This window comes from Bartonella sp. MM73XJBT.G, from assembly GCF_028618435.1.
Lineage (GTDB): Bacteria > Pseudomonadota > Alphaproteobacteria > Rhizobiales > Rhizobiaceae > Bartonella.
In genome coordinates this window covers 1-57,671 of record NZ_JAQISW010000006.1, presented here as the reverse complement: position 1 = coordinate 57,671, position 57,671 = coordinate 1, and the positions used below count along the sequence as shown (strand labels likewise).

At 38.9% G+C, this 57,671-nt stretch carries 43 protein-coding genes and 1 pseudogene (1 of these 44 running past the window's edge); 24 read left to right on the top strand and 20 right to left on the bottom strand.

Annotated elements, in window-relative coordinates:
* On the bottom strand, window positions 1–186 hold the start of the coding sequence (gene ispG / locus PVV59_RS04860; RefSeq protein ID WP_273755056.1) for a flavodoxin-dependent (E)-4-hydroxy-3-methylbut-2-enyl-diphosphate synthase. Its footprint begins 1,056 nt before the window's first position; 186 of the gene's 1,242 nt are visible here — the first part of the coding sequence; it begins with the start codon at window positions 184–186; its stop codon lies off the left edge, out of view.
* 898 nt (window positions 187–1,084) lie between these two features.
* On the opposite strand from ispG, the gene PVV59_RS04855 reads away from it, so the two are divergent.
* The gene (locus PVV59_RS04855; RefSeq protein ID WP_273754943.1) at window positions 1,085–1,372 is read left to right on the top strand and encodes a hypothetical protein; all 288 of its coding nucleotides are present in this window, start codon (window positions 1,085–1,087) and stop codon (window positions 1,370–1,372) included.
* An 803-nt stretch (window positions 1,373–2,175) separates the two neighbouring features.
* The gene (locus tag PVV59_RS09850; protein ID WP_342753250.1) at window positions 2,176–2,313 is read left to right on the top strand and encodes an EexN family lipoprotein; all 138 of its coding nucleotides are present in this window, start codon (window positions 2,176–2,178) and stop codon (window positions 2,311–2,313) included.
* Window positions 2,314–3,133: 820 nt separating this feature from the next.
* On the opposite strand, the gene PVV59_RS04845 is transcribed toward PVV59_RS09850, so the two are convergent.
* From PVV59_RS04845 to PVV59_RS04805, 9 genes and pseudogenes are all read right to left on the bottom strand, one after another.
* A complete protein-coding gene (locus tag PVV59_RS04845) occupies window positions 3,134–4,138 on the bottom strand; it encodes an HlyD family secretion protein (protein ID WP_273754942.1) in 1,005 nt (334 codons plus the stop codon).
* 23 nt (window positions 4,139–4,161) lie between these two features.
* Window positions 4,162–5,793 carry an MFS transporter gene (locus PVV59_RS04840; protein ID WP_273754941.1) on the bottom strand — a complete coding sequence of 544 codons (1,632 nt, stop codon included), beginning with the start codon at window positions 5,791–5,793 and terminating at the stop codon, window positions 4,162–4,164.
* A 24-nt stretch (window positions 5,794–5,817) separates the two neighbouring features.
* Complete coding sequence (locus PVV59_RS04835) at window positions 5,818–6,234, bottom strand: F0F1 ATP synthase subunit epsilon (RefSeq protein WP_273754939.1); 417 nt, start codon at window positions 6,232–6,234, stop codon at window positions 5,818–5,820.
* Between the two features lie 125 nt (window positions 6,235–6,359).
* Window positions 6,360–7,967: a F0F1 ATP synthase subunit beta gene (gene atpD, locus PVV59_RS04830; protein ID WP_273754938.1), complete on the bottom strand. Its 1,608-nt coding sequence runs from the start codon at window positions 7,965–7,967 to the stop codon at window positions 6,360–6,362.
* A gap of 19 nt (window positions 7,968–7,986) precedes the next feature.
* Window positions 7,987–8,910, bottom strand: a complete 924-nt coding sequence (locus PVV59_RS04825) for a F0F1 ATP synthase subunit gamma (protein ID WP_273754936.1) — start codon at window positions 8,908–8,910, stop codon at window positions 7,987–7,989.
* Window positions 8,911–8,930: 20 nt separating this feature from the next.
* Window positions 8,931–10,466, bottom strand: coding sequence for a F0F1 ATP synthase subunit alpha (gene atpA, locus PVV59_RS04820; protein ID WP_273754934.1), 1,536 nt, complete (start codon window positions 10,464–10,466; stop codon window positions 8,931–8,933).
* Window positions 10,466–11,050, bottom strand: a complete 585-nt coding sequence (gene atpH / locus PVV59_RS04815) for an ATP synthase F1 subunit delta (RefSeq protein WP_273754932.1) — start codon at window positions 11,048–11,050, stop codon at window positions 10,466–10,468. Before atpH ends, atpA begins: the two co-directional genes overlap by 1 nt.
* A gap of 971 nt (window positions 11,051–12,021) precedes the next feature.
* A pseudogene (locus PVV59_RS04810) lies at window positions 12,022–12,308 on the bottom strand (primosomal protein N'); the annotation flags it as partial.
* Window positions 12,309–12,313: 5 nt separating this feature from the next.
* On the bottom strand, window positions 12,314–14,521 hold the full coding sequence (locus PVV59_RS04805; protein ID WP_273755055.1) for a primosomal protein N': 2,208 nt from the start codon (window positions 14,519–14,521) through the stop codon (window positions 12,314–12,316).
* Between the two features lie 931 nt (window positions 14,522–15,452).
* On the opposite strand from PVV59_RS04805, the gene fsa reads away from it, so the two are divergent.
* Window positions 15,453–16,106, top strand: a complete 654-nt coding sequence (fsa, locus tag PVV59_RS04800; RefSeq protein ID WP_273754931.1) for a fructose-6-phosphate aldolase — start codon at window positions 15,453–15,455, stop codon at window positions 16,104–16,106.
* On the opposite strand, the gene PVV59_RS04795 is transcribed toward fsa, so the two are convergent.
* Entirely contained in the window at window positions 16,103–16,696 is a 594-nt protein-coding gene (locus PVV59_RS04795; RefSeq protein WP_273754930.1) for an LPS assembly lipoprotein LptE, read from the bottom strand. The genes fsa and PVV59_RS04795 overlap by 4 nt on opposite strands.
* Window positions 16,683–19,337 (bottom strand): leucine--tRNA ligase, encoded by a 2,655-nt coding sequence (gene leuS, locus PVV59_RS04790; protein ID WP_273755053.1) that lies wholly within the window; start codon window positions 19,335–19,337, stop codon window positions 16,683–16,685. Before leuS ends, PVV59_RS04795 begins: the two co-directional genes overlap by 14 nt.
* A 176-nt stretch (window positions 19,338–19,513) precedes the next feature.
* On the opposite strand from leuS, the gene PVV59_RS04785 reads away from it, so the two are divergent.
* The 6 genes from PVV59_RS04785 to PVV59_RS04760 all read left to right on the top strand — a co-directional run bounded on the left by PVV59_RS04785 (window position 19,514) and on the right by PVV59_RS04760 (window position 26,894).
* On the top strand, window positions 19,514–20,203 hold the full coding sequence (locus PVV59_RS04785) for a YggS family pyridoxal phosphate-dependent enzyme (protein ID WP_273754929.1): 690 nt from the start codon (window positions 19,514–19,516) through the stop codon (window positions 20,201–20,203).
* Window positions 20,204–21,249: 1,046 nt separating this feature from the next.
* Window positions 21,250–21,540 carry a hypothetical protein gene (locus tag PVV59_RS04780; RefSeq protein ID WP_273755066.1) on the top strand — a complete coding sequence of 97 codons (291 nt, stop codon included), beginning with the start codon at window positions 21,250–21,252 and terminating at the stop codon, window positions 21,538–21,540.
* Window positions 21,541–22,192: 652 nt separating this feature from the next.
* Window positions 22,193–24,136: an acetate--CoA ligase gene (gene acs, locus PVV59_RS04775; protein WP_273754928.1), complete on the top strand. Its 1,944-nt coding sequence runs from the start codon at window positions 22,193–22,195 to the stop codon at window positions 24,134–24,136.
* Window positions 24,137–24,618: 482 nt separating this feature from the next.
* A complete protein-coding gene (gene ftsE, locus PVV59_RS04770) occupies window positions 24,619–25,278 on the top strand; it encodes a cell division ATP-binding protein FtsE (RefSeq protein ID WP_273754926.1) in 660 nt (219 codons plus the stop codon).
* On the top strand, window positions 25,271–26,224 hold the full coding sequence (locus tag PVV59_RS04765) for an ABC transporter permease (protein ID WP_273754924.1): 954 nt from the start codon (window positions 25,271–25,273) through the stop codon (window positions 26,222–26,224). The genes ftsE and PVV59_RS04765 overlap by 8 nt, the downstream gene beginning before the upstream one ends.
* Before the next feature lie 4 nt (window positions 26,225–26,228).
* The gene (locus tag PVV59_RS04760) at window positions 26,229–26,894 is read left to right on the top strand and encodes a YdcF family protein (RefSeq protein ID WP_273754922.1); all 666 of its coding nucleotides are present in this window, start codon (window positions 26,229–26,231) and stop codon (window positions 26,892–26,894) included.
* A 1,347-nt stretch (window positions 26,895–28,241) separates the two neighbouring features.
* On the opposite strand, the gene PVV59_RS04755 is transcribed toward PVV59_RS04760, so the two are convergent.
* The 7 genes from PVV59_RS04755 to PVV59_RS04725 all read right to left on the bottom strand — a co-directional run bounded on the left by PVV59_RS04755 (window position 28,242) and on the right by PVV59_RS04725 (window position 44,953).
* Window positions 28,242–33,221 (bottom strand): type ISP restriction/modification enzyme, encoded by a 4,980-nt coding sequence (locus PVV59_RS04755; RefSeq protein WP_273754920.1) that lies wholly within the window; start codon window positions 33,219–33,221, stop codon window positions 28,242–28,244.
* Window positions 33,222–34,782: 1,561 nt separating this feature from the next.
* A complete protein-coding gene (locus PVV59_RS04750) occupies window positions 34,783–36,768 on the bottom strand; it encodes a MacB family efflux pump subunit (protein WP_273754918.1) in 1,986 nt (661 codons plus the stop codon).
* A 3-nt stretch (window positions 36,769–36,771) separates the two neighbouring features.
* Window positions 36,772–37,992 carry an efflux RND transporter periplasmic adaptor subunit gene (locus tag PVV59_RS04745; protein ID WP_273754916.1) on the bottom strand — a complete coding sequence of 407 codons (1,221 nt, stop codon included), beginning with the start codon at window positions 37,990–37,992 and terminating at the stop codon, window positions 36,772–36,774.
* Window positions 37,989–39,467 carry an efflux transporter outer membrane subunit gene (locus PVV59_RS04740; protein ID WP_273754914.1) on the bottom strand — a complete coding sequence of 493 codons (1,479 nt, stop codon included), beginning with the start codon at window positions 39,465–39,467 and terminating at the stop codon, window positions 37,989–37,991. The genes PVV59_RS04745 and PVV59_RS04740 overlap by 4 nt, the downstream gene beginning before the upstream one ends.
* A 68-nt stretch (window positions 39,468–39,535) precedes the next feature.
* Window positions 39,536–40,345: an exodeoxyribonuclease III gene (locus tag PVV59_RS04735; RefSeq protein ID WP_273754913.1), complete on the bottom strand. Its 810-nt coding sequence runs from the start codon at window positions 40,343–40,345 to the stop codon at window positions 39,536–39,538.
* Between the two features lie 35 nt (window positions 40,346–40,380).
* The gene (locus PVV59_RS04730) at window positions 40,381–40,992 is read right to left on the bottom strand and encodes an outer membrane lipoprotein carrier protein LolA (RefSeq protein WP_273754912.1); all 612 of its coding nucleotides are present in this window, start codon (window positions 40,990–40,992) and stop codon (window positions 40,381–40,383) included.
* 1,510 nt (window positions 40,993–42,502) lie between these two features.
* Entirely contained in the window at window positions 42,503–44,953 is a 2,451-nt protein-coding gene (locus PVV59_RS04725) for a DNA translocase FtsK (protein ID WP_273754910.1), read from the bottom strand.
* A 784-nt stretch (window positions 44,954–45,737) separates the two neighbouring features.
* Here PVV59_RS04725 and PVV59_RS04720 point away from each other — a divergent pair.
* Window positions 45,738–47,015 carry a ubiquinone biosynthesis hydroxylase gene (locus PVV59_RS04720; RefSeq protein ID WP_273754908.1) on the top strand — a complete coding sequence of 426 codons (1,278 nt, stop codon included), beginning with the start codon at window positions 45,738–45,740 and terminating at the stop codon, window positions 47,013–47,015.
* A 1,228-nt stretch (window positions 47,016–48,243) separates the two neighbouring features.
* Here the strand turns inward: PVV59_RS04720 and PVV59_RS04715 are convergent.
* Window positions 48,244–48,531: an H-NS family nucleoid-associated regulatory protein gene (locus PVV59_RS04715; protein ID WP_120121343.1), complete on the bottom strand. Its 288-nt coding sequence runs from the start codon at window positions 48,529–48,531 to the stop codon at window positions 48,244–48,246.
* A 128-nt stretch (window positions 48,532–48,659) separates the two neighbouring features.
* Here PVV59_RS04715 and PVV59_RS04710 point away from each other — a divergent pair, with 128 nt between their 5' ends.
* The 14 genes from PVV59_RS04710 to PVV59_RS04645 form a co-directional block, all read left to right on the top strand.
* Window positions 48,660–49,274 (top strand): hypothetical protein, encoded by a 615-nt coding sequence (locus PVV59_RS04710; RefSeq protein WP_273754907.1) that lies wholly within the window; start codon window positions 48,660–48,662, stop codon window positions 49,272–49,274.
* Window positions 49,274–49,906, top strand: a complete 633-nt coding sequence (locus tag PVV59_RS04705; protein WP_273754905.1) for a TrwN protein — start codon at window positions 49,274–49,276, stop codon at window positions 49,904–49,906. The genes PVV59_RS04710 and PVV59_RS04705 overlap by 1 nt, the downstream gene beginning before the upstream one ends.
* Before the next feature lie 126 nt (window positions 49,907–50,032).
* Window positions 50,033–50,332, top strand: coding sequence for a KorA family transcriptional regulator (korA, locus tag PVV59_RS04700; protein ID WP_241436072.1), 300 nt, complete (start codon window positions 50,033–50,035; stop codon window positions 50,330–50,332).
* A complete protein-coding gene (gene trwL / locus PVV59_RS04695) occupies window positions 50,295–50,612 on the top strand; it encodes a VirB2 family type IV secretion system major pilin TrwL (protein ID WP_273754903.1) in 318 nt (105 codons plus the stop codon). The genes korA and trwL (PVV59_RS04695) overlap by 38 nt, the downstream gene beginning before the upstream one ends.
* Window positions 50,613–50,749: 137 nt before the next feature.
* Window positions 50,750–51,073 carry a VirB2 family type IV secretion system major pilin TrwL gene (gene trwL / locus PVV59_RS04690; RefSeq protein WP_273754902.1) on the top strand — a complete coding sequence of 108 codons (324 nt, stop codon included), beginning with the start codon at window positions 50,750–50,752 and terminating at the stop codon, window positions 51,071–51,073.
* A 140-nt stretch (window positions 51,074–51,213) separates the two neighbouring features.
* The gene (gene trwL / locus PVV59_RS04685) at window positions 51,214–51,537 is read left to right on the top strand and encodes a VirB2 family type IV secretion system major pilin TrwL (protein ID WP_273754900.1); all 324 of its coding nucleotides are present in this window, start codon (window positions 51,214–51,216) and stop codon (window positions 51,535–51,537) included.
* Between the two features lie 140 nt (window positions 51,538–51,677).
* Window positions 51,678–51,995 (top strand): VirB2 family type IV secretion system major pilin TrwL, encoded by a 318-nt coding sequence (gene trwL / locus PVV59_RS04680; RefSeq protein ID WP_273754899.1) that lies wholly within the window; start codon window positions 51,678–51,680, stop codon window positions 51,993–51,995.
* A 136-nt stretch (window positions 51,996–52,131) separates the two neighbouring features.
* Window positions 52,132–52,452, top strand: a complete 321-nt coding sequence (gene trwL / locus PVV59_RS04675) for a VirB2 family type IV secretion system major pilin TrwL (RefSeq protein WP_273754897.1) — start codon at window positions 52,132–52,134, stop codon at window positions 52,450–52,452.
* Window positions 52,453–52,589: 137 nt separating this feature from the next.
* Window positions 52,590–52,916 carry a VirB2 family type IV secretion system major pilin TrwL gene (gene trwL, locus PVV59_RS04670; protein WP_273754895.1) on the top strand — a complete coding sequence of 109 codons (327 nt, stop codon included), beginning with the start codon at window positions 52,590–52,592 and terminating at the stop codon, window positions 52,914–52,916.
* A gap of 175 nt (window positions 52,917–53,091) precedes the next feature.
* Complete coding sequence (locus PVV59_RS04665; protein ID WP_273754893.1) at window positions 53,092–53,403, top strand: conjugal transfer protein; 312 nt, start codon at window positions 53,092–53,094, stop codon at window positions 53,401–53,403.
* Window positions 53,404–53,415: 12 nt separating this feature from the next.
* The gene (locus tag PVV59_RS04660) at window positions 53,416–53,724 is read left to right on the top strand and encodes a type IV secretion system protein VirB3 (protein ID WP_273754892.1); all 309 of its coding nucleotides are present in this window, start codon (window positions 53,416–53,418) and stop codon (window positions 53,722–53,724) included.
* 2 nt (window positions 53,725–53,726) lie between these two features.
* Window positions 53,727–56,198, top strand: a complete 2,472-nt coding sequence (locus PVV59_RS04655) for a VirB4 family type IV secretion/conjugal transfer ATPase (protein WP_273754891.1) — start codon at window positions 53,727–53,729, stop codon at window positions 56,196–56,198.
* Entirely contained in the window at window positions 56,195–56,971 is a 777-nt protein-coding gene (locus tag PVV59_RS04650; RefSeq protein ID WP_273754889.1) for a type IV secretion system protein, read from the top strand. The genes PVV59_RS04655 and PVV59_RS04650 overlap by 4 nt, the downstream gene beginning before the upstream one ends.
* A 212-nt stretch (window positions 56,972–57,183) precedes the next feature.
* A partial coding sequence (locus PVV59_RS04645; protein WP_273754887.1) for a type IV secretion system protein occupies window positions 57,184–57,671 on the top strand: 488 nt, incomplete at its 3' end.

Sequence of the window (57,671 nt, the reverse complement as noted above, 5' to 3'; positions counted from 1 at the left end):
CAATTGTGAACCCGCTTGCCAAAGAGCAGCCACTTGAGAAACGGTTGCATCAATATCAGCGGTATCTGTATTCGTCATTGACTGTACAACGACCGGATTCTGCCCCCCAACCATTACATCACCAACAGCAACACCAACAGAGTAACGGCGCTCAAGAGGTTTCGATAAAAAATAGGTTGTGTTCATCACGTCCTCAAATTTTTTAAAATCTGCACTATCAGTCATCATTGACATTGACTTTCTCCGCGCTTTAAAAGACGAAAATACACCGCCCACCAAATCTTAACAGATTGCTTAAAGCTCCATCTGTTTCCCCCGATGCAATTTAAGCTCATAAGCGAGGTCCATTTCATAAATGCCCCAGATAAATCTTACCACGCCTGTTCAGGTTCATAATTTTACACTTGGTTGCTTCAAAAAGAAACTGAAATCAGACAAGGAAAAGACCGCATTTTTAAGCGGCCCCCCTATACACTACATCCACATCATCGAAAAACAATATTTTACAACACAAACAAATAAAGCTTATCAAAGTACAATTTTTTAAAATACACGAAATCTACCACCTAATTAAGACAACATATTGATTTACAATAGTCTCTTTTTTATAAATTTGAATAGAAAACTTAAACATCGTCAACTTCTCTCATTTAAAATCTGTTCATCATCAATCAAAGCCATACCCCTTACACACCTAAAAACGCCCTTGGAGATAGAACTAAAAAAGTAAAAATGCTTGAGAAGCTATCTCCAAAAGCGATAGCAACACTTTGAACACGCACCAGAAAATGAAGTGCCAATTTGATCCTTTTATGAAATAATGATGGGAATACGCGATAAGCTTGATACCTCTCACGTGAGATTATTCTTTGCAGGAGATTTTATCTTATATCCTTTATCCTCTCATCATGAGGTGAACACAAGCCCGTTAAGAAACACGTCATTAAATCCAAACGCTTAAATTTTCACCTCACCCCCAAGCCGCATAATCGATGCAACTTTTCAATTTTTAAACCGTTATAGCAAAACCCCAAACACAATTCCAACGATCATGCAACAATTTAACACATGAAGGAGTCAACAGATGTGTCTATTTTCAACCAACGCCAAAAATGCTAAAATTAAAAAACGTATTGCACAATTAAAAAGAGAACTGGTCCCCGTAAATCGCTGGAGTTCTCAAAATGATAGCTTTGAAAATATTTCTGAGCTGTTTAATACATGGAAACAAAAGGGGCGTCATGCGCTTTATCACCTAAACGAACAGGCAACAGAATTAAAGAAAAAAGCAAAAGAAAACCCTAAAAAAACCCTCGCATTAGCTGCCGGATTAGTTTTAGCAAGCATCTTACTCATACGTAAAAATTACTAATACTAATAACTTTTCCCTTTTAATGCCCGATTCAAAGCGGGCATTTTTCCTGTCGTTGATAAAGCATAATACTTGACACCCCTAGCGCCCAAAAGAATAAATTTTCACCCCACAGTCTATCATCCAGCTTTTTATCAATGCAATCTCTCTCACCCATGCAATCCACACCATCACACACAAAAGAATAATATTTCTAAAGAAAGAAAACAAACTCTGCTATGGATATGCAGTCCATACGAATATTTAGTGTGTTAAATACACCTGGTCCCTCACCTCAAAGGAGGGAATATTCACGGTAAAATAAAATAACACCCCAATTTAATCTCAAACTTCTCCAAGATTCATTGTAAATATAGGCTAAAATAACAAATTAATACTGGTGATTATATTTTTACTCTATGTTTTCTTACTTATTATTGTAATTAGAAAAAAGGGAGGTATTTTTATATTGAGAGCTCACACATTTCTCACGAACAGATGTTTTTTACAAAAATTTTCCTTTAAGCAAAAGAAATGTTCCGCAACAGCCGTGTGTACAGCATACTTTGAATTTCATATACATGCCTCCGCAGTAATTCTTCTATTTTTTTCAACGAATTTTGCCAAAACATAGAACAAATAAGACAAGCTATTTACAAAAAAGTGCGTGAAAAACAAAAAAACATTCAACAGCTCATTGACCAACTTAAAAGTCCTAAAAATGATAGAGAACGACACAAAGATTATACCAAACCACTTCGTGGTCATTAAACTGAAAAAAGGAGCAAGATCATGAACAAAGCCATTATCACAGCACTGCTGTTGTGCACTGCTATTATCACTGCGCTGGTTGCGAAAAAACCTACAGCGTAGCAGAGTTAAAAAAAGATAAAAAATTATTCGAAGAATGGGCAGTGAGATGTGAGTGGTCAAAAACTTCAAAAAATTGTGAAAATGTATGAGTAGCCGATCACGAACTTGCCATAGAACGTCAGAAAAAAGCTGAAGAAGAAAACCCGTAAACGTAGAGAAGAATATAAAAAGTGGAAAGCTGATGCTGAAAAACGGAGAGCTGAAAGTGAAGCTAGAGGACGAGCTCAACTTGAAGAATTACAGCGAATACAAGAAGAGAATATTCGTAAAATGTTTGAACCTAAAGAACAAACTGAAAAACAACATCACGTCTTTTATTTGTTTATCTACTCTGATAACCGCATCTTGTACACTCCATTTATAGATTACAATATTATACGTTCGTCACTGTAAAGCTATAGCGATACAGTTTTCAAACTTAGTATCCTTGTTACACACACAACACATGCCTCTAGCTATGAGACTTGGGTCAGAGAGATATATGAAGCCTTATACTCTTGCAAATGTCCCACAAGGAATACACTCGAATAAAAAAGAAGCACTTCCCCCGCACCTGAAAAGACGAGGATTTTACCCAGCTCTGATACTCATCTGGCATTTTTTCCAGCCAAGCCTCTCTCACTGTCCACCCATACCGTCCCACATCACCACACCTCAAAGGACGCTGTTACGAGAGTATAGAAAAGCACCTTATCAATCCTCCCCTCGACTGAATTATTAAAAGAAAAAGAAGGGATTAAAGAGGCATGCGCTTTAATGTTCTTTAGAGCATTATTTTACATCATTACCAATGAGAGTTTTAAGAGCTTTAAGAGATAGATCATCACAAACCAAACTAAATCTTCTAAAGTGAACAACCACTTGCTATAAGAAAATGGTACAAAAATTAAATTGAAAAAACCCAAAATTTTATCCTCCAGAATCGACCCGCTGCGAAGTATCCACATACGTAACCACAGACATCCCAGGAATGAGCTTTTCGACCCCTTCCTGACCAGGATCTAAAGCAATCCGTACTGAAATACGTTGCGCAATTTTGATAAAATTACCAATTGTCGTATCTGTTTTTAACAATGAAAACTCTGAACCTGTCGCTGGAGCAAAACGAACCACACGCCCTGTTAACTTTTTGTTATTCAATGCATCAACAGAAAAAACAACCGGTTGTCCCACACGCATCTGAGAAAGTTGCGTTTCTTTATAATTAGCAATAATCCAAATATCATCAGAAATGACCGAGACCAATTGCGTCCCCGGCATAACATATTGTCCTACCCTAGCGCCAACCAATCCAATATAGCCTGTTCGAGGCGATAAAATCTTTGTATGATCGAGATTGAGTTTTGCCAACTCAACCCCCACCTTTGCTCCCGCAACTTCTGACTGTAAACTTTGCCGTTCAAGATTTAATTGTTTTTGCAATTGCCGTTTTGTTTCCAGTGCCGCCAAGAGTTGTGAAAGAGGACGAGAAACAGAATTTGCTACACCCCCAAAGCCTAACTTTTTATCAGGAACAACATTGGAGAATGCTCGTGAACGGGCCAATTCGACTTCTGCTGTATTAATTTCACCCTGCAAAAGCTGTGCTTGCAATTCAATACTAGCCAATTTTGCATTTTTTGAATCGAGAACAGCCTGTGCTCGTGCAAGCTGCTGACGAAAAAGAGAATCATCAAGTTCAAAGAGTAGCATTCCTTTTTCAACGCGTTGATAATCTTGCACATAAATCCGTGCGATCACCCCAGAGATCTGTGAACTAACCAAAGTAACATCACCTTTAATGGAAGCATTATCCGTTATTTGAATGTTGCTCACAAAGGGAGGCAGTCTCCAAGCCCACAAAATCAGCAAAACTCCCGTAATACCTGATAGGAATGCAACAATCGTAGCCTTTGACCGTAATGCTTTTATCATTTTTGCACCCCTCTTCTATGACATCACTTTTTTTCTAATGCACGCACAGAGCATGACTTAACAACCATTGTGACAAGAAAAATAACGAATACAACCATTGAAATATAAAAATAAAGCCGAAAAACGTCATCATAAGCAAAAATATTTGCTGTTAACTTAAATTTCTCTATCAACAGAGAAGTCCCCTGATCACTCCCCAAGCCATGAGCAACAGAAGCACCATAAGAAGGCGAAAATAAAGTATTCATCTCACCAGAAATAAGCGGATCAGTTACAACAATATTTTGTGTCAAGGATTCAAAGTTCTTATGAGCAAAATAAAACTGTAGGCTGCCAAAAAAAGCTGACCCCATCAATCCCCCCGTTACTTGCGTGAGCAAAAAAACAGCAATAAAACTCAAGACATAACGCGGTCCTCGCTCACCAGCGATCACAAACCCTTTGAAAAGAGCAGGAGGCAAAAAAAGGGCATAACTAAAACTCACCAATCCTTGGCTCAACATCATGTCTCGTGGGCGCGTTAAATGGTTTACACGACTGTCTAAATAAGCGCCAAGTGCCAAACAACCCAAAGATAACAAATAAAAATAATCCTCACGCCCTGCGCGTAAAAAAAACACACAAACAGCCCCTCCTAACAAAATCCCCAATGTCACCGCAAGATACATGGGCGCCATCTCACGATTGAGCAAACCAAAAAGATTAAAAAAACCAACAGGCAAATTGGATCGCTCCAACAAGAAAACATGAAAAATCAATAAAATAAAGACAGATTGTATCATTTCTTTACTGAAAATCCAACGCAGATCAATCAATGGTTTTTCTCTATTAAGCTCAATCATAATAGCAACAGCCAAAGAGAAAATAGCCAGTGCGAGTCCCCAACCAATCCATGGTGCTTCATACCACCAATACAATACGCCAACAGACATAATCACAGCATTGAGACCAAGACCAAGAGCAATCAAACCATAACTTATCCAATCTAACTTTTGAATAACCTTACTACGGACAACAGGGGTCAGGGGCAGAGTATAGATACAGACCAAACTGATGAGAACCAGCCCCATTTCCAGAGCAGAAAGACTGGAAAAACCACCATTTTCCAGCAAATCAGGAGAAATCAAATGGGATAAAGGTGCTGCTAAAGCCGCATTCATATAATTCAAACTAAGACCAACAGTAAACTTCTTTGCCGGTGCAAAAGCCTCCATCATATAAAGCAACGCAAGCGAAGCCAAAGGTGCAGCAGCAATCCCAGCAAAAAAACGAATAATCAGCGCAGAACGCAAATCGGTCACAAAAAGCTGTAAAACGCAAACCAAAACGAAGCCAAGGATCGACAGTTCAGCAAAAGCACGCAATCCAAATTGATAGCGAATTTTGATCAACATAATCGCCACACTTACATTTGGTGCCATATAGGCTGCAACCAACCATGTTGTCTCGGCTAAAGTTGCGTGAAAATCACCGGTCAGATGAACAATATTAGACTGAACAATATTGGCCCCTAAGCCATAAGCCCATTGCAAAATAAGAGAAGCAAAAATATAAACAAAACATTTCGGCAAAGGTCCCGCAAAAACACGACCAGGGCGTGGGAAAGGTTTTCCGCCCCTTTTAGCAGACACAACCGTACTCCTTTTTCCGCTCATGTCACCTTTTCCTAATATACCCTGCTACGCTTCTATCAAAACGGAACCATCCACTGACAATTGCTGGAAAAAAGCCTCTATTTTAGAATTGTCCGCATTACTCGTTCCCCCCTCTAACGTCGCTTGAACCTGCAAGATCCGCTGTTCTAAGACATCAAAAGAAAGATGCTCCACAGCCACAACATGCTCGACCAATAAGGAGCAGCCGGAAAAGGTAATATTTGCAACACCTCCGCAAACAGCAAAGAGCTTTTCTCCCGCAGTGGTGCGAACACGAACACCCCCCAACACAATGCTTGCCACCAATGGTGCATGATGTGCCATAACGGTCAAAGAACCTGAAGCTGAAGGAAGAACAACAGACACCACCTGTTCTGAAAACACAATCTTTTCAGGCGATATAAGCTCAAACAAAAAATGCTCTTCTCTATTGTTTTCCACAAAAGTCTCCACAGTACCCAGAAGGGCTTACCGCCCTCTTTAACAACTTATCTTTTTCAACAACCTGCCCTTATTTAACGACAAATATTCACGACAGATTTATCTTCAAGTAAAAAGCTTCTGATTTAAGAAGCCTCTGCCATGAGGCGTTTTCCTTTTTCAATGGCTTCATCAATCGAACCAACCATATAAAAAGCAGCTTCTGGCAAATCATCATAATCGCCCGCACAAAGACCTTTAAAGCCTTTGATTGTGTCTTCCAAAGGAACAAGTTTCCCCGGCGAACCCGTAAAGGCTTCTGCCACATGGAAAGGTTGCGAAAGGAAACGTTCAATTTTACGCGCCCGTCCCACCAGCAGTTTGTCATCTTCAGAAAGCTCATCCATCCCAAGAATAGCAATAATATCCTGAAGCGCTCTATAACGTTGTAAAATGGTTTGCACTTGACAAGCAACCGTATAATGCTCTTCCCCCACAATCAACGGATCCAACATACGCGAGAAAGAATCAAGCGGATCCACGGCTGGATAAATTCCCTTTTCCGCAATAGAGCGCGAAAGAACAGTTGTTGCATCCAAATGGGCAAAAGACGTTGCCGGCGCTGGATCTGTCAAGTCATCAGCCGGAACATAAATCGCCTGAACGGAAGTAATAGAGCCTGTTTTTGTACTGGTAATACGTTCTTGCAAAGCTCCCATATCCGTTGCCAAAGTAGGCTGATACCCCACAGCAGAAGGAATACGCCCTAAAAGAGCAGATACCTCAGCCCCTGCTTGTGTAAAACGGAAAATATTATCCACAAAGAAGAGAACATCTTGTCCTTCATCGCGAAAGCTTTCTGCAATAGTCAACCCTGAAAGAGCCACACGCGCACGCGCTCCTGGTGGTTCATTCATCTGCCCGTAAACAAGCGCACATTTTGATCCTTCTGTTGAACCATTATTCTCTTTTGGATTGACATTCACGCGGCTTTCGATCATTTCGTAATAAAGATCATTTCCCTCACGTGTCCGTTCTCCCACACCAGCAAACACAGAATATCCACCATGTGCCTTTGCAATATTGTTGATAAGCTCCATAATGAGAACGGTTTTTCCAACACCAGCACCACCAAACAAGCCAATTTTACCCCCCTTCGAATAAGGGGCTAACAAATCCACGACCTTAATACCCGTGACAAGAATCTCTGAAAAGGTCGATTGTTCAACATATTCAGGCGCTTCTTGGTGAATAGAACGCGTTTTGGTTGAAGGGATTGGACCCACATTATCCACCGGCTCTCCAATCACATTCATAATACGCCCCAATGTTGCTTCTCCTACAGGAACACTAATTTGTGCTCCTGTATCCACAACCTTTTGTCCCCGCATTAGACCATCGGTCGTATCCATCGCAATCGTACGCACAGTATTTTCACCCAAATGCTGTGCAACTTCTAACACCAAGCGATTACCTAAATTCTCTGTTTCCAACGCATTGAGAATATTTGGTAATGCCCCTTCAAATTGCACATCAACGACAGCACCAATAACCTGCTTGATCTCACCAACAGCGCCTTTTGCACGTTCTTCTTTTTTCACCGACGCGTCTTTAGCGGCACGACGTGCAGACGCAGATGAAGTCTTGACATCCACTTGAGATTTCGAAGCGTCTTTTTTCACACCGGAACGAGCAGCTGGTTTCTTTTTTTCACCTTTTTCTGCTCCTTTGCTTGAGGTTACTGCTTTTGCCATCAATCCTTACCTTTTCCATTTAAAGCGCTTCAGCGCCCGCAATAATTTCGATCAATTCTGTCGTAATTTGTGCCTGACGTTGACGATTATAAGCCACCGTCAATTTATTAATCATTTCACCTGCATTACGCGATGCATTGTCCATAGCTGTCATCTTTGCGCCCATTTCACCAGCAACATTTTCGAGTAAAGCTCGAAAGATTTGCACTGAAAGATTGCGTGGTACAAGCGCCTCTAAAAGAGAAGCAGCATCAGGTTCATATTCATAAACAATTGCCTCAGAAACAATCCCTTGTGAACCTTTAGCTTCTGTCTGTCCCCCAATATCTATTGCCTCAACAGCTGCTTTTGGAGTCCCCATTGGGATTAAGCCAAAAGCTGTTGGACGCTGATTAATTACGGAAACAAATTCAGAATAAAATAGTGTACAAACATCAAAAGCGCCTTCATTGAACAAATCAACAATGCGTTGACTAATCATCATTGCCTCGGCAAAACCAATTCGCTTTACAGCATGTAAATCAATATGATCAATCACCAAACTTTTGTAATCACGTGATAAGATATCCGCACCTTTTTTGCCCACAGTGATAATTTTCACAATTTTACCAGTGGTCAACAGCGCTTTAATCTGCTCACGAGCACGACGAGCTATTTGCACATTAAAAGCACCACATAAACCACGCTCAGCCGTACACACCACCAAGAGATGCACATCATCGCGCCCCGTACCACGCATAAGAGCCGGTGCATCAACACCATCCACATCCTCAGCAACACTGGTTAAAATATCGGCCATCCTCTTCGCATAAGGACGTGCCGATTGCGCCGCCTCTTGCGCACGATGCAACCGCGCTGCTGCAACCATCTGCATAGCTTTGGTAATTTTCTGTGTTGCTTTAACCGAAGCGATACGGTCTCTAAGATCCTTTAATGAGGCCATTCAAGCATTCCATCAATTCATCACGAAAAATTTTTCGCATACGTGTTAAGAACAGTTATCAACTTATCTTTTATCTCATCTGTTATCTGCTTTTGCTCAGAAATTGCTTTTAAGAGATCTTGATAATCACTCCGCAAAAGCACCAAAAGCCCCTGCTCAAACCGCGCAACATCAGAAACCGCTAGAGAATCAAGATAGCCATTCACCCCTGCGAAAATAACCACTACCTGTTCTTCTGTTTTGAGTGGAGAAAATTGTGGCTGTTTTAAGAGCTCTGTCAAACGCGCTCCCCGATTCAAAAGCCGCTGGGTTGATGCATCCAAATCAGAGCCAAACTGCGCAAAAGCTGCCATTTCACGATATTGCGCCAATTCACCTTTAATCGAGCCAGCAACCTGTTTCATTGCCTTAATTTGTGCAGCCGAACCAACACGCGATACGGAAAGACCAACATTTACAGCAGGACGAATTCCCTGATAAAACAAGTTGGTTTCCAAGAAAATTTGCCCATCCGTAATCGAAATCACATTTGTAGGAATATAAGCCGAAACATCATTTGCTTGCGTTTCAATGACTGGTAAAGCTGTCAAAGATCCCGATCCATTTTCCGCATTCAACTTTGCCGCCCGTTCTAAAAGACGCGAATGCAGATAGAAAACATCTCCCGGATAAGCTTCACGTCCCGGTGGACGACGAAGCAAAAGAGACATTTGACGATAAGCCACCGCTTGTTTTGACAAATCATCATAACCGATCAAAGCATGTTGCCCATTATCACGGAAATATTCGCCCATCGCGCATCCCGCAAGAGGTGCTATAAATTGCAAGGGAGCAGGATCAGAAGCGGTCGCCGCAACAATAATAGAATATTCCAATGCGCCACGTTCTTCTAAAACTTTAACGAATTGCGCCACCGTCGAACGTTTTTGACCAATCGCCACATAAATACAATAAACTTTGTCCTGCTCTCGCCCAGATCCTTTTTCATGAAAAGGTTTTTGGTTTAAAAATGTATCAAGCAAAATCGCTGTTTTTCCTGTTTGGCGATCACCAATCACCAATTCACGCTGTCCCCGCCCAATAGGAATGAGCGCATCAATCGCTTTTAATCCGGTTGACATAGGCTCATGCACAGACTGACGCGGAATAATCCCTGGTGCCTTAACATCAACACGACGACGTTCTGTTTCCTTAAGAGGTCCCTTACCATCTATAGGATTTCCAAGAGCATCGACCACACGGCCAAGCAAAGCGGGCCCTACAGGGACATCCACGATAGCGCCTAATCGCTTGACACAATCCCCTTCACGAATATCGCGATCTGAACCAAAAATAACCACACCGACATTGTCAACTTCCAAATTGAGCGCCATCCCGCGCACACCATTTGGAAAAGCAACCATTTCCCCAGCTTGAACATTATCCAAACCATAAACACGAGCAATACCATCCCCCACAGAGAGAACCCAACCAATTTCTGAAACCTCAGCCTTTTGGTCAAAGTTTTTGATTTGCTCTTTTAGAATTTTTGAAATTTCAGATGGTCTAATATCCATCAGCTGACCTCTTTTTTCAATGCAAGCTTAAGCGAAGACAATTTTGTTAGAAGAGACGTATCAATTTGAAACGCCCCGACACGAACGATTAACCCACCAAGAATTGTTGGATCTACAGTGATGTGTAGCAAAACTTTTCCTCCAACGACACCTTCCAAAGTCTCACAAAACTCTTGTTTTTGTTGAGAACTTAAGGGGCATGCAGAAATGATTTGCGCAGTAACTTGCCCACGAGCGCGTGCAACGCAACGCTGAAAGGCATGTAAAATACCAAATACGGCACTAAGCCTACGGTTTGTTGCAATAACGCGTAAGAAATTACCAATAATCAGCCCTGCTTCTTTATCAGCAAACTTGATGTTTTCACAAACAGATTGCATCACCTTAATCTGCTCTTTGACTGAAAAGAATGGACTAAGCACGAAGTGCTTTAAATCTTCATTTTGCTCTAAGACAAGCAAGAAATCTTCCACTGCCTTTTCAATCTTTTCAACGTTTCTAGCTTCTTGAACGCAACTAAAAAGCGCTTGCGCATAGCGTTGATCTACCAACGGCAGCGGTATGAGAGAAAATGAATCCGACACGAAATACCGCCTCTTTCCCTTGAGCGACTCTCTGATAGTTATCAGATGATAATGAAACAGACATTCTCAATCTTAAGAATCTTCTTCTTAACACCTAGAACAAAAACCATTCGGTTTCTAGCATAGACATAGCCGACTCGCAACACCACAAATCGCTGCTTTTTAAAAATTTTAAATAAAATATTCAAAATATTTTTGAAAAGGATTTTTTAAGATCTCCAAGCTGGCATCCTGATTTTTTTTATGCTTCTTTCTGTAAAAAAGTCACGCTCTTTAAATTTTGCTTCAAACAAAGCAAGATCAGAAAAAACTGTCCTTCTTTAAAAATCACCTCTCTTATCTCTACAAAAGCTTTAGCGAAAAGCGAGAAACAACTGCGACTGCAACTGCAAAAGTCTGTTATTTCAAATGTATAAGAAAAATATAATAATGGATACCCCCTTAAAATTAAGAAAAAAATCGATCATTTTTCTCTTAATATCCACATATCCACTTTTTTTTAAAACGTTTCACAAACTGCTATATTACCAAAGTATATTGTTTTGTAAAAACACTTTCTATAAACACTCTCAAGATATCAAGAGCTTTTAGAAGCTCAATAATGGTGCCAACTTATGGCTTTATGAAATAAAGATGGGGAAGCCTTTAAAGGCTTTTTCATTTATGCAAAGCGTTTACATTATTGACGCGCAACATCATAAAATGAATTCAAGCTTTCTGAGAAAAATTTGCTAAAACAATCACTAAAACAATCATATGAAAGCCCCCCTACCTTTACGTTTGATCAGAAGCAAACCAAACAGCTCTCACACACTCCTCAATGTTGCGCCCTTGACACCTGAGACAATTCATAGGAAACAAGCTTTCTTGGATAGTTTTACGCCACATGAGCGCCTCACCTGTAACGTTTAAAAAGTAAAAATACTTAATAAATCAATATCTTGTACGAATAAGGACGATGCCTCTGTTCATCCCATAACCGAGATATTTTTCTCCCGCGGTGCGGCTTGACGCAGTGCCCGCGCATAATGTTCTGCGACTTGACGCTGTTGTGCAGACACAATCAAAGAGTCAAGACACCCATAAGGAGGCAAATGATAATGCTGATGTGCTGTAATCTCCCGTTTTTTAAAAATCTTCTGGTTGGCATGAAAGTAAAGCCTTTATGACCGGATAATCCGGTTGATCGGTTTGTAATAGTCCTAAACTTTCCAATCCCACCCGCCCTGCTTCTTCCAGCCACTTGAGAGAAAAATTTTATTTTTAAAAAAAGCTTTGCGGATCAATATCAATTTGGACCCGAACGGAACTAGGCATTTTAGGACTATTGCTCAGCATTGCCCGAATGAACCCTTGTATATCAAAAGAGCGTTGCCCTTGCAGTAAAAGCCGAAAACGATAACGCCCCCGAACCAGAGCCAAAGGCGCCTCTGCGGGTCCCATAACCGAGATATTTTTTTCCCGTGGTGCAGCTTGACGCAGTGCCCGCGCATAATGTTCTGCAGCTTGACGCTGTTGTGCAGACACAATCAAAGAGGCAAGACGCCCATAAGGGGGCAAATGATAATGCTGACGTGCTGTAATCTCCCGTGTGTAAAAATCCTCTGGTTTGCATGAAAGTAAGGCTTTTATGACCGGATGATCCGGTTGATAGGTTTGCAATAGTCCTAAACTTTCCAATCCCACCCGCCCTGCTCTTCCAGTCACTTGAGAAAGCAGCTGGAAAGTACGTTCACTTGCACGTAAATCGCCATTGGCAAGACCAAGATCAGCATCAATAACCCCCACCAGAGAGAGCTTGGGAAAATGATGTCCTTTAGCGACCAACTGTGTCCCAATAATAATATCCACATCGCCATTGGCAATGGCTTGCAATTCACTTCGCAACTGCCCAATTCCCCCTTTGAGATCTGTTGAAAGAATCAATGAGCGCGCTTGGGGAAAAATCCCTTTTGTTTCTTCTGCAATTCTTTCCACACCTGGTCCACAAGCTACGAGATGGTCTAATGTTCCACATTCAGGACAGGCTTCTGGAAGTGGTTGATGATAGCCACAATGATGACATTTCAGTTGCCCTTGCGCGCGATGTTCAACCAACCAACTTGAACAATCGCTACAATGAAAACGATGTCCACACACTCGGCATAAAGTTAAAGGCGCATAACCACGGCGATTAAGAAAAAGTAGCGCCTGCTCGCCTTTCTCAAGTGTTTGTTTTAAAGCCCTTTCAAGGGTAAAAGAAATAAAACGTCCCTTTTGCACTCCTCCTTGGCGCATATCAATGACCCGCAACTGTGGAAGGGAAACTTCTTTAAAACGGGAGGGTAAATGCACCTTTTGATAACGCCCTTTTAAAACATTGGCTTGGCTTTCAATCGACGGTGTCGCTGAGGATAAGATAACAGGAAAATGCTCAAAAGAGCCCCGCGCAACAGCCATATCACGCGCATGATAAAAAATGCGTTCTTCCTGTTTATAAGCGCTATCATGCTCTTCATCGACAACAATCAAGCCAAGCGCATGAAAGGGAAGGAAAAGTGCCGAACGAGCCCCCGCAACGACGCGCACCCGCCCTTCTGCAACTTGCCGCCAGACACGTTCTCTACGACGTGGTGTCAAATCGGAATGCCATTCTGCTGCCGCAGCACCAAAACGTGCATAAAAACGATCTAAAAACTGCTGTGTTAAAGCAATTTCTGGCAATAAAATTAAAACTTGGCTACCCCCTTTGAAGGCTTGAGCAACCGCTTCAAAATAAACTTCTGTCTTTCCAGAGCCCGTCACACCATCAAGCAAAAAAACTTGAAACTGAGAAGATAAAACACCTTCCCGCAACAGTTTTGCTGCTTCACTTTGTGCACCCTGCAACTGAGGAGGACAAAAATCAGGATCGGGCATACCGACAAGATCAGAAGCAGGAACCTTAACATCTTCAAAAATTCCTAGTGCTTTTAAACCTTCAACAACAGAAACAGAAGTTCCAGCCGCATGTGCAAGACCAGAACGTGTCCATATCTTCTCACTGCGCACCAATTCCAAAACCCGTGACCGCGCTGGTGTGAGGCGTTCCACATCTCCCCCACAATAGCGCAATCCCAGCATCTGCGCTTCCGGCTCTAAAGCAGCCGGTACGGACAAAACCAATCGTGCAACAAGACCGAAAGGCGTCATTGTATAACGGCTAACAAACCGCAAAAATGTGATCATTTCTGGCTTTAATGGGGGACAATCAAAAACATGTAAAAGAAAGCGTAATTTTTCACGCGCCACCGAAGCAGTTCCTTGCCCATCCTTTGTTTTCTCTCCAACATCCACAACAAAACCGCAAAGCTCACGCCCCATCACCGGAACCCGAACAAAAGAACCAATTTTCACTTCCATAGAAAACGGGACTTTATAACTATAAGCATGCGCAACAGGAAGAGGAACCAAGACAGAGACAACCTTTTCCTCTATCATGTTTGAATTCACCTTTTTAACCAATCTATGATCTCCCCCTTATCTACAATCCTACAATCCTTTTGTCTAAGATCGCCTTGTCTTCGATTATCTTGAGCACCAACAGGTCCACAGCTTATCTTTAAACACTCTTATAAAATTCATTTATAAAATTCAGTGTGAGCTTCAATCATTCTTCCCTTTCACAATAAGCTTCTCACAAGAATCATTTTTAATACGCATTCCATTACAAAAACACCAATCTCATGCTCTATAGCAAACAAACAATGCTATTCTCCAGTGCAAATAACACCCATCACGATTAAGCATTCAACACAACATGATCACTGCATCATCACTGCACTCCTTAGCGACCCCATAATTGTAATTTCATGCCCAACATAAACGCTTTTATTTTCTTTCCACCTCATATCTCAACTTATCATCAACATATTGATTCATAAAAATAAATCATTTTTACATATCGTCATAAAAACGCTCAATATGAGAATTTTTTTATTATAAAAAATTCTTTAAACGCAGGAAAACTTCACATGTAAAACGCATATCCTCTTTAATGATACTTTACGACACAAAAATATCCATTCACTGACATGCGACAATCGAAATAAAATGTCCCATAAAATAAGGAAGGCATCTTATAAAATTCTCAAATATCAAGAGTAATCACTATGCAAAGATACCACTACATAAAAATGCTCATGCGCAATGAATCCTACGTCTTATGACAAGCAACGCCATGAAATAGGCATAGAAAAAATACGAAATCTTTCTTTACAGAAAGCAAATGCATGATGAACACCATGGCATCCTTTTTTGCATTCCTATTTTTATAGAGATATTCATTCTTCCTCTTGCTTTTGCTGTCAACAATAGCGCATAACAAAAAAGCAAGATAGAATGTGAAAAGCTTTAAATAAAAAGCTAAAAGGAAGGATTAGAGATGAAATTTTTTGTGGACAGCGCCAATATTGAAGAAATCCGAGAATTACAGAATTTAAGCCTTGTTGATGGTGTGACCACCAATCCTTCTCTTATCCTAAAATCAGGACGCAATATTCTTGAAGTGACAAAAGAAATTTGTTCTCTCGTTAGTGGACCTGTTTCTGCTGAAGTTGCAGCAACAGAATTTGAAAACATCATGAAAGAAGCGGCTGTTTTAGCAAAGATTGCTGATAATATTTGCATCAAACTTCCTTTAACTCTAGATGGATTAAAAGCTTGTAAAGCCCTTACAGCAGAAGGACTAAAAACAAATCTCACACTTTGTTTTTCTGCCAATCAAGCTTTACTTGCGGCCAAAGCAGGTGCAACCTTTGTTTCGCCTTTTATTGGAAGACTCGATGATTGCGGACTAAATGGAAGTGAACTCCTTCATGAAATTCGCACAATTTATGATAACTATAACTGTAAAACACAAATCTTAGCCGCTTCAATCCGCACCGTTAACCATGTCAAAGAAGCAGCCCTAAGTGGTGCTAACGTTGCAACAGTTCCACCCGCAATCTTAAAAGCCCTCGTCAAACATCCGCTTACAGATAAAGGATTGCAAATATTTCTCAACGATTGGCAAAAGACAGGACAAAAGATTGCCTAAGGACGAGAAGTTTTATTGGAAAGATCTCTAGAAAGTAACAAAAAAATCTGTTCAGCAAGTTCTTCTGCTACACGCTTTTTTGCATCTTCTTCTGCTTGCATCGTTGCATATTCTTGACGAAGTCGCTCAAAAGAGGCATTCATTATTGCTGTTCCTTTTGCAACAGGCCTATTTTTCATATCCTTCAAGGTATAGGAAGCTTTGCTCATAACAGTTCCAACAGAAGGTCGTCCCTTTCTCTTTTTCTCAAAATCAACGTCTATCTGCATCGATTTTCTTGTCAAGAAGGATATCTGCAATGCCAATTGATAAGCCGGTTGAGAAGGTTTACCCCCCTTTCCATACAACAAAAACAGCAGATGATTGCGCACTATTTGTCCAAAACGATCCGAAGGCTCTTCCACAACAATAGAGCTAAGCTTTTGTGCAAGCCCCAAAGAAGCTTGCTCAGAAGAGTACCCATAAACAGCAGAATTCATTGCCCTGAAACTCTGCGACTCTTGACGATAGAGTGGTTCAACTTTACACCCATACAACTGGGTACAGACACCCGCTAAAACGACAAGAATAAAACTTTTAGAGAACGACATTCACAATCCTTTGTGGAACAATAATGATTTTTTTCATAGGTTTTTCGCCCAGCTGCATCTGTACAAAATCTAAAGCCAAAACCGCTTCTTTAATCATGGTCTCATTCGCTGTTGCAGCAACGGTGACCTCACCACGTTTTTTGCCATTAATTTGCACTGGCAAAGTATAGCTTTCTTCAACGATCAATGCGGGATCATAAACAGGCCAAGCAAGTTCAGACATTAAAGTTTTCTCCCCTAAAGCCGCATGACATTCTTCCGCTAAATGCGGAATAATAGGTGCAATCATGGCAAGGAAAAAATCCATAGCTTGACGTAAAGCCGCCTTCATTTCATCCTCAACATCTGCCACCTTATTTAACAAAGGTACCATAATATTCAAGAATTCATAAAGGCGTGCAATAGCCCGATTAAAGGCAAATTTTTCTAAATCATCTTCTACAGCGTAGAGCGTGCGATGCGCTGCCTTTGACAGATCCAAAGCCGCTCCCTGATACCCGGCACAAGGGGCCACATCCTTTAAAACAGAAGCACTCAACGCCACATGGCGCCAAACACGCTGGACAAAGCGATGCGCACCTTCAACACCCGATTCTGTCCAGATGACATCTCTTTCCGGGGGAGAATCGGACAACACAAACCAGCGTACCGTATCAGCGCCGTAAGATGCAATAATATCATCAGGATCAACAACATTCTTTTTTGATTTTGACATTTTCTCAATCAAACCAATCGTCACTTCGCTTTGATCGGTCAATTTATAAGCACACCGTTTTCCATCTTTTTCAACAATCGAAATTTCTGCTGGAGAAACCCACCCTTGATCATCCCGATAGGTTTCATGCACCACCATCCCTTGAGTAAAGAGCCCCTTAAAAGGCTCATCCACACTCACATGACCAACCAATTTCATAGCACGCATAAAAAAGCGCGCATAAAGAAGATGGAGAATCGCATGCTCAATTCCACCAATATATTGTTGCACAGGTAGCCATTCAGTGGTTGCTTGTTTTTCAACAGGTTCTGCGGCAAAAGGAGCCGTAAAGCGTGCATAATACCAAGAAGAATCCACAAAAGTATCCATGGTATCGGTTTCACGTTTGGCAGGTTGACCACAGGAAGGACAAGCAACAGCTTGCCACCTTTCATGCCGTGCAAGAGGATTACCCGGTTGATCAAAAGTAACATCATCAGGCAAGATAACTGGCAAATCAGCCCGTGGTACAGGCACAACACCACACGTTTTACAATGGATCATCGGAATGGGGCAGCCCCAATAACGTTGACGCGAAATTCCCCAATCACGCAATCGAAATTGCACTGTTTTTTTTCCTTGTGGTTGCCCATTGAGCACTTGCCCCTCAAGCCTTTTGGTAACTTCTTCAAAGGCTTGTTGGGGTGTCAAACCATCTAAAAAGCGAGAGTTAATCATCACCCCATCACCAACATAAGGTGTTTCAGCAATAACAAAATTTTCTGCTTGCTCTCCTTTTGGCAAAACCACTGGTTTTATCGGAAGATCATATTTACGCGCAAAATCAAAATCTCTCTGATCATGGGCTGGACAGCCAAAAACAGCCCCCGTTCCATAGTCCATCAACACAAAATTAGCGATATAAACGGGGATATGCACCGTTGAATCAAAAGGATGCACCGCCACAAGCGATGTGCGAAATCCTTGTTTTTCCGCTGTTTCAAGAACTGCAGTTGTCATTCCACCACTCCGACAATTCTCAACAAAAGCCGCCAAGGCTTTGTCTTTTTTTGCAAGAGATTGTGCAATAGGATGATCAACAGACAGAGCCAAAAAGGAAGCACCAAACAAGGTATCAGGACGCGTTGAATAACAAACAACCTCATTAAATAGCTCACAAACATCATGAGCATCCCTTGCATCATCAGCTGTTGCCTTTAAAGCCCAACGAATCAGCAAACCTTGGGATTTTCCAATCCAGTTTTTTTGCATTGTGCGCACTTTTTCTGGCCATTGATCCAGTTCTTCAAGTCCTGCCAAGAGATCTTCACTAAAGTCACTAATTTTGAAAAACCACTGGGTCAATTCACGTTGTTCCACCAACGCCCCAGAACGCCACCCCCGTCCATCCACAACCTGTTCATTGGCCAAAACAGTATGGTCAACGGGATCCCAATTGACCTTAGCCACTTTACGCGCCACCAGCCCCTTTTGATAAAAATCAAGGAATAGCATTTGTTGGCGGTGGTAATAGTCCACATCACACGTTGCAAATTCACGCGCCCAATCAAGTGAAAGCCCTAATTGCTTTAATTGCCCACGCATGACGGCAATATTTTCATAGGTCCAAGTTTTAGGATGTACTTTACTTTGCAAAGCAGCATTTTCAGCCGGCATCCCAAAAGCATCCCAGCCCATAGGATGAAGCACATTAAAACCTTTCGCGCGTTTATAGCGTGCCACCACATCCCCCATAGCATAATTGCGCACATGTCCCATGTGAATACGGCCTGATGGATAAGGAAACATCTCTAAAACATAATATTTTTTACGGCAATCTTCCCCTACAGTCTGAAAAATTTTCTTTTCATCCCAAATTTCTTGCCATTTTTTTTCTCTCGCACGTGGATTATAGCGTTCACCTATCTTATAATGCTCAATTGTCATTCCCATGGTACTCTTTTAATAAAACTAAACCAAAAACTTGTTTTATTATGCTTGACCATGGATTAACCTCATCGTCAACATTTTCGTGCAATATTTCCCTAAGTATTTTATAAAAATAACCAACCCCTGAATAATACTTGTATAAAACTTGAATAAAAACGGTAAAGCACAAAAATATGGATACACACACGCTCCCCCAAGCCTCCTCCACTGAAGCATTGCAAAACCTTAAAAAAGACATTGCAACACTGTGTCAAGAGCTACAACGCCCCGTGGAAGAAGTTGAACTTATCGCTGTTTCAAAAACTGTTTCTATTGATGATATACGTCCCCTTTTGCAAGCCGGTCACTCTCAATTTGCAGAAAACCGCGTACAAGAAGCAGCACAAAAATGGCTGGGATTACGTCAACAATTTGAAAATATTAAACTTCATCTTATCGGTCCCTTACAATCCAATAAAGCCGCTGAAGCCGTTAAAATTTTTGATGTCATTCAAACGGTTGATCGTGAAAAAATAGCCAAAATTTTGAGCATAGAAATGCAAAAACAACAAAAACATCTTCCCTGCTATGTTCAGGTCAACATTGGCTTAGAACCGCAAAAGAGTGGAGTTACCCCGCAAGAAGTAGCCCCTTTTGTTTCTCAATGCAAAAACAACTATGGACTTGATATCATTGGTCTGATGGCCATCCCCCCTATTGAGGAAAATCCTGGTCCCTATTTCGCTCTCTTAGCAAAACTTGCAAAACAAGCAGAACTCCCAAAGCTTTCCATGGGCATGTCTAATGACTTTAAAACAGCTTTACAATTTGGCTCGAATGTCCTTCGCATTGGCTCTGCTTTATTTGGCAAGCGCCCTATGTAAAGCAATTTCCTCTCATATATAAATTCCCCTTGAAAACTCTACGAACAAGCAAAAAACAACAGGAATAAGAAAGATATTTCCCTCAAACTCAAAAAAGCACAACTCTAACAGAAAAATTCCCGTTTCTCTTTCATCCCATAAGTAAAAGGAACAAAAAAACTGCTCTTCCTAAACTTCTCACCAGCACATCCTTAACCCATAACATGGCTTCAAAACAGCTCTGCTTTAATTTTCACGGTTCTTCACCTTGGCTCTACTTCGCCCCCTCTGGTCACCACTCCACCAAAAGCACCTTTAAAAAAAGAGCTCCTGAATATAAAAGTAAAATAATAAATGATAGGTGCGTTGCGCATAAATGAAAAAAAACTGTCGTGGAATAAATAATCGCAAAAAAAAACATTCAAAACGATTATCGTAATGATTTCCATTAAAAACTAAGAATTCTCTTAATTTCCTCAACACGCGTAAATAACTTCTCCACATACCAATAACGTAAAGTAAGCCAAAAGAAGCTTAGGTCTATCAACATGGTACTTCAATTCTCTTGTAAGTCACTTAGGCACAATAAGCACCTCAAATGCCAAAGCGAACATAAAAAACAGTGCTAAATAACATGATAGCAATCATAAAGACAACGCGATAGCGCAGAGACTTTTTTCACACTGCAAGAGGCAAGAGGCAAGAGGCAACAACCAACAATTGCTAAAAAAGGCATTAACGCCATTCATACATACACACAATAACAACACAACGGAGTTCAATTATAAATATGTTTCTTTATTATAAAATTATAACTCAAAAGAAAATATCAGGTGCAATTTTTATAAACTTAAAATTTAATTAAGAAAAAACAATGATGTTATTCTTATATTTTTTAAATATTATAAATGATATTTTTATCTATACATAATATATTTATTATTTATACAGAATTTTTATTGTCATTTTTAAAATTTATTTTTTTATACTGTTTTTAATAGAGATAATTTAAGTTGGCGCCCATTGCACAAATTTTGCATAACACAGTGGGCTTCGAAAGGGGTTTTATGATAACAGTCCATTCTTATACGGAAGAGAGGATTAAAATGGGCAGTTCAAGTTTATCACATGCTTCACATGGTGTAATAAATTTCTGGGGAGAATATAATACTGGTGGTTATATCTCGAATTCAAGTAAAGATGCACTCTTTTGTGCAGGTGCAACAACGGTAGGCGTTGGATTGGCAAATGTTGTTTTTCCGGAAATATCAAGATCTATAAAAGCAGCTGTAACAGCAGCCTATGGAAGAGGAGCAGTTGCAGATCTTTTCTCTACAGCCAAGGAGTGTAACAAGTAAACTCAAGAAATATTATTTTAATTTATAGATAATAACCAAGCACGATATCTCTGAAGTTAGGAGCCTGAGAAGCATGTATTTAATAAGAGAAAAATAACTGTCTGATAGCTATGGATAACATAGTTTTCAGAGATATTTATTATGGATTGCATCTTATAGTCATGATTTTGCTATAATAAATATTCATTTATGAAATTGTAATAATGTTTTATTGTTTTATTTTTATCTATCTATACTAATATTATCAAATTATTTTTTGTACGAAGTTAAAAACTATCTATAATAATAGGATTATTGATAGTAATTATATTTCTATTTCTGATATTTTATGTAGATAATTTTGTTTATATTAATATTTATTAAATTTATTCTTAAAAAACACTCTCATTTTCCCTTCTTTTTTATATGATATTTTTTTAATGTCTTTAATGTGTTTATAAAAAGCTCTCTACCACAATAGGCTCTGCCGCATTTGAGCATCCTAAAGAAGCATAAAATACGCTCTTCAATATTATCACATCAGATTTTAAAATTGACTATTCCAATCTTTGTCATTTAATCTACCCTCAAAATGAAAAGCTTATGGGGAAGTTTTGCCTAAAGATACCATGGCTCATTTTCTCTACAATAAATAAATGAAAAGAGGGAACATATGTCTGAAAAAATTTATCCAATATCAGAAGATATTAAAAAAACTGCTCTCATCAACGAGGAAACTTATCAAAAATGGTATCAAGAAAGCATCAATGATCCAGAAAGCTTTTGGGCAAAACACGGTGAATGTATTGAATGGTTTAAACCTTTTACAAAAGTAAAAAATACGTCTTTTAATGATGATGTATCAATTAAATGGTACGAGGATGGAATAACAAATGTTGCCTATAATTGCATTGATCGCCACTTAAAAGCCCATGGAGATAAAATCGCTCTGATTTGGGAAGGAGATAATCCCTATCATGATAAAAAAATAACCTATAATGAGCTTTATGAACATGTTTGTCGTTTTGCCAATCTCTTAAAGAGCCGTGGCATTAAGAAAGGCGATAAAGTAACCATTTATCTTCCCATGATTCCCGAAGCTGCCTATGCCATGCTTGCTTGTGCCCGCATTGGTGCTGTTCATTCGGTTATTTTTGCAGGCTTTTCTGCTGAGGCGATAGCAGGACGCCTTGTTGACTGTGAATCAACCTTCATTATTACCGCTGATCACGGCTTGCGTGGAGGCAAAAGGATTAACTTAAAAGACAATGTTGACCATGCCATTAAGATTGCTGCCCGTCAAAATGTGTATGTTGACCAAGTCATGGTTATACGGCGAACTTGCGGACCAATTGATTGGGTAGAGGGACGTGATTTTTGGTATTATGAAGAAATCTCTGATACCAAAACAGACTGTCCAGCAGAACCTATGAATGCTGAAGATCCGCTTTTTATTCTTTATACTTCCGGCTCTACAGGCAAACCCAAAGGTGTTTTGCATACCACAGCGGGCTATCTTATTTATGCCGCGATGACCCACAAATATGTTTTTGATTATCATCTGGGTGAAGTTTACTGGTGTACAGCCGATATTGGTTGGATTACGGGGCATTCTTATTTAGTTTATGGACCTTTATGCAACGGTGCAACCACTTTAATGTTTGAAGGCACACCAACCTTTCCTGATAAGGGAAGATTTTGGGAAATTGTCGACAAACACAAAGTCAATACGCTCTATACGGCACCAACCGCTATCCGCGCCTTAATGGGAGCGGGAAATTCATTTGTTGAACGCTCGAAAAGAACTTCCTTACGTCTACTAGGAACCGTAGGTGAACCAATTAATCCAGAAGCATGGGAGTGGTTTTATCACACTGTTGGCAATGATCATTGTCCAATTCTCGATACATGGTGGCAAACAGAAACAGGGGGACATATGATCACACCTTTGCCTGGAGCAATACCCCTCAAAGCAGGCTCCGCCACACGTCCTTTTTTTGGTGTTTGCCCCCAAATCGTTGACGCTGAAGGTAATGTTTTAGAAGGTGAAGCAGAAGGCAATCTTTGTATCAGCGATTCATGGCCTGGACAAATGCGCACGCTTTATAAGGATCACGAGCGTTTTATTCAAACCTATTTTTCCACCTATAAAGGAAAATATTTTACAGGCGATGGCTGTAAGCGCGATAGCGATGACTATTATTGGATTACAGGACGGGTTGATGACATTCTCAATGTCTCAGGGCACAGGTTAGGGACTGCGGAAATTGAATCTGCCCTTGTTTTGCACCCTGCTGTATCAGAAGCCGCTATTGTTGGTTACCCACATCCCATTAAAGGACAAGGAATTTATAGTTTTGTCACTCTCATGGAAGGCAAAACATCCAGTGACCAATTGCGGAAAGAGCTTATTCAACATGTCAGAAAGGAAATAGGCTCCATTGCTATCTTGGATAAAATTCAGTTTGCTCCGCAACTTCCCAAAACGCGATCAGGAAAAATTATGAGACGTATTTTACGCAAAATTGCTGAAAATAATTTCGATAATTTAGGAGATATTTCAACCCTTGCCGAACCACAAGTTGTTGAAGATCTGATTGCCAATCGACAAGATTAAGGAAAGACGACAAAATACAATATACGGTGGTTTTTGTTTTTCGCACAAATATCTCGACATTGTTATGAAAACCACCGATGAGAAGAAAAAATTCCAAATGGGAATATGCTCTTCATGGAAATATGCATATGAATTAAGTGAATTAAGAAAATAAGATAAAAAGAGCAACTGAGCTTTTTAAAATTGCCTTTTTAATGGCTTCAAGCCCCCTCAATGCAAAAAAGTCTCTGGAAAAGAAGGAACGATAATTCTGATGTTTATACTAGAATCACTTTGAATTTCCTGCTAAAATCATAAATAAAGGGAGAAAGAGCAAGTATAAATAATAATATTTTTGAGCAAGAATATTTATCGATAACAAAAGCGCAGAAAAAGCCATGAAATTTAAAATGAACAAGCTTACAGCAAAAGCCTAACGCAATGAAAAGGAAAAAATTTTTAGAATAAATGCTACAAGATAAAATCAGGAGTAAGAACAAAAAGTGATTCATTTTGAAAATGTTGGTCTGCGCTATGGAATGGGCCCAGAGGTCCTTCGCGATATTAGCTTTCATATTCCTGCTGGCTCATTTCAATTTCTCACGGGGGCCTCTGGGGCGGGTAAAACATCATTGATGCGTCTAATGTTTTTGGCACTCAAACCAACGCGTGGTCATATTGATTTATTTGGAACAGACACAGCTTTACTCAAACGACAAGAACTTCCAGCTCTGCGACAACGTATTGGTGTGGTTTTTCAAGATTTTCGTCTCCTTGACCACATGACCACTTATGAAAATGTCTCTTTGCCCTTACGCATTAAAGGGCAAGAAGAAGCAACCTACCGCAGTGAAGTAGAAGATCTTCTCTGTTGGGTAGGTCTTGGGGATCAGATTCATGTTTTACCACCAGTTCTTTCCGGTGGGGAAAAACAAAGAGTCGCCATTGCGCGCGCGCTTATTGATCAGCCTGAAATCCTTCTTGCGGATGAACCAACAGGAAATGTCGATCCGCCCTTAGCAAAACGTCTACTACGTTTGTTTATTGAATTAAACCGTTTTGGAACGGCTGTAATCATTGCCACCCATGATATCGCCTTAATGGAACAAGTTGCAGCACGACGTATGCTTCTCCATAATGGACGGATGACGATTCATGAATAAATTTTTCTCCATTTTTACCAGCAATAAAAAAAACACAACGGCGATTATTCCCAATAGCAATATTTCTGGGCAAGCGCTGGTTGCTGTAATTGCTATTATGACATTTCTCTCAAGCCTCACCTTAATTGGTGTTGATTTAATCCAGCGCTCTGCCAAAAATTGGAGCAATCAAATTAGCTATGAAGCCACAATTCAAATACGCCCCATTGACAATGTTGATATCAACAAAGCACTTCATGATGCAGTAACATTGGTTAAAACCTTTTCTGGTGTACAAGATGCAAAAATTGTTGACCAAAACGCCACCGAAAAGTTACTCGAACCATGGCTTGGAACAGGTTTTAATTTGAACGAATTGCCCATTCCCCGCCTTATCATTGTCACCTTAAAAGAAGATGAAACAATCAATTTTCCCGCCATCAATCATGCCATTAAAACCCAAATTCCAGGCGGTCAATTTGATGATCACCGTGTTTGGGTCCACCGTTTTGCAACCATGGCATACACCACTGTTTTCATTGGTTTTTCAATTTTAGCATTGGTTTTAGGCTCTCTTATCCTCACCATTATTTTTGCCACCCGTAATGCATTGGCAGAAAATGCCCATATTATTAATGTTTTATATTTCCTTGGTACTGAAACCCTTTTCATTGCGCGTCAATTTGACTGGCATTTTTTTAAAACTGCGCTGCGCGGTGCTTTATATGGTGGTCTTACAAGTATATTTCTGTTTTCGTCCTTTTGTCTGTGGACAAATTATAACTTAGGAAAAGCAGAAGCTAGCCAAGTAACCGCTTTATTTGGATATATTTCCATAAATTTCATTCCTTATGGAAAAATTATTCTTCTTATTATTTTTGTTTCTTTTCTCACAACCCTTACAAACCGCATGACTATTTTAGCACAACTGAAAAAAATCGATCAATGTGAAAACGGTTTATTTTAATTTTATGACTCACAACAGTTCCAACTCATTGACTCAAAAAAATTTAGAACGTCCTGTTTCAAAACAGCCCCACCATAGCTGGTCGCCCCGTTGTTTATTTCGCTATTTTCCACCCACAACCCTTACTCTTGCGGTCATTGTTTTCATTTTTTGGGGTGGTTTTATTATTTTTTCTGAAAAAACCGAACGGCTTTCTCCCCCAACGCCTCTTCCCAAAGCCGATGCCATCATCGTGCTTACAGGCGGAGAACACCGAATAGAAACAGGACTTCATCTCTTACAAAAAGGGCTTGGTTCACGACTCCTCATCAGTGGTGTAAACACTTCAACCAATCTAAGGGGTTTTATGCATAACATGCATATTAGCCCACAGCTTATCTCCTGTTGTATTGATATTGGGCATCAAGCAGCTAACACCAGAGGAAACGCGGAAGAAAGCGCCGCTTGGATTAAAAAGAACCACTATAAAACCCTTTATATTGTCACCCATGATTACCACATATGGCGCTCAATGCGTGAACTTAAATATCTCATGCCTGATATCCATTTCATTGCTTACCCTGTGAAAAAGAGTGATGCTGACAGTACAATACAACAGATTAAGCAAGCCCGCATTCTTATAATCCAATATATTAAAACGCTCCAAGTCTATATCAGAACCGCCTTCTGATCTGTTCCTCCTAGTCCTTTACTCTTGTGACCTTGCTGCCTTTTGACCACTTCCTAGTGTCTTCTCCATACCCCTCGAGTTACCGCCATAAAAGCACAACAAAGCTTCCCCTCATACAAAGCAGAACACTCCAAGAAACGTATCACTATCTTACACATTCATCCCGAGACATCTCTTACATCCCAAACATTATCCCACACATATATATACCATGCTTAATATAAAAACAGCTCTTGTAAATAAAACTCCCCAGACAGCTATAAGATCTCCAAAGTTGTTATAGAGATCCATCGCTCCCTCTTTACGTTTCATAAAAAATGCAAACCACCCCATCCTATATTTTGCCCGCTCCTCATATGACAATAACTCTTAAGCCACTTGGAACGATCGGTAAGGGGCATGCTTTACGCCCTTTTTAAACACTAACATGCCAATCTCATATGACATGCAAGAAAGTAATTTTAATAAATTTAAAATGAGAAAAATTTATGATCCTTAGATTTCTCATTCAACAGAGAAAACATTAAACGATTATTATAAATCAATAGATGAGCAACAATCTCTTTATTCTATAAAGCATCTTCATGAGAGCATTTTAAATCATAGATAGAAATAAGCTCAAAACGCACACCACCACAAACATCCCACACACTTCATAGCAATCTTTTTTTAAATCATTTCCCTTTCTAAGATCCCTTTTTATTTGGTTTTCTCCCCATATCTTACATGATCATTTAAACTCCACAAATCTATAAACAATAATAGTCTGGATTTTTGTCTAATGCGCCCCCCTACTCACTTCCAATCGCACCCGCTCAAAAGACAGATTGCATGAGAGTTATAACTTCATCCCCATATCTCAAAAGAGAAAGATTCCTATCAGGAATGGTTTATAAACAGTCCACTTTCTCTAAACAAGCTCTGCTCGATTTCCCCATTTATAGGATTTACGCTCATAAAGCGTGACAAACAAACTTCACCTGAGAATATTCACCCCTGTTGCTAAAGCCCATGTATCAAAATTTTAGCTGTCTTATTGCGCAGGATATTTTATTCTCACCAAGATAAAGACAAATCCTCTTCATCTTAAAAGAAGAGCCTTAAATACCGTAAGATTCCCTCTTTTCAAATCTATTCTCTGTTGAATCAATCAAAACTGTTTGTTTACACATCACAGGAAAAGAGAACCTGCGTAGCATAAAACTGTCCCAAAATAGCATGCCTCTTATGAAAAGTCTCAAGTGTCAAGGGCTTATCGCAAAATTGGGAACAGTGGATGATAGTTCCGACTTGAATCACGCTCCCTTAAAGAAGAGTGTTTTATCACCGTCCCTAAAGACTCTCATTTTACCGCACAATGGACAATTGAACCTTTTCGGACAACTGAACCTTTTCAGTTTCTCGCACTTCCAATTTTGGAAGATTACGCACAATTTTCATGGTTTCTAAGCTTACAGTAATAACCCGTTGAAACAATTCCAAAGGATAAGCTGGATTACCCAGCGTCTCAACAGCATAACGATTAGCATCATTCACAATCCCACTTGCCTTATCTGTTTTGACAATCTGCCGCTCCATCACCCATTCAAGAGCAGGCCTGCCATTGACCACATAATCATAAGCTTCAAGAGGAATATTTTGCATCGTAATATTGCTATTATAAACCACAGTGCTTTTATCAATAGCCCCACGCTTACCCGCAAATTTCATCGCTTGAACACGATAAAAACTCTCCGCGTCAGCAATCACCCAAGTTTTTGGATCACCTTGTTTATAGGTCACCGGATAGGGCTCAACCTCTTCATAATTCATATGCAGATCACCAAGCTTTCGCCCCGCTGTCACAAAAGCCCAAAAGTCTTCTACTTTTTTGACCGTTGGAATCCGTGGCAATTCTTTAGACAGATTATGCGCATAACGCGCACAGTAATCCTCAGAATGCAAAATTCCATAAACATAATAAAACAAATCATCTTTTGTAATTACTTCACCAGGATAAGCTGCTTTAAAATATGCCAACCCTTCATCCGTGAGTGCATCACGCCGCTGTAAACCAGATTTTTTTCTGCCTTCTGCAAAATTTGCAAATAAATGAACCTGATCTTCCTTTTTACCTCCTAAAGACTCAGAATCTTCATAAACATACCGTGGAAAACATTGTCCAGTATCCATTGTATGAAGATTAGACAAATTCTTAGTCATAAGAACAGAAAAACCACTGCTTGCTCCAACTCCTGTAACTTGTATCACCCTATTTTCAAACGCTTGTTTCATCAGAAATATCCGTGGCATTTGATATATTCTCTCATTAAAAGCGCGATTATAATAGAGCCACTGTCGTGTAAAAGGACGATAAAGACTCTGAACTAAACAATCACTTTTAAACTCGAAAAACTTCCCTCTTACTAATTCTTCTTTAAGACCACTGCTCCAACTGATTTTTTTAGCATCTGTATTGACAAAATCATTTACAGCATTTGCACGCACTTTGCGGTTAGAATGTCCATACGCAACATTAAAACGCTGGACTTCACTATTATAAAAAGAAATCATATTGCTCATATTATTGGCTAGAGTTTCACAACTTGAATTATTTGCCCAAGCATCACGACCAGTTTGTATACCACGAGAAAAAGTGTTAAATAGCTTTTTATTGCTACCCTTTTTATCACCTAAGGCTAAAAATTTCTCAAAATCACTGTTGCGCTGATTCAACCAATCGCCATGCTCATCTGGTGTAATCATCTGCCAACCATGTTCATTCTTGATACCACTAATGCAGCCCAATCGCTTAAGCTCATAGAGTTTCTCTTTTGTTGTGAGATTATTACCAATATCATGATAATAAATTTTACAAGGTCTTGTGGCATTGGGATTTTTAACAAACAGCGTCACCGCAATTCCTGTCATGCTGCCACTACCGAAAACATTTTGCCCTTCTTGCGCACGCCCTTTACTCAAAATATTTTTACGAATATCACCCCGCAAATTGAGAACATAAAGACTCGAGAACTCTTTACTCAATTCTTTTCGTAAGCCATTCGTAGAATATCCATTGATAAAACCTGAATTTGTCACAAAACCAATCACACCACAGTCTTTTATGCGATCACTTGCCCAACGAATAGCACGAATATAACTGTCATAAAGTCCATTAACATTGCTCGCTTTAGATTGAGCAGCATAAGTTTCACGAATACGACAATCCAATTTTGGATAGCCAATATTTTGTGCATTGTCGTTTTCATTTTTTTGTCCAGAAGAATAAGGAGGATTGCCCACGATAACACGAATATCGAGCTCCTTCTGGCGTGACCTGCGGGTGCTATTATCCACCAACAAATCACTTATCAAATCTTTATCTTGTTCATAAAGCTGAAATGTATCGGTCAGACAAATTCCCTCAAAGGGAACATAATCACCGCCCATCAAACCATGATAAGTTGTCTCAATATTAATAGCTGCAATATAATAGGCTAAAAGCACAATTTCATTGGCATGAATTTCATGACAAAATTTGTGCTTCATTTCTTCTGGTTTTATCAAGCCTGATTGTAAAAGCCGTGTGATAAAAGTCCCCGTTCCGGTAAACGGATCCATGATGTGCACACCCGAAGAACCAAGCGTTTGGCCAAATTCTTGCTCTAAAACATCATTGACAGAATGAATGATAAAATCCACCACCTCAACGGGGGTATAAACAATGCCTAGTTTTTCGACCGTGCGTGGAAAAGCATAACGGAAAAATTTATCGTAAAGCTCTATAATTAACCTCTGCTTTGCTTGTGGATCGGTAATGCCACTAGCGCGTAATTTTACACTGGCGTAAAATTTCTCAAGATCTTTGGATTCCTTATCAAGATTGGCTTCATCAAGCACATCAAGCATCTGTTGCATAGCACGCGAGACAGGATTTTCACGCGTAAACTGATAGCCTTCAAACAACACCTGAAAAACAGGACGCGTAATGATATGTTGTGCCAACATCTCAATCGCATCAGCCTCTGTAATCGTATTGTTTAAGTCATCACGCAGTTCTGCTAAAAACTGGTTAAAAGCTTGACGCGCCCTCGTGTCTGGCTCTGCCAGAATCCCTGTTAAGCGCGTGATATGATTCTTAGCAATTTCCGCAATATTGCTCGCCCAGTCCTCCCAATAATCACGCGTACCGCATTTTTTAACGATCTTTGCCATGATCGCACGTGAAAGCTCATCCACAGAGAAGGAAAGTTGCCCTTTGTTCTCATCTGTAAAAAGGAAATCACGCTCAGGACTTCCAATGCCCGATCGTGCTGGTTGTGAGCGAACCGGAAGATTGTCGACAACGGCCGTCACAGCTTGTAACTCAGTACTCTGTGTCACCCCAATAATCTCAATCACATTGCTGATATCTTGCCCTAGAGATGCCTTATTAATTGTCGCATCAAAACGATCATCATGCGCACGCAAAGCATTTAAAATTTGCCAAACAACCCGATATTTTTCATTGTTATTCAAAGCTTGTTCCACTGGAATCCCAGAGGGAATGCCAATTGGCAGAATAACATACCCCATCTTTTTACCCTCAGAGCGACGCATCACCCGTCCAACCGATTGGACAACATCAATCTGACTCTTGCGTGGATTTAAAAACATGATAGCATCAAGAGCTGGAACATCGACCCCTTCAGACAAACAACGAGCATTGGTCAAAATACGACAAACATCATCCCCGCTCTCAGCTTTTAACCAATCAAGAAGAGCACCACGATCTTTGGCATTGAAAGTGCCATCAACATGTTCCACTTCACATTTTAAAAATGGCTCTTTTTCGATGTTCTCTTTCGTATACTCAAGATACTCTTTAACAACCGCAGAAAATTCATCGCGAACTACTTTAGAACTTTGAATAGTTTTACAAAACGCCAAAGCACGATGCATGGGATAGAGATCCGTGCCAATATCAGGCTTGATATCTTGTTTTGTCAGCGCCTTATAACAGCCGATAATTTTCGTGGCATCATCCAAAACAAGCTCAGACTTGTCATCACTAAGACGCTTTTGAACAGCGGAACTTACTAGTTTTTCATCCATTGCTAAAACAATAACCTTATAGTCCGTTAAAAGATTATTTTGTACAGCCCAAGAAAAACCCCGATAAAAAAGTGTTTTGCCAAACAGCTTTTCATCATCCATCGAAGCAAGAACGGCATTCACTTCATGTGCACGACTTTTTACATTATCACCAAAAATGCGTGGTGTCGCTGTCATATAAAGACGTTTCTTGGCACGAATAATATCGTTGGAATGCACCTTAACAAAATTGGATTCATCCTCTCCCACCAGCGTTGCACCTGTTGTACGGTGCGCCTCATCACAAATGATAAGATCAAATGTTGGGAAACCATAATTTTTCTGCGCATCAGAAACCACCTGAAGAGATTGATAGGTTGCAAACACCACGCTCATCTTATCTGCAACACTCTTCTTTGCCTGTTCTGCAAGTTTTGCCGCATCGGTTGTCGCCGGAAAAGCAAGATCAAACACATCAATTTCAGCAACATCATGCGTATTTTTACGACGCTTTCCCACTTGTGTATCAGAACAAACCGCAAAGGAACGTAAATCAATTTCAGCATCAGTTGTCCATTCACGCACCGTCTGTGACATCAGTGCCAAGGAGGGCACAAGAAACAAAACAAACTTTCCTTGACCGGCTAAATCCTCAGCAATCTTAAGACTGGTAAATGTCTTACCGGTTCCACAAGCCATAATGAGCTTACCCCGATCAGCCTGAGCAAGCCCCGCACGCACAAAACGCAATGCCTCCCCCTGATGGGGACGGAGTTTCTTTTTACCCTCCAGCGCAATGGTGCCTCTAGCTGCAAAAGTCTCCCAACGGATTGGACTTTTTTGCATATCGGAAAGATTGATCCGTGTAACGGGAATTTTTTGCCCCTGTATCATTGTTTCAGCATTGTCAGTCCAAGCATTTAGTGTACTATCTACGATCACACGCCGCTGAAACGGTTCTTTCCCTGATGCAGAAATAAAACTATCAATATCTGCTTTTTTAATCCGATAGGATTCCTCATAAAATTTACATTGAATTGCTGCAAAACCATCTTCATGACGAAGCTTTGCCACCAGATCAATACCGGTATCACGACCATCATGGCCATTTTCATGTGCCCAATCTTTAAAAGTTTGAACCTTTTCATAACACTGAGACTGGAGAGGGTCATGGGTCAGATAAGCAAGAGCAAAACGCTCAAAATACGTCCCCTTATCCCGTTCGGTACGCGCTTCCTCACGATATGTCTGTAAAAGCGATTGTAGCGTCGTCATGCTTTTTCCCCAATGAAAAATACCCTCAATTATCGAATCTAGACCAATTCGTCACTGCCTCTTGTATTTTCCCCAAAAGGTTTAAAATGTCTTAATTTTAAGATGTTCTTTCTATCCTTGACGACATAATATGAGCAAATCTCTTTTCCCCTCCCAAACTATATGATGAATTGACTGATGTCTCCTCTCTTATGGAAATAAAAGGAAAGTGTGATGATTTTGAAAATTTTTTTTTGCCTTTTGTAAAAAGACACAATAAAGCGAGCAATAATTTTAGGATTGAGCTTAAAAAATGAGAGGGGGGAAATGGACACGACACCTGCAAACACACAAGACATAAAGGAAGAAACCCCGCACACAAAACAGCGCATTCTAAGAACGATAACGCGTATAATATTCAACATATTGATTTTTTTCATCTTTCTTTTTCTTTTGTTCTTTCGTGGTCCGATTCTTGCCGTATTAAACTTTCTAGCGTTCGGATCGGCTTTATCGTTACTTTTTTATTGTGGGGAGTATACTAGGAGGGCTAGGAGGAACAATATCAGAAAACACAATAATAGTCATTGCTTTGGTTGTTTTTCTTTTCGGCAGCTTATCTGCGGCTTGGTTTTACGATGCTCTCTTACTCCGTCTCGCTCCTGCTAATTATGAGCTTATGCTTTTTCAATAAATGAAACCCCCTTTCATTCACACATCATTCAAAATGAGAGGCTTTCCACCTCTCAAACTTTTTTATCCTCCTCACCAAAATCATAAGAGCAAACCTGCATTTTACGAAGTTGCGTCTTACAATCCCACCCTTATGGAAACACCGATAGCATCCTTATCGCAGACAACCAAATAGCTTGTTTATCTCAGTCCTCAAAATGAAATGGAACAGAAAATGCCCATGTCTCAGGTCATGCATTGAAACTTGAACACAATCATAATTTGTTTACATCAAGCCTAAACACCTGCAATTTACACTAATCCTTTGCCAAACCAAAAGTGATAAATCTTCATAACATTTTTTCCAAAAATCTTAAATCACTCAATAAGCTAGACAACAAATAAGAAAGGTTTGCGATTATATCTTTATGGAATGCAATACATTGATTGATAAAGATAAGAGTTCTCCATCTTACAGTTAAAAACCTGGAATATCTTAGGTTTCCTCATTTCAAATCTATGTCTCTTGAAACAAGTTAAAATCACTTGCTTGCAGCGTCACAAACAAAACTAGCGTGTGAGTAAAAAACGATAAGGAACAAACTAAAATGCCTCTTATGAAAAGTCTCAAGTCTATACTCTTCTCATGTAAAAGGCTGTAACATTGGGGTTAGAAAAGTGTGTACAATGATACCTGTTTACTCCTGATCAAACCTAAAAAGGGGTGCGTACTATAAATTTTATAGTATCCATGATGCCTTGAGCCAAACGATATCTAGTGCATGCTCTCTTTAACGAATGAAGCGTTTTTTAGGAAAAAATAGCAGATCACTAACGTTTTCCATCCATGCTTTACTTTACAAACACTTGATCCGATATAACAATCAACAAACATTGAGTTGATAAGGGCTTAATCACGCGAGAGTGCAACAACAGGATCAAGCCGTGAAGCTTGTCGTGCTGGCGAAAAGCCAAAACATATCCCAATGAGAGTTGAAAAAGTAAGAGATATAATGATCGAATCCATCGTATAGACAAGGTGAATAGGCGCCTTAAAGAGCAAAAACAAACCACCGATAGAAAGCCCAAAGAGGACTCCCAATCCACCGCCAATAACACAAACCAAAATTGCTTCAATGAGAAATTGCTGCAAGATATCACTTTGGCGTGCCCCAACAGCCATACGCACCCCAATTTCATTGATCCGCTCAGAAACCGTAACCAACATAATATTCATCACCCCAATCCCCCCTACAATCAATGAAATAGCAGCAATAGAAGACACCAAAAGCGTTAAAATCTGTGTGCTTTCTGTGATACGATCACGAAAGAATTGAGAATTTCTAATGAAAAAATCTTCCCCACCATGACGCATAATAAGAAAACGCTTCACCATATTCTCGGCTAAATTTGAATCAACATGATCGGCGATCTTCACAGTAATTGCCCGAACTTGAGTCGTGCCAAGAAAACGTGTTTGCAAAGTTGTATAAGGCAAATAAATCTGCAATGTATTTGAGTCCCCTCCTCCCATATGTTGCGGATCTACCACACCAATGATGCGCACAGGAACATTGCCCAAATGAACAATTTTCCCTATGGGACTCCCATGACTATGAGGAAAAAGTACCGAAAGTGCTTCCTTTTCGATAACGAGATCAACCGCCCGCTCATGCACACTTTTTTGATCAAACAGCTGTCCTTGAACAGCTTTAAGTCCCTGTGTTTGAAAATATTGTTCTCCTACCCCAGAAATGATAGCATTAACTTCAACCCCACCAAAACGAACCATAGAACTTGCTGAAATCTGAGGTGTTACACCAGCAATATAAGGTAATTTAGAAAGAGCTTCTGCATCCGCCTCCACCAAACTGGTTATTTTCTCTGCTTGGGGGTCAGAGAGGCTTTTTCCAGGCAAAATTGTTAATGTGTTAGAGCCCAAACTCTTAAAATTTTCCATAATTTTTTCCCGCGTACCATTTCCCAAAGCAACCATGGCAATAATCGCTCCAATACCGATAATCACCCCAAGCATCGTTAAAAAAGTTCGCATACGATGGGCATTCATAGCCAACAATGCCATGACAAATGCTTCACGAAAACGTTCAAAAAAAGAACGAAAAAAACCCAGTATTTTTTGATCTTTCAGATTTTGTTTTTCCTGAAGAGATTGGGCATTTCTTTTTGTTTTCGCACCCTTTGACACATTGTCCGCAATAATTTCCCCATCACTGATTTCGATAATACGCTCTGCTCTTTTAGCCACCTGCATATCATGCGTTACAATAATAATAGTGCGCCCTTCTTGATGAAGTTCATCCAAAATACGTAAAACTTCTTGCCCACTCTGTTTGTCCAGTGCACCGGTTGGTTCATCAGCAAGAATAACCTCTGCATTATTTATCAATGCTCGCGCAATAGATACCCGTTGTTGTTGCCCCCCTGAAAGTTGATTGGGACGATGATTAATTCTCTCTCCCATACCTAAGCGTATTAAAAGTTCTTCTGCACGTTTTTTTCTCATACCCGGTGCACATCCTGCATAAATAGCAGGAATTTCAACATTGCCAAGGGCGGTTAATTCATTCAATAAGTGATAGCGCTGAAAAATAAATCCAAAATGATTACGCCGTAAGGCTGATAATTCATCAGCAGAAAGAGAAGCTGTTTCTTTTCCTGAAATCCAATAACGACCAGAACTTGGTCGATCAAGACATCCCAAAATATTCATCAATGTGGACTTTCCAGAACCAGAAGCCCCCACAATTGCTACCATTTCCCCACGCTTAATGGTCAAATTGATATCCTTTAAAACAGTAACAAATGTTTCACCCGCAGGAAATGTGCGCACAATATTTTCTAAAACGAAAACAGCCTCTGCTTTTTCTGCTTTCATGCTTTAGCTCTCATCTTCATTATGTTCACCAGGAATATTTGGCATCACTCCATCACTCGAACCAGTAATAACCACATCCCCCTCATCAAGCCCTGAAGCAATCTCTGCCATCACTTTGTTATTAAGCCCTACAGTCACTTGTTTTGCCACTACTTTATTTTCCCTCACCAACACTGAAACCCATGCTTTTCCTTCTTTTGTTTCATCACGCAAAGCATCACTTGGAACCAGCAAAACATTCTGAGCACGTCCTAAAATAATATGCACTTGAGCAGTCATATAAGTTCGCAAAAAGTTGTCTTTATTATCAACATGCACAATCCCATTATAATAAATTGCCGACGATGGGAAAGAGCTACCGCCTAAACCAGAGTTAATACTCACATCAGCCCGAATGGATTCAGGCGCTGGTTCAACCCTTTCTAATGTTCCCTCATAACGACGGTCTGCATTACCCAATACCGTAAAATAAAGAGGTTGTCCGGCGCGAACTTTAAGAATATCCGCTTCCGAAATTTGCGCTTTAATTGTCATCTTTGACAAGTCACCTAAAATAACAATTGTGGGCGCTGACTGAACAGCATTAACATTCTGACCTTCTTCAACAACTGTTGCTAACACTGTTCCCGCTGAAGGTGCAGTTATCCGCGTATAACTAAGATTAACCTCTGCACTCTCCACATCAATTTGAGCTTGCACAATCTGTTGACGCAACTGAGCAATTTGTGCTTCGCGTATTTTCACTTGTGTCACGGCATCATCAAAATTAGCTTTTGAAATTGCACGCGACTCGATCATTTTTTTCTGCCGCGCTAAATTTTTCTGTGCAAGAGCAAGATAAGCTTCTTGTTCCATTAAATTTGCATAATAATGAGATAAGGCTGCTTTTTTTCTTTTCAGATCATTTTCTTGATCTGTAGGATCAATTTCTGCCAAGAGATCGCCCTCTTTCACAACACTTCCCGGAAAAACGCGCATAGATACCACCCGCCCCGTAGCACGTGCACCAACAGCCACCAACCGATAAGGACGCACAATTCCAGAAGCCAAAACACTTTCCTCAATATCACCACGCTTCACCACAGCTGTCATATAGGCTGGCGTGGATGTTCCAAAAAAAACAGAGCGTAGCCATAAAAAAATGATAATAATGAAGAGAGAAATAAGAAAGAATGAGAGCTTTTTACGTTTTGTAATGAAATTTTTGATGAAACTTTTTTTCATTGGCTTACCTTTGCAAATGAATGGGAAACACCATCAACGACTTCCGGACGTGACACATCAACGACACCATCCCATCCACCACCTAATGCTTTCATCAGAGCAATATATTGGGTAGCTAAAGCAATGCGGCTATCTTTAAGTGCCATTTGCGCAGAATAATAAGAACGATCAGCATTTAATAATTCAAGAAAACTGGTATTGCCATTTTCAAAAAGATTTTGTGACAGTTGTAAAGAATGCAGAAAAGCTTTATTTGCAACGATAAGCTTTTTAAGACGCTGATGTTCCTTTGTTAGTCTCACGAGCGCATTTTCCACATCTTCTAAAGCCCTTAATACAGCAGAGCGATAAGTAATAAAAGCCTGATCACGCTGCGCTCGCGCCATCGCAACAGAAGCAACAATCTGTCCTCCATTAAAGAAGGGGAAACGAAGACCAGGTCCAAAAGACCAACCAATGGTTGAACTTTTCCATAATTGATCTATTGCTGTTGCTGCTGTTGAAATATTCCCCGTTAATGTAAGTGAGGGATAACGTTCTGCCTCACGTTGACCAATGCGTGCTGTTGCTTGTGCATATTGGCGCTCTGCCCGCCGTAAATCGGGACGTGACAACAAGATATCGGCCGGAATTCCTGCTGGTATTGGCCATTGTGGTTGTGGAATTTTCACGTGTTGGGCATTTTTTTGCAAAAAATCCTTCAAAGCCGTAGGAACATGACCGGTTAAAACGGAAAGGCGATGCATAGTCATTTCCAAACTTGCTTCCATCTGAGCGATATCAGCTTCTGTATTGGCCATTTGCGCTTTTGCATTTGAAACATCGAGCTCAGAAATATCACCCGCTGTTAATTTTGCCTGCATCAATTCATATGTTTTGCGCTGCGTTGTAGCAATTTGCCGCACAATCAATAACTTTTGTTGCCAACCACGCATTTGAACGTAATTTGTTGCTACATCTCCTAACAATACGACCATCGTCGCACGCATATCTTCTACGGTTGCTTCAAGACCATAATGCGCCGCTTCAACGCCTCGCTTATGCCCTCCAAAAAAATCAAGCTCCCAACTTGCATCAAATCCACTACGATACTGGCTCAACGTATCAGATTGTCCAGAGCCGCTACGCGTTCCTGAAATCGTATTTGACACACTTGGCAACAAGGATCCCACCACTTGCCCTAAACTCGCACGTGCTTCACGAACCCGAGCTCTGGCAACCGCAACATCATTATTTCCAGAAATTGCCTCAGCCATTAACGCATTTAAAACCGGATCATTTAACTGTCGCCACCACCCAGCAAGGGAAATTGAACGCTGAGATATCTGCGCAGACTGCCCTCCCCATTTGGGGGGAACAGAAAAAAATGTCTTATGATAATTCGGACCAACCATACATCCTGACAAAAGAAAACAAAATAAGATACTAGAAAGTAATCCACGAGAAGCGCCCCTTTTGAGATTTTTGATATGCATCCAGTCTCCCGCATTCTTTCAGAATCATTATGCAATATTAATACTTTATTTACCTTGTTATTTCAAAATTAACGTGAAAAATCAAATACTGTTTGCACAGGAATATGATCTGAAGGACGTTCCCATCCGCGCGCATCACGAAAAGTCGTAAGATCCGCCACAAAAGGCGCTAAATCTGGAGACGACCAAATATGATCAAGCCGGCGCCCATAATCGGTCAACGCCCAATTGCGCGCACGATAACTCCACCATGTATAAAGCTTAGTGGGAACAGGGATATGCAACCGCATGAGATCAATCCATCCGCCCTGACAACACAAATTTTGTAAACGCTCGGTTTCAATGGGGGTATGGCTTACAACCTTCAACAATTGCTGATGAGACCAAACATCCTCTGCTAAAGGAGCAATATTCAAATCCCCCAACAAAAGAGAAGACAGCCCCTCTTCCTGATCGGCGCGAATAAAAGACATTTCTTCTAAAAAATCAAGCTTATAACGAAATTTTTCATTCACCTCAGCATCAGGGATATCGCCTCCAGCAGGAACATAAAAATTATGAATCCGCATCAATTTACCATGGGCTTCCACAATCACTGAAATATAGCGACAATCTTTATTTTGACAAAAGAAACGCTTGTTCACCTTTTTAAAGGGCAAACGAGAAACAATCGCCACCCCGTTATAAGATTTTTGTCCACTTAGTGCGATATGCTTATATCCTGCTGCTTCAAAAGCCTCCACTGGAAATAAAGCATCGGGACATTTTGTTTCCTGTAGACACAAAACATCGGCCGGAAAGAGTTTTAAATACTGAAAAACCTGTGCAAGACGCAACCGAATAGAATTAATATTCCAAGTCGCAATACGAAAGAACATCTGTTTTTAATCCCAATGACATAATAACTATTGCTTCATTTCTTCGAGGGAAGTGTAAACATGCCCTGAACAAAACGAACGCCTGTCCGCACATTCATAATCTGCACAGTCGTTTCCAAGTTTTGTTGGTCAACAATTGTCCACTGCCGTAAAGCAAAGCTTTTGGAATCAAACACCATTCTTATTTGCCCAGCCCCAATCGTTTTATCACGCAGAACAATCGTCACAGCCCCTGGATCTTCGCGAAATGCCAATAAACGCCCAGATGATACGTCAATTTTATCATCCAACAAAAACTTCATTGGCGTTTGTGAAAGTTGTGAAAAGTTCCAAGTATTTAAAGCCCGATTGTTAATGCCCACAAATTGACCATCCGCAATGATTTGTAGAGGCATTTTCTTATAAATAAAGCGAACTTTCCCCGGACGCTCAAGATAAAATGTTCCTTGAGACATTTTTCCCTTTGGACTAAATTGAACAAAGTCACCTGTCATTGTTTTGATTGCCGCAAAGTGGTTGGCAATATTTTGCGCTTTTGCTATCTTATTAGATGCTTGCGAAAGAACAGGAAAAGTTAAACACCAAAAGACAAGAATTCCCACAAAACAAAAGCCCCTCTTTTTTTGCGGTAAAAAAGACGTTTTCATAAAAAATGCTCCCAAACAATATCGAATTGACTTTATCATTTATAATTAAGTCATCACAATGATGAATAAATACCCTGCTTTACAAGATAAAGATATTGTTTGAAAACACTATCAAAAAGTTTTTAAAAGTATGCTTACTCAACAGTCCTAAAATTTTCCGTTTACTCTCGTGATTTGCTGGACGAACGATGCTTCTTTCTTGCATCTTTTCAAGCAATGTCGCTGCTCAATTATAACCAATACCCAAACGGCGTTGACTATAAGAAATTGAAACTTTATCACCACGAAGCACAACGATAACAGTTCGACGATAGAAATCATTGATTGCAGAAAAAGCAAAAAGTCCTTCTTTAATTTCTTGCTATCTCTTGCGGTATCATTTCCAAGCCAAAACCATCACACACGTGTGCCAACCCTAAAATGTTGCGACAAGTCCTTGAGCCATTAGAACAGGTTCAAAACAAACATTTTTAGTTCTTTCTTAATCATTTTTATCCACACAAGCTTCCCTACTCGTAACCTGCAAGCGAATAGTTTTTGGTCGATTCAATACAAACAGGTTAAAAATGAAAGAATCTTACGATATTGAGATCTCTTATTCCAAATGAGTAATGCGATTATTATTATAAATCAATGCATTATATAAATAATAAGTTTTCTTTTGAATTTTTGAAATTATCCCTATTTCTTAACTTTTCTACTGATTGGCTAAATGCATAATCTCTTCTTTTTCACCCCTAATCCCTAAAGCTGCTATGAATTATGGTCAATACACGGATGGAGTTAAGTTCTAAACATATTACTCGCGAACCTGAAAACTTTTTTCAATGACACAATGGAAAAAATGCTCCTTTGACTTACCATACACCCGTAAAGAATAAAAAAATTCTCAATCAATTCGTTCTGTAACCAATTTGGAGTTTGAATCACAAAAAGTTCAAAACCTGCCTATAAGCACACTTAGCGAAGTCGAAATCTGCTTTTTGGATTCTAGAAAGTTCCTCTTAACTTCCTACCTCATATCATTCACTTAAACAAAAACTCGACACACGAGCCCTTTTCTAAAAGCAGACAGGCAAGTCAGATAACGCAACCAGTTTTGCCGTGAGATTAAACGGCGAGAACAGCAAAAATACTTAAATATCAAGCCGTTCATGGCTTTATACCACCACACCTCAAATGAGGCTATTTTACATCAATATATTGATTTATAATGATAAATCATCATTTTTTCAACTGAAATCATAACGCCGAAGACTGCAAGATACTCTCTATATATTAAATCAATTCAAATTATTTACTTGCATGTTACAAGAAAATCTAACGTGCAAGTAAAATGATATAAAATAAGGAATATCTCTTATGAAAAGTTTCAAATACTATAGGCCTATCGCAAATTGAGAACTTATGTACGATGATGCGAGCTTTCTACGGTACAATAAGGCAACGATTTGTTTTTATGAAACATTATTTTTATTAAGACATTAAAAGAAACGATTATAAAGATTTTTCAAAAGCGTTCTTCTTCGGCTGGAACTAAAATTTCTCGTTTGCCTGCATGATTTGCTGGACTAATGATACCTTCCTCTTCCATCCTCTCAATCAATGTTGCAGCACGATTATAGCCAATCCCTAAACGGCGTTGAATATAAGAGGTTGAAGCCTTACGATCACGAAGAACAATAGCAACAGCTTGACTATAGGGATCATCTGCTGAAGGAGAAGCCGAAGAAACATCAGTGCCATCTTCTTCAACTTCTTGGGTAATTGTTTCCAAATAATCAGGTCGTGCTTGTGCTTTAAGATGCGCAACAATCTGCTCCACTTCATCATCCGCAACAAAAGGTCCATGAACACGCTGAATACGTCCTCCTCCCATCATAAAAAGCATATCGCCTTGTCCCAATAATTGCTCAGCCCCCTGTTCGCCTAGAATTGTTCGGCTATCGATTTTTGAGCTCACGGAAAAAGAAATGCGTGTAGGAAAATTGGCTTTGATCGTTCCAGTAATAACATCGACGGAAGGACGCTGTGTCGCCATAATCACATGGATACCGGCAGCACGTGCCATTTGTGCTAAACGTTGAACCGCGCCTTCAATATCTTTACCAGCGACCATCATCAAATCAGCCATTTCATCGATAATGACAACAATATAGGGCATAGGACTAAAATCAAGAGTTTCCGTCTCATAAAGAGGCTCACCAGTCTCATGATCAAAGCCCACTTGAACGGTACGCACCATTATTTCTCCTTGACCTTCTGACTCCTTGAGACGTGCATTAAACCCATCAATATTGCGAACACCAAGTTTTGACATTTTACTGTAGCGCTCTTCCATTTCACGAACAGCCCATTTAAGCGCAGTCACAGCTTTTTTAGGATCTGTCACCACCGGTGTTAACAAATGAGGAATGCCATCATAAACCGAAAGTTCAAGCATTTTCGGATCCACCATAATGAGACGACATTGTTCAGGCGTCATACGATAAAGCAATGATAAAATCATTGTGTTGATAGCAACAGATTTTCCCGATCCTGTTGTACCAGCAACCAAGAGATGCGGCATTTTTGCTAAATCCGCAATCACAGCTTCCCCGCCGATAGTTTTGCCCAAAGCAAGCCCTAATTTGGCTTTACTTTCAACAAATTCCTGTGCTTGCATAATCTCCCTTAAATAAACCATCTCCCGCTTTGCATTGGGTAACTCTATTCCAATCACATTGCGCCCAGGAACCACAGCAACACGGGCAGAAATCGCACGCATCGAACGCGCAATATCATCTGCTAAACTAATGATACGGGAAGACTTAATGCCAGCAGCCGGTTCAAATTCATACAAAGTGACCACGGGTCCAGGACAAGCATCTATAATTTTTCCTTTGACCCCAAAATCTAACAAAACCCCTTCAAGTTCTTGAGAGTTTGCTTTTAAAGCAGCAGGAGAAAGTTTTGCATCCCTGACAGACGGTGGTGGAACCGATAGGTAGTCTAAAAGTGGAAGAACAAAACCACCCTTTGAAGAAACTGTTAAAGATTTCAAACCACGACTTTTAACAGAAGAAGAAACATGAGCTTTATTTTGATTTTCCTCACATTTTTCTTTTTCACCCAAAAAAGTTGGTTCAATCCGATCAAATGACTTGCCTTGTCTCTTACTTTGAGAACACCTTTTGAAACAGAAGAAACGAAAAAAACGTGCTTGTAAAAAATAAAAAAGATGTAAAAGAGCGCCAAAAGTTGTGGCAAAAAAACCATGCTTCTCACGATCATTCTCTGCGCTATATTCCACATCTTCTTCCATCTCAAAAACCGGATCAACGATTTCGTTTTTAGGAATGTTTTTTTCTTTTCTTTTCTTTGCTTTGCGCCGCCATATCACATTGCCAGCAAAAGCAGCAGTAAAAAAACCTAAAAGAATAAAAACAACACTAAAGAGCATCCTGTAAAGCGAAGAAAGAAAAAGAGGAAAAATTGAAGAAGCAACACTTAAAACTTTATCTCCTAAAACCCCTCCCAATCCCATAGGCAAAGGCCAATGGGTAAAAGAAGCAACAGGCGTCATAAGGGAAAAAGCCATTAAAAAACAAATTGTTGATACCAACCATAAAAAAAAGCGCAAAGTCAAATTGTAGATATTCTTTTGTGCCAACAAGAGAAAAGACCAAAATAACGGCGGCAACAAAATAGCAAGACTTGCTAAGCCAAAAAACTGCATAATAGAATCTGAAAGAACCGCCCCCAGCCACCCCATAAGGTTTGTAACCTCATTTGTACTTGCATGGGTTAAAGAGGGATCAGCAACATTCCACGTCGCCAAAGCAAATACACAAAAGATAATAAAGCCCAAAAGCCCAAGCCCAATAAATACGCCAATCTGACGTAAAAACATCTCAACAAGTCGAAAACCTTGAGAATCTCGGGATTCCAATGAATCATAAGGGGAAGAACTTCGGTGCATCCATCAATTCCAAATATAAAACTTTCATATTTAAAGCGTTATAACTCCCCCCTTCTCTTAAAAAAGGACGAAGCTTACACTCAGTGCTGATCTGTAAACGATCATCTGTCAACAATCCAACTTCTTAATCTCGTGCATTCTGCCTTTTTCCTACTTCATGTCATTCATAAATCACCCTCTAATCCTTCCATAAAGCATAAAAACAGTCCTATCTTAAAATATTATCACACAAACAACAAAAAATACCTCATGTATAAAGTTTTACATGGGTAATAGAGCTTACGACAATCTCTATCACCCTCTTCAACAAAAGGTTATGTTACACCGTGCTAACAGTAAAATATTAATACCGTTTTAACCATCACATTTAACCATCACAAATGAATATTATTTTTCTTATCTATCATTCTCAATGTATCCTTTTAGAACAAGCCTCTTAAAGGACATTCATATAAATTAAAAAATACATTCTCATCTTTGTCTAATTTTAGTTTTCTTTTCTATCAATCAAGTGTAAAAGAAATTGGAGAGGACATTCAAAAAAAGCTGATCCGATAAATCTGTAAAGTGAGTCACACAAGTAAAACAAAAGCGCTCTAAAACACTGATTTGTCATCAGATTGACACCAAAAAGACATTTCTTCCAAAGAGAAATCTCTTCTTTGTAAAATAGGGGAAAAAGTACAAATCAAAATAGTGTAGATAAGTTGAAAGAAAAATGTTTTTTAACAGCAAGCAAGCTTTAAACAATGGGAAAAGCCCCGTAAATAATGGAAAAAGCATTGTGTATTCTAATCACCATAAAGATATAAAACCCAATAAGAAAATAAAATCTCATAAAACCAGACAATGTGATCTTCTCATTGCAGGGGGGGCGGTTATCGGTTCAACACTTGCAATAGCACTCAAGCAAACAGCCCCTAAACTGAAAATAAAAATCGTTGATGCTGCTCCACAAGAAGATATTCCTGCTTCTAACATACGAACCATTGCCCTTGCTGCTGCTTCTGTTCGCATGTTAAAACAATTGCAATGTTGGGACTCTATCAAACCCTATGCACAACCCATTCACTCAATGATCATCACAGATACGAGCATAAATGATCCCGTTAAACCCACTCTTTTAACCTTTGAAGGTGACATTACCCCTGGTGAACCCTTTGCAACTATGGTAGAGCATCGAGAACTCATCAATACTTTAAAAAAACGTGTCAAAGATCTCAATATCCCTGTCATCGCAAACACACGTGTCATTGATTTTCATCAAGACAACCAACACACAACTGTCACTTTAGATAATGAAGAGGCTTGGCAAACAAAATTGCTTATTGCAGCCAATGGTGCCCAATCGACATTACGCCAAAAAGCAGGTCTTAAAAACTTTGCTCACCCCTATAAACAAACAGCAATCATCTGCACAGTTGAACATGAAAAACCCCATAATGGTCAAGCAATTCAACATTTTTTACCGGCTGGCCCTTTCGCTCTTCTCCCTCTCAAAGGCAACCGATCCGCCATTGTGTGGAATGAAGATCATAAAACCGCACAATATTACCTCAAAGCTGATGCACTTATTTTTGAAACAGAGCTCGAAAGACGTATTGGTCATCGATTAGGAAAACTCTCTTGGAATGGTGAACGTCAAGCTTTTCCCCTAAATCTTTCTTTAACACGTCAATATATTAAGCCTCGTTTTGCGCTCGTTGGCGATGCAGCCCATACCATCCATCCCATCGCAGGACAAGGACTCAATTTAGGATTACGTGATAGCGCTGCTCTTGCTGAAGTGATTATTGAAACAGCACGATTAGGTCTTGACATTGGCTCCCTCACCGCTTTAGAACGCTATCAAAGCTGGAGACGTTTTGAAATTGTCCGTATGGCTTTAAGCAATGATTGGCTTAACAAACTCTTTTCTAACGATAATCTTCTCTTACGAATGTTTCGCGATACTGGTCTTGGAATCGTCAATCAAGCGCCACGAATAAAGAAATATTTCATTCAAGAAGCTGCTGGCCTTACCCCAAATGCGCCTCGTCTTCTAAACGGCTTCCCGCTTTAAGTAAAAATTCATACCCTTTCACTTTTTATAACCTTTTATAACCTTTGGCTTTTTTACTCCCCCACAAAATCAAAGACTTCCATTCAATCCGATCTGTAAACAGCCCAGATTCTTGTCACGCAAGTTTTCCCTTAATTTGCCCTTCTTGTATTTCACTTAGCCATAGGGGAAAAAACAAGCGAGCGATATTTTAAGAATATTCACTACACACTGAAAAAACATCTCATGAAAGTGATCTTATCATACTTCAAATGACGCTCTTTTAAAGCAAAAAAATAAACAAGACTTTCTTTATCAGACAAACTTTGACTTATAAGGAAGACTTCACTGTTCTTATGTAGAATAAGAACAGTGAAAATCGTAAAATGCCCTTATTTCCAATCTCCCTCCTGCTGAATCAATCAAAATCACCCTTTTCACATCACAAATGGAATTAGCATATAGATAACAAATAATTAAAGAAAGGCATCAAAGCCTCTCATACCCTTCCCAAGTTTCAAGAGCTCTCAAAACATTGAAAGTTAGAAAAGCATATAATGGCGCCGACTTATACTTTTTATTGAATTAAAAATAATGGTGCAGAATAGAGATAAACTTTTATATTATATTGTTTTAGCCACGCCATAAAATAGCCTTAGATCATTAGAAAATATTTTCTTTAAAAAAAGCATGTAAATTGGCAACACGAGTACATCCCGTTGGGGTATTCTTTTTCTAAAGGAGACCCTTTAATTTATACAAAAATGCCAAGATTACAAAATCTGATATATAAAAATTGTTCCGTACTCTATACCAAAGAGTGCACAACATTGGGGCTAGCAAATACAGCCAAGGTGTTGGCGTACTGCTTAAGTCATAAACTCTTCCGATTTAAACCCTTTTTGTAAAGAATCAATAAAACCATTTATTTGCATAGACTAAAAAAGAATAACGTTAAATAAAACGATAAAAAAGAGATAAAGTTCTCTCTCTCAAATGTCAAAAGCGATTATAACATTTCAAGCTAGTAAGCATAATGATAATGCCAGCTTATAACAAAAACACCTTTTTCATTTAGATATATTTATCTCTGTTTTTTATCATTTTATTTTACATTTCAATAGGTTAATATATCTATTCAGTATTTTTATACAATCAAATAAGCAAAAAGAGCCTACTTCTCACATCCATATCTCTTGATATTCCCTTGCCTTATAAATATCGCACATGTGTTATGCTACTTCTGTTGTTATGTTACTTCGAGTTCATCAAGTGTATACCCATTCTCCAACCACTCTTTAATCCACTTAGGTCTCCGTCCACGCCCATTCCATAATTCCCATTGGTTATTGGGATTCCTATAATGACGCTCTTTGCTCACAAGATCAGCGATATCAATTCCATGGGTATTAGCAATTTCAAGAATTTTTCGTCGCGCATTTTGCTTTTCTTTTGCTTGCCGTTTTTTCAATTCCACATCAATTTGTGTACGCATCTCTTTTAATTCATCAAAATTCATATTTTTGAGATCATTCACCTTAATTACTCCCCTTGCAAAAAAGAATTGTTCTTTGCCATATTTTAAACACAATTATAGACAATTTTTGTCTATTTATTATCAAAATTAAAAATACGATACATATATCACTTTGACGGAGATGTGTTTTGTACCACAAAGAACTGTTTATTTGTGTCTCAACTTCCACCATTGCATCCTTTTTCAGTTTAGTTGCTGAAATTGGAAAATACAGTGCGCAAGTGCTACCACACCTCCCTGACCCTTATGAATCAGTAGTCAAAAGTAAATATAAACCGCCACTCTATAAACTATGGCAATATGCAACAAAGAACAAGCCCTCTCCCTATAATGATGGTGTCGTTCATTATAACAATACGAGCTACCCTCAAATACAAAAAATTTTTACTTGGTATAGATGTTCTTTAAATCTCTTTTTGCAACAAAGAAATTATATAAAACAAGCAACTTCAAGAAAGTCCCAAAGATCATTATTGATTAAAAGTCGTACTTTTTTCCTTCATTCCAATAATATCGGTTGGTGCGGTCAGTTCTATTTTATAGCATACATTGATCTTGCTTCTGGGATATTCAGATATATTACCAATCTTTTCAGAAAAGAAAAAAATCTCCACCACAAGGAATATTCTAGGCAAAACAATTCTGTTTTACAAATTTATAAAAACAAGAAACAGCGACAAAAAGCACTAAACAGCATTGGTATTTGTATCAATAAAATTCTTCATAATAAGGTGTATTACTGATGATTATTCCAGACTTCACAATGTTTGCTGCTTCATACATATCCGATATCCCTCCAGCTCTCATCGAACAAGAAGCGCGGGATAATTCCTATATAACAGGTAAGAATGATAAATTATTCCGTCAACTATCTCTGCTTCGAGAAAGAGCCGTAGAAACAGCAACAACTGAGCAATTTAAACAAAATAAACATAATTTTGACGCATTTTTTGAGCAAATCGATGTTGAAAATATGAAATGGCTTTCTTTTTTTGGGGCATTTGACTTTTGCAAAAATCTTGCATCTGTACAAAGCACTTTAACTTGCTGTTATGAACAAACAATATCAAAGTGTATCTTTAAGAAAGAAACATTGTGGTCTACTCTGAGTTTTTACAACACAGAAAACTTAAACAGTAGTGCTGATACACAGATTGTTGCTTCATATAGCGAAGTAAAAGCTGCTGTGCGAAGAAATGAAGATTTACAAGAGCCTGTAAAGCTTAAAAAAGAAGAACCAAAACAGACAACTAAAGTAGATTCTCTTCCTCTTTCTTCAGAGGAATTAGAAGATGCGTTTTTGCATAAAGAAAGTAGCAGCCGTGATGCTTTTGCCACAGAAGATTCTTCTTTACCGTCAAAGCAGCTAGAATGATGACTGATATTTTCATAAATGAAAATTAGAATTTTGATAGGATGGTATAATGAAAACTAGATAAGAAAATATTAAAGCTCTAATTAGTAAGATTAGACAAAATCTCTTCTAATTGAGGGCAAAAGAATGAAAATGATAGAACAAAACAGCGTTGATATAGCATTTAGTCAGAGAGCAGCACGTGAAATTACAGTTGTGATGCGCTCAGAAAGGGAATGGTATTTTACGTTTGTTGCCGATGATCCAATCACCGGCAAACCTAATAAATATACATTACTTACACAAAGAGGAAAATTAAGAACTTGGGCGGACCCTAAATATCTCTTTAAGTTTCTTCATGAAAGAGGGGTCATTTGTGGGAGTTTTAATCTTAATCAGGATAAAGAACATGAAACAATCAAATATTCTTCACACAACAGCTCGTAATAAAATTGCTGCATTTTCTGCAGCTTTGACTGTGTTTTTTATGAATAATTCTGCATATGCTAATGACCCAACAACTTTGAAAAATGCAAAGAAGGCTTTAGATGGCTTGAAGGGCGATTTAGAAAAACTTATCCCTATTGCTGCAGGCGTTATACTTTTATGTCTAGCAATCGCTTATGCTGGGCGCTACATCGAAAAAGGTACGTTCATACGGTGGGCAGTTGGTGTTGTTATCGCTGGTTCAGCATCCCAACTTGCTACACTGTTATTTAATCGATAATTGTGACAATCATGTAATAAATACAAGTTATAAAAAGCAAAATTTATCCATTAATTATACATAAAAAAATAGCATTTTTATTTATACTGAAGATATACAATATAAAATATTAATTAGAAGCTTAATAAGAGTGAAATATGAGACAATTAAATATTCTTAAAACAATAATTCGTAATAAAACTACTCCAGTCTCTGCAGCTTTAACTGTATTTTTTATGAGTAATTCTGCATATGCCCAAGTGAATCATTTGACAAATGCAAAGAAGGCTTTAGATGGCTTGAAGGGCGATTTAGAAAAACTTATCCCTATTGCTGCTGGCGTTATACTTTTATGTCTAGCAATTGCTTATGCTGGGCGCTACATCGAAAAAAGTACGTTCATACGATGGGCAGTTGGCGTTGTTATCGCGGGATCAGCAGCCCAACTTGCTAATCTTTTATTCAAAGGCGTCACTGCTTAAAATTCACTATGACAATATAATAAAAATATCTTATAAAAAGTAAAATTTATCCATTAATTATACATAAACCAATAGCAGTTTCATTTATACTGAAGATATACAATATAAAATATTAATTAGAAGCTTAATAAGAGTGAAATATGAGACAATTAAATATTCTTAAAACAATAATTCGTAATAAAACTACTCCAGTCTCTGCAGCTTTAACTGTATTTTTTATGAGTAATTCTGCATATGCTCAAGTGCAGTATTTGACAAATGCAAATACAGCCTTAGACGGCTTAAAGAACGATTTAAAAATTATTATCCCTATTGCTGCTGGCGTTATACTTTTATGTCTAGCAATTGCTTATGCGGGGCGTTACATCGAAAAAAGTACATTCATACGATGGGCAGTTGGTGTTGTTGTCGCTGGTTCAGCAGCCCAACTTGCTGATCTTTTATTCAAAGGCGTCACTGCTTAAAATTCACTATAACAATATAATAAAAATATCTTATAAAAAGTAAAATTTACACATTAATTATAAATAAACTAATAGCAGTTTCATTTATACTGAAGATATATAATATGAAATATTAATTAGAAGCTTAATAAGAGTGAAATATGAAACAATTAAATATTCTTAAAACAATAATTCGTAATAAAACTACTCCAATCTCTGCAGCTTTAACTGTATTCTTTATGAATAATTCTGCATATGCCCAAGTGAAGTATTTGACAAATGCAAATACAGCCTTAGGCGGCTTAAAGGACGATTTAAAAATTATTATCCCTATTGCTGCTGGCGTTATACTTTTATGTCTAGCAATTGCTTATGCGGGGCGTTACATCGAAAAAAGTACATTCATACGATGGGCAGTTGGTGTTGTTGTCGCTGGTTCAGCACACGAACTTGCTAAATTGTTATTTGATAAAACTTAATTGTGGTAATCATGTAATAAATACAATTTATAAAAAGCAAAATTTATCCATCAATTATAATAAACTAATAGCAGTTTCATTTATACTGAAGATATACAATATAAAATTTTATTTAGAAGCTTAATAAGAGTGAAATATGAAACAATTAAATATTCTTCAAACAATAGTTCGTAATAAAACTACTCCAATCTCTGCAGCTTTAACTGTATTCTTTATGAATAATTTTGCATATGCTACTGACCCGAAAACTTTGAAAAATGCAAAGACGGCTTTGGACGGTTTACAGAAAGATTTAAAAATTATTATCCCTCTTGCTGCTGGCGTTATACTTTTGTGTCTAGCAATTGCTTATGCGGGGCGCTACATAGAAAAAAGTACATTCATACGGTGGGCAGTTGGCGTTGTTATTGCTGGTTCTGCACACGAACTTGCCACATTGTTATTTACTAGAACTTAATTGTGACAATCATGTAATAAATGCAGTTTATAAAAAGTAAAATTTACACATTAATTATAAATAAACTAATAGTATTTTTATTTATACAGAAGATATACAATATAAAATTTTATTTAGAAGCTTAATAAGAGTGAAATATGAAACAATTAAATATTCTTCAAATAATAGTTCGTAATAAAACTACTCCAATTTCTGCAGCTTTAACTGTATTCTTTATGAATAATTCTGCATATGCTAATCAGCCAGCGACTTTGAAAAATGCAAAGAAGGCTTTGGATGATTTAACGAGCGATTTAACAATTATTATCCCCCTTGCTGCTGGCGTTATACTTTTATGTTTAGCAATTGCTTATGCGGGGCGCTACATAGAAAAAAGTACATTCATACGATGGGCAGTTGGCGTTGTCATCGCTGGCTCCGCAACACAGCTTGCTAAGCTGTTATTTACAGGTAACGTGAATTAAATACAAAATATATTTAAAGTAAAAATACTTTTGTTTACAAATAATCCATAAATTGGTATAATACATAATGTTTTAAATGTTTGTTGATTATAGGCGTGTAGCAATAATAATGTCGTTTATAATGAAAAAAGGAATAATTATTTATAGCAATTTTAATTAAAAGGGGATAAAAGATATGAAACAGTTAAATATACTTCGGGTAAAAATATACAATAAGATTAATGTTATTATTATCACTTCAATGATGTTATTAATAACACAATCTGCATATGCTCAAACGGAAATAAAAAGCTTAGATGTTTTCATGAGTGTGCAATATGGATTAAGTATACTTGTTCCTATCGTTGCTGCCATCGTTCTTTTATTACTTTTGCTTATTTATATATTTCGCATCATTGCAAGAGCTACATTTATGCGATGGGCATTTAGCGTCATTATTGCTGGTGCAGCCTTTTATATTAGCCACATATTATTTCACCTCCAGTAACAAGAGCACCCCATGAAACCACAAGAACAAAAAGAATTCCCCCTCTTCAAAGGAGCAACACGTGTTCCAACAATATGGGGGGTTCCCATGATGCCATTTATCGGTATGCTTATGGGAGTTGCTGTTGTTGCTATGACAATAAGTATCTTTTTGTGGGTAATGGCGCCGCCGCTATGGTTCATTATGGTGCAAATTACCAAAAATGATGATAAGGCATTTCGTATTTGGTGGTTATGGATCGATACTAAATTTCGCAATCGCAATAAAGGTTTTTGGGGCGCATCAAGTTATAGTCCCTCTGATTATAGTAAAAGGAGATAAACATGATAGCTGTTGAAAACAGCAAACGTCTCGCATCAGAGACACCTGTAAGCCTGTTCCTCCCCTATTCACATCATATTACAGATACGATTATCTCTACTAAAAATGCAGAATATTTGTCAATTTGGAGGATTGACGGGCGTTCGCATCAAAGTGCTTCAGAGGAAGATATTTTTCAATGGACAAAAGAACTTAACAATACTCTGCGGGGTATTGCATCAGCCAATTTGTCATTTTGGACACATATCGTGCGCCGCCGTGTTTATGAATATCCTGATTCAACATTTGATCAAATGTTTTGCTATCAGCTTGATGAAAAGTATCGGCAAAGTTTTACTGGTTATAATTTGATGGTCAATGATCTATATCTGACTGTCGTTTTCCAACCGATAGCGGATAAAATTATGTCGTTCTTTTCTAAACATGAGCGCGAAACGCTAGATCAAAAAAAGATGCGACAAGACTCATGTATCAAAGAAATCAATGACATCAATCGCACTTTAGGACAATCTTTGAAGCGTTATGGCGCAGAACTTCTTGGTGCTTATGAGAAAAATGGGCATGTTTATTCTTCGGCACTTGAATTTCTTGGAATGCTTGTCAATGGCGAATATCGTCCTATGCCAATTTGCTATGATCGTTTTGCTGACTATATGTCCATCAATCGACCATTTTTCTCAAAATGGGGCTCTCTTGGTGAGCTGCGCACAACCAATGGAATGCGTCGATTTGGAATGTTAGAAATTAAAGAATACGATGCAACGACTAAACCAGGGCAACTGAATGCTTTGCTGGAAAGTGACTTCGAGTTCATATTGACGCAGAGCTTTTCGGTGCTCTCTCGGCATGCCGCTAAAGACTATTTGCAGCGCCATCAGCGCAATCTTATCGATGCACGCGATGTGGCAACAAGCCAAATTGCACAAATTGATGAAGCACTAAACCAGCTTATCAGTGGGCATTTTATCATGGGGGAACATCATTGTACATTAACCATCTATGGTGATACAATTCAACAAGTTCGTGACCATATGGCCAAAGCAAGTGCAGCATTATTAGACGCTGCGTTGTTACCCAAACCCGTAGATTTAGCGATAGAAGCTGGCTATTGGGCACAATTTCCTGGCAATTGGAAATGGAGACCTCGCCCTGCCCCAATTACGTCACTAAACTTTTTATCATTTTCGTCTTTTCATAATTTTATGTCAGGAAAACCAACTGGAAATCCATGGGGACCAGCTGTCACAATTCTTAAAACAACCAGTAAGACACCACTTTATTTTAATTTTCATGCCTCCAAACTTGAAGAGGATTCAACCGATAAGCGATTACTTGGTAATACCGCCCTTATCGGACAATCTGGATCTGGTAAAACTGTGTTGCTCGGCTTTTTGTTAGCACAAGCGCAAAAATTTAAGCCAACAACTGTTGTTTTTGATAAAGATCGTGGTATGGAAATTGCCATTCGAGCAATGGGGGGAAGATACCTAACATTCAAGCCAGGAAGATCAAGTGGTTTTAATCCATTTCAACTTCCCCCTACACAAGATAATCTGATTTTTCTAAAACAATTTATTAAAAAATTGGCAGAAGCTGGTGGTGAAGTCACGCATCACGACGAGGAAGAAATTAATAAAGCTGTTATGTCTGTTATGAGCAGTAATATTAACCCATCGTTGCGTCGTTTGTCTTTTCTGGTTCAATTTTTACCAAATCCGCGTTTAAGTGATTATGATGCACACCCGTCTGTTCACGCTCGTTTACTCAAATGGTGCGAAGGTGGTGATTATGGGTGGTTATTTGATAATCCTCATGATGCTCTTGATCTTTCAACACATCAAATTTACGGCTTTGATATCACAGAATTCTTAGATAATTTGGAAACGCGTACTCCAGTAATGATGTATCTGCTTTACCGTACAGAAGGTATGATTAGCGGACAGAGATTTATGTATATCTTTGATGAGTTTTGGAAGCCTTTGCAAGATCCTTACTTTGAAGATTTAGCGAAAAATAAACAAAAAACTATCCGTAAACAAAATGGTATTTTTGTTTACGCAACACAAGAGCCTAGTGATGCTTTGGAAAGTAATATTGCTAAAACACTCATTCAACAATGTGCGACTTACATCTTTCTAGCCAACCCCAAAGCAAATTATGAAGATTATACAAAAGGTTTCAAATTAACAGATACTGAATTTGAGCTCGTTAAAGGACTTGGTGAGTTTAGTCGTCAATTCCTCATTAAACAGGGTGATCAATCTGCACTTGCTGAACTCAATCTCGGTAAATTCCATGTAACAAGCGATGGAAAAAGCGTAGAACACGACTTTAGTGATGAACTCTTGGTGTTATCAGGTACGCCAGATAACGCAGAGTTAGTCGAAAGAATTATCGCAGAAGTTGGTGATGATCCAGCAATATGGTTGCCAATTTTTTTACAGCATGCAAAAAATGACAGGAGGGAAACATGAAGAAACAAGTCATTTCAATAGCAGTAGCAATAACTTTAGGGGTTTCAAAGCCAGCAATGGCTTGGGTTTTTGGTGCTGGAGTAGCAGATTTAGCAGCATCAATTCCAACAACATGGCCTAATTTTTTGGGGAGGCCATCCTCAAAAACACCTCCATCCCAAAATTCTTCACCTTCACAACCGAAAACAGTAAATGCTACTAGTGGATTTATTATTGCCTTAAAAAGGCACTTTGAGCAAACAAGAAAGATACACGAATCCATAACGGGAAGTAAAAAATTCAACGCGCAAGAATATAAAAATATACAAACAGATAATACTAGTTTTTTTCTCAAAAATCCAGAGACACTCTACAATAGAAGTGCATCTTCTTCTCTATCTAGCTCCCTTGACAATATTTTAAAAGAAGAAGAAATTTCTTCTGCCTCTATCCAAGAAGCTCGTGATGCTATAACTAAACGTATTCAATATGCCTCCCTCGTTGATAAGGCCGTAAGTTTAAAAACTTTTCAAGAGGCGAACAATCGTTTTAAACAAATTGAAAAACTATTAAGCGAAATCGAAAACACAAAAGATTTGAAAAGTATTGCCGAATTACAAGCACATATAATTGGCATGCTCACTATGCTACAAAACGAAACGGCCAAATTACAAATGGTCACATATTTACGCAATGCTGAGCAATCGCTGATCAAACAGCAGAAAGATAAATACAGCATAAAAATTTTGAATAGCAAAAATACAAAAATGCCCACTATAAGATTTATCCGATAAAGTTCTTTACAGCGTTTTCCTTTTTTATGCAAATAAAAGCTAATGTACAGAATTCAATGTTAATCCGAAAATTTAAAGAGATACAGGAATTTTGTCAAATCTACGATAATCGTGGTGAAGCTACCTAAATGGAAGTGAATGTATAGAAGTCTTTAGAATATATCTGTAATCTAAGGTGGTAAAAAATTGACTATTCGTTAAAGAGGAATGCCATGAATTTCACTATTTTCGCGCAACTTTTTACTAAAATTGATCAAGGAACCAAAACATACATAACGGATATTTCTTCAAAAACGATTGCTACAATTACACCCTTTGTGTCAATCGGGATAACAATCGCTTTTATCATCTATGGATGGCTTATCATTCGTGGCGCTATAGATATGCCTCTCTCCGGTTTTGTGAACCGTTGCTTGCGTATAAGCATTATCACTTCAATAGCTCTAACCGCAGGACTTTATCAAAATGAAATTTCGGGGTTGATATTAGAAATGCCCTCTAAATTATCAAAAGCGCTCATCACAAATCCACTTTCTGAACAAGAATTAATGACCTTGCTTGATAAAACAGCAGGTAATGGATTTAAATATGCAGGTCGTCTTTTCGAAGAAACCGTCTTCTTCGATGCAAATGGGACACTTTACGCTCTCTTAGGGCTCATCATCTTGCTGGCAACAAGCCTCGTCGTAGCAATCGGCGG

What these genes read in the sequence shown, in the direction of transcription:
- trwL (WP_273754900.1), top strand. Translation starts at nt 51,214, where the DNA reads ATGAGACAATTAAATATTCTTAAAACAATAATTCGTAATAAAACTACT.
- korA (WP_241436072.1), top strand. Translation starts at nt 50,033, where the DNA reads ATGAAAATGATAGAACAAAACAGCGTTGATATAGCATTTAGTCAGAGA.
- PVV59_RS04845 (WP_273754942.1), bottom strand. Translation starts at nt 4,138, where the DNA reads ATGATAAAAGCATTACGGTCAAAGGCTACGATTGTTGCATTCCTATCA.
- PVV59_RS04665 (WP_273754893.1), top strand. Translation starts at nt 53,092, where the DNA reads ATGAAACAGTTAAATATACTTCGGGTAAAAATATACAATAAGATTAAT.
- PVV59_RS04655 (WP_273754891.1), top strand. Translation starts at nt 53,727, where the DNA reads ATGATAGCTGTTGAAAACAGCAAACGTCTCGCATCAGAGACACCTGTA.
- trwL (WP_273754903.1), top strand. Translation starts at nt 50,295, where the DNA reads ATGAAACAATCAAATATTCTTCACACAACAGCTCGTAATAAAATTGCT.
- PVV59_RS04735 (WP_273754913.1), bottom strand. Translation starts at nt 40,345, where the DNA reads ATGTTCTTTCGTATTGCGACTTGGAATATTAATTCTATTCGGTTGCGT.
- PVV59_RS04785 (WP_273754929.1), top strand. Translation starts at nt 19,514, where the DNA reads ATGGATACACACACGCTCCCCCAAGCCTCCTCCACTGAAGCATTGCAA.
- PVV59_RS04840 (WP_273754941.1), bottom strand. Translation starts at nt 5,793, where the DNA reads ATGAGCGGAAAAAGGAGTACGGTTGTGTCTGCTAAAAGGGGCGGAAAA.
- PVV59_RS04705 (WP_273754905.1), top strand. Translation starts at nt 49,274, where the DNA reads ATGATTATTCCAGACTTCACAATGTTTGCTGCTTCATACATATCCGAT.
- acs (WP_273754928.1), top strand. Translation starts at nt 22,193, where the DNA reads ATGTCTGAAAAAATTTATCCAATATCAGAAGATATTAAAAAAACTGCT.
- PVV59_RS04650 (WP_273754889.1), top strand. Translation starts at nt 56,195, where the DNA reads ATGAAGAAACAAGTCATTTCAATAGCAGTAGCAATAACTTTAGGGGTT.
- PVV59_RS04725 (WP_273754910.1), bottom strand. Translation starts at nt 44,953, where the DNA reads ATGCACCGAAGTTCTTCCCCTTATGATTCATTGGAATCCCGAGATTCT.
- atpD (WP_273754938.1), bottom strand. Translation starts at nt 7,967, where the DNA reads ATGGCAAAAGCAGTAACCTCAAGCAAAGGAGCAGAAAAAGGTGAAAAA.
- PVV59_RS04730 (WP_273754912.1), bottom strand. Translation starts at nt 40,992, where the DNA reads ATGAAAACGTCTTTTTTACCGCAAAAAAAGAGGGGCTTTTGTTTTGTG.
- PVV59_RS04745 (WP_273754916.1), bottom strand. Translation starts at nt 37,992, where the DNA reads ATGAAAAAAAGTTTCATCAAAAATTTCATTACAAAACGTAAAAAGCTC.
- PVV59_RS04795 (WP_273754930.1), bottom strand. Translation starts at nt 16,696, where the DNA reads ATGTCGTTCTCTAAAAGTTTTATTCTTGTCGTTTTAGCGGGTGTCTGT.
- fsa (WP_273754931.1), top strand. Translation starts at nt 15,453, where the DNA reads ATGAAATTTTTTGTGGACAGCGCCAATATTGAAGAAATCCGAGAATTA.
- PVV59_RS04750 (WP_273754918.1), bottom strand. Translation starts at nt 36,768, where the DNA reads ATGAAAGCAGAAAAAGCAGAGGCTGTTTTCGTTTTAGAAAATATTGTG.
- PVV59_RS04740 (WP_273754914.1), bottom strand. Translation starts at nt 39,467, where the DNA reads ATGCATATCAAAAATCTCAAAAGGGGCGCTTCTCGTGGATTACTTTCT.
- PVV59_RS04780 (WP_273755066.1), top strand. Translation starts at nt 21,250, where the DNA reads ATGATAACAGTCCATTCTTATACGGAAGAGAGGATTAAAATGGGCAGT.
- PVV59_RS04855 (WP_273754943.1), top strand. Translation starts at nt 1,085, where the DNA reads ATGTGTCTATTTTCAACCAACGCCAAAAATGCTAAAATTAAAAAACGT.
- trwL (WP_273754897.1), top strand. Translation starts at nt 52,132, where the DNA reads ATGAAACAATTAAATATTCTTCAAACAATAGTTCGTAATAAAACTACT.
- PVV59_RS04760 (WP_273754922.1), top strand. Translation starts at nt 26,229, where the DNA reads ATGACTCACAACAGTTCCAACTCATTGACTCAAAAAAATTTAGAACGT.
- PVV59_RS04755 (WP_273754920.1), bottom strand. Translation starts at nt 33,221, where the DNA reads ATGACGACGCTACAATCGCTTTTACAGACATATCGTGAGGAAGCGCGT.
- PVV59_RS04660 (WP_273754892.1), top strand. Translation starts at nt 53,416, where the DNA reads ATGAAACCACAAGAACAAAAAGAATTCCCCCTCTTCAAAGGAGCAACA.
- trwL (WP_273754899.1), top strand. Translation starts at nt 51,678, where the DNA reads ATGAAACAATTAAATATTCTTAAAACAATAATTCGTAATAAAACTACT.
- trwL (WP_273754895.1), top strand. Translation starts at nt 52,590, where the DNA reads ATGAAACAATTAAATATTCTTCAAATAATAGTTCGTAATAAAACTACT.
- atpA (WP_273754934.1), bottom strand. Translation starts at nt 10,466, where the DNA reads ATGGATATTAGACCATCTGAAATTTCAAAAATTCTAAAAGAGCAAATC.
- PVV59_RS04765 (WP_273754924.1), top strand. Translation starts at nt 25,271, where the DNA reads ATGAATAAATTTTTCTCCATTTTTACCAGCAATAAAAAAAACACAACG.
- trwL (WP_273754902.1), top strand. Translation starts at nt 50,750, where the DNA reads ATGAGACAATTAAATATTCTTAAAACAATAATTCGTAATAAAACTACT.
- PVV59_RS04825 (WP_273754936.1), bottom strand. Translation starts at nt 8,910, where the DNA reads ATGGCCTCATTAAAGGATCTTAGAGACCGTATCGCTTCGGTTAAAGCA.
- leuS (WP_273755053.1), bottom strand. Translation starts at nt 19,337, where the DNA reads ATGACAATTGAGCATTATAAGATAGGTGAACGCTATAATCCACGTGCG.